Annotated in this window: 70 protein-coding genes, 2 tRNA genes, 2 pseudogenes and 1 riboswitch (1 of these 75 running past the window's edge); of the genes and pseudogenes, 69 read left to right on the forward strand and 5 right to left on the reverse strand. The window is 51.5% G+C overall.

All coding sequences use genetic code 11. From position 1 onward, the window contains the following. The 35 genes from ABVN36_RS22760 to ABVN36_RS22930 form a co-directional block, all read left to right on the forward strand. A partial coding sequence (locus tag ABVN36_RS22760) for a DnaB-like helicase C-terminal domain-containing protein (protein ID WP_393923704.1) occupies positions 1-306 on the forward strand: 306 nt, incomplete at its 5' end. After that, complete coding sequence (locus tag ABVN36_RS22765; protein WP_001036028.1) at positions 303-572, forward strand: hypothetical protein; 270 nt, start codon at positions 303-305, stop codon at positions 570-572. The genes ABVN36_RS22760 and ABVN36_RS22765, both read left to right, overlap by 4 nt. A gap of 71 nt (positions 573-643) precedes the next feature. After that, the gene (locus tag ABVN36_RS22770) at positions 644-925 is read left to right on the forward strand and encodes a DUF4752 family protein (RefSeq protein ID WP_058115773.1); all 282 of its coding nucleotides are present in this window, start codon (positions 644-646) and stop codon (positions 923-925) included. Between the two features lie 220 nt (positions 926-1145). Beyond that, the gene (locus ABVN36_RS22775) at positions 1146-1397 is read left to right on the forward strand and encodes a hypothetical protein (RefSeq protein ID WP_000344577.1); all 252 of its coding nucleotides are present in this window, start codon (positions 1146-1148) and stop codon (positions 1395-1397) included. Between the two features lie 2 nt (positions 1398-1399). Then, the gene (locus ABVN36_RS22780; RefSeq protein WP_024150883.1) at positions 1400-1696 is read left to right on the forward strand and encodes a hypothetical protein; all 297 of its coding nucleotides are present in this window, start codon (positions 1400-1402) and stop codon (positions 1694-1696) included. Continuing rightward, positions 1653-2099: a recombination protein NinB gene (locus ABVN36_RS22785; RefSeq protein ID WP_112324613.1), complete on the forward strand. Its 447-nt coding sequence runs from the start codon at positions 1653-1655 to the stop codon at positions 2097-2099. Before ABVN36_RS22780 ends, ABVN36_RS22785 begins: the two co-directional genes overlap by 44 nt. Next, the gene (gene ninD, locus ABVN36_RS22790; protein ID WP_024142973.1) at positions 2096-2269 is read left to right on the forward strand and encodes a protein NinD; all 174 of its coding nucleotides are present in this window, start codon (positions 2096-2098) and stop codon (positions 2267-2269) included. Before ABVN36_RS22785 ends, ninD begins: the two co-directional genes overlap by 4 nt. Next, positions 2236-2418 (forward strand): NinE family protein, encoded by a 183-nt coding sequence (locus ABVN36_RS22795; RefSeq protein WP_000113771.1) that lies wholly within the window; start codon positions 2236-2238, stop codon positions 2416-2418. The genes ninD and ABVN36_RS22795 overlap by 34 nt, the downstream gene beginning before the upstream one ends. After that, positions 2415-2585 (forward strand): protein NinF, encoded by a 171-nt coding sequence (locus ABVN36_RS22800; RefSeq protein ID WP_020898882.1) that lies wholly within the window; start codon positions 2415-2417, stop codon positions 2583-2585. The genes ABVN36_RS22795 and ABVN36_RS22800 overlap by 4 nt, the downstream gene beginning before the upstream one ends. Next, positions 2578-2814 (forward strand): hypothetical protein, encoded by a 237-nt coding sequence (locus ABVN36_RS22805; RefSeq protein WP_001749499.1) that lies wholly within the window; start codon positions 2578-2580, stop codon positions 2812-2814. The genes ABVN36_RS22800 and ABVN36_RS22805 overlap by 8 nt, the downstream gene beginning before the upstream one ends. A 438-nt stretch (positions 2815-3252) precedes the next feature. After that, entirely contained in the window at positions 3253-3435 is a 183-nt protein-coding gene (locus ABVN36_RS22810) for a hypothetical protein (protein ID WP_023138244.1), read from the forward strand. After that, positions 3432-4055, forward strand: a complete 624-nt coding sequence (locus ABVN36_RS22815; protein WP_001235461.1) for an antitermination protein — start codon at positions 3432-3434, stop codon at positions 4053-4055. The genes ABVN36_RS22810 and ABVN36_RS22815 overlap by 4 nt, the downstream gene beginning before the upstream one ends. 274 nt (positions 4056-4329) lie before the next feature. Then, positions 4330-4404 (forward strand) — tRNA-Asn (locus tag ABVN36_RS22820). A gap of 5 nt (positions 4405-4409) precedes the next feature. After that, positions 4410-4485, forward strand: a tRNA-Thr gene (locus tag ABVN36_RS22825). A gap of 244 nt (positions 4486-4729) precedes the next feature. Next, positions 4730-4933 (forward strand): phage holin family protein, encoded by a 204-nt coding sequence (locus ABVN36_RS22830; protein ID WP_000286100.1) that lies wholly within the window; start codon positions 4730-4732, stop codon positions 4931-4933. Then, positions 4911-5411 carry a lysozyme gene (locus ABVN36_RS22835; RefSeq protein ID WP_033903588.1) on the forward strand — a complete coding sequence of 167 codons (501 nt, stop codon included), beginning with the start codon at positions 4911-4913 and terminating at the stop codon, positions 5409-5411. Before ABVN36_RS22830 ends, ABVN36_RS22835 begins: the two co-directional genes overlap by 23 nt. 88 nt (positions 5412-5499) lie before the next feature. Further along, a complete protein-coding gene (locus ABVN36_RS22840) occupies positions 5500-5937 on the forward strand; it encodes a lysis protein (RefSeq protein ID WP_187791539.1) in 438 nt (145 codons plus the stop codon). Next, the gene (locus tag ABVN36_RS22845) at positions 5925-6077 is read left to right on the forward strand and encodes a hypothetical protein (protein ID WP_001543881.1); all 153 of its coding nucleotides are present in this window, start codon (positions 5925-5927) and stop codon (positions 6075-6077) included. Before ABVN36_RS22840 ends, ABVN36_RS22845 begins: the two co-directional genes overlap by 13 nt. Positions 6078-6276: 199 nt before the next feature. Then, a complete protein-coding gene (locus ABVN36_RS22850) occupies positions 6277-6762 on the forward strand; it encodes a GIY-YIG nuclease family protein (RefSeq protein ID WP_001058931.1) in 486 nt (161 codons plus the stop codon). Positions 6763-7107: 345 nt separating this feature from the next. After that, positions 7108-7539 carry a terminase small subunit gene (locus tag ABVN36_RS22855; RefSeq protein ID WP_000147264.1) on the forward strand — a complete coding sequence of 144 codons (432 nt, stop codon included), beginning with the start codon at positions 7108-7110 and terminating at the stop codon, positions 7537-7539. Next, a complete protein-coding gene (locus ABVN36_RS22860) occupies positions 7523-8842 on the forward strand; it encodes a PBSX family phage terminase large subunit (RefSeq protein ID WP_000445799.1) in 1320 nt (439 codons plus the stop codon). The genes ABVN36_RS22855 and ABVN36_RS22860 overlap by 17 nt, the downstream gene beginning before the upstream one ends. Before the next feature lie 132 nt (positions 8843-8974). Continuing rightward, the gene (locus ABVN36_RS22865; RefSeq protein WP_000130173.1) at positions 8975-10324 is read left to right on the forward strand and encodes an anti-CBASS protein Acb1 family protein; all 1350 of its coding nucleotides are present in this window, start codon (positions 8975-8977) and stop codon (positions 10322-10324) included. Continuing rightward, entirely contained in the window at positions 10284-11210 is a 927-nt protein-coding gene (locus tag ABVN36_RS22870; protein ID WP_000201916.1) for a phage minor head protein, read from the forward strand. The genes ABVN36_RS22865 and ABVN36_RS22870 overlap by 41 nt, the downstream gene beginning before the upstream one ends. A gap of 2 nt (positions 11211-11212) precedes the next feature. After that, positions 11213-12478 carry a hypothetical protein gene (locus ABVN36_RS22875; protein ID WP_001122569.1) on the forward strand — a complete coding sequence of 422 codons (1266 nt, stop codon included), beginning with the start codon at positions 11213-11215 and terminating at the stop codon, positions 12476-12478. A gap of 12 nt (positions 12479-12490) precedes the next feature. Next, positions 12491-12940, forward strand: coding sequence for a hypothetical protein (locus ABVN36_RS22880; protein WP_000092740.1), 450 nt, complete (start codon positions 12491-12493; stop codon positions 12938-12940). 17 nt (positions 12941-12957) lie between these two features. Then, positions 12958-14034: a major capsid protein gene (locus tag ABVN36_RS22885; protein ID WP_079917313.1), complete on the forward strand. Its 1077-nt coding sequence runs from the start codon at positions 12958-12960 to the stop codon at positions 14032-14034. A 9-nt stretch (positions 14035-14043) separates the two neighbouring features. Next, positions 14044-14223, forward strand: a complete 180-nt coding sequence (locus ABVN36_RS22890; RefSeq protein ID WP_001151798.1) for a hypothetical protein — start codon at positions 14044-14046, stop codon at positions 14221-14223. A 51-nt stretch (positions 14224-14274) separates the two neighbouring features. Further along, on the forward strand, positions 14275-14676 hold the full coding sequence (locus ABVN36_RS22895) for a hypothetical protein (RefSeq protein WP_000633372.1): 402 nt from the start codon (positions 14275-14277) through the stop codon (positions 14674-14676). After that, a complete protein-coding gene (locus ABVN36_RS22900) occupies positions 14676-14864 on the forward strand; it encodes a hypothetical protein (RefSeq protein ID WP_001174016.1) in 189 nt (62 codons plus the stop codon). Before ABVN36_RS22895 ends, ABVN36_RS22900 begins: the two co-directional genes overlap by 1 nt. Next, positions 14848-15210 (forward strand): hypothetical protein, encoded by a 363-nt coding sequence (locus ABVN36_RS22905; protein WP_000117091.1) that lies wholly within the window; start codon positions 14848-14850, stop codon positions 15208-15210. The genes ABVN36_RS22900 and ABVN36_RS22905 overlap by 17 nt, the downstream gene beginning before the upstream one ends. Positions 15211-15217: 7 nt before the next feature. Further along, positions 15218-15613: a hypothetical protein gene (locus ABVN36_RS22910; RefSeq protein ID WP_001144356.1), complete on the forward strand. Its 396-nt coding sequence runs from the start codon at positions 15218-15220 to the stop codon at positions 15611-15613. Further along, positions 15610-15996: a hypothetical protein gene (locus ABVN36_RS22915; protein WP_000198520.1), complete on the forward strand. Its 387-nt coding sequence runs from the start codon at positions 15610-15612 to the stop codon at positions 15994-15996. Before ABVN36_RS22910 ends, ABVN36_RS22915 begins: the two co-directional genes overlap by 4 nt. A gap of 15 nt (positions 15997-16011) precedes the next feature. Beyond that, a complete protein-coding gene (locus ABVN36_RS22920; RefSeq protein ID WP_079917314.1) occupies positions 16012-16557 on the forward strand; it encodes an HNH endonuclease signature motif containing protein in 546 nt (181 codons plus the stop codon). Between the two features lie 4 nt (positions 16558-16561). Continuing rightward, a complete protein-coding gene (locus ABVN36_RS22925) occupies positions 16562-17299 on the forward strand; it encodes a phage tail tube protein (RefSeq protein WP_079917315.1) in 738 nt (245 codons plus the stop codon). A gap of 41 nt (positions 17300-17340) precedes the next feature. After that, on the forward strand, positions 17341-17994 hold the full coding sequence (locus ABVN36_RS22930) for a DUF6246 family protein (protein WP_079917316.1): 654 nt from the start codon (positions 17341-17343) through the stop codon (positions 17992-17994). 207 nt (positions 17995-18201) lie between these two features. On the opposite strand, the gene ABVN36_RS22935 is transcribed toward ABVN36_RS22930, so the two are convergent. Next, the gene (locus ABVN36_RS22935) at positions 18202-18534 is read right to left on the reverse strand and encodes an Arc family DNA-binding protein (protein WP_079917317.1); all 333 of its coding nucleotides are present in this window, start codon (positions 18532-18534) and stop codon (positions 18202-18204) included. Positions 18535-18625: 91 nt separating this feature from the next. Between ABVN36_RS22935 and ABVN36_RS22940 the strand changes: the two genes are divergently transcribed. From ABVN36_RS22940 to ABVN36_RS23020, 17 genes are all read left to right on the forward strand, one after another. Beyond that, the gene (locus ABVN36_RS22940) at positions 18626-18802 is read left to right on the forward strand and encodes an Arc family DNA-binding protein (protein ID WP_079917318.1); all 177 of its coding nucleotides are present in this window, start codon (positions 18626-18628) and stop codon (positions 18800-18802) included. A 70-nt stretch (positions 18803-18872) separates the two neighbouring features. Continuing rightward, positions 18873-19457 (forward strand): Bro-N domain-containing protein, encoded by a 585-nt coding sequence (locus ABVN36_RS22945; protein ID WP_336422192.1) that lies wholly within the window; start codon positions 18873-18875, stop codon positions 19455-19457. Between the two features lie 65 nt (positions 19458-19522). Next, the gene (locus tag ABVN36_RS22950; protein WP_079917320.1) at positions 19523-20251 is read left to right on the forward strand and encodes a hypothetical protein; all 729 of its coding nucleotides are present in this window, start codon (positions 19523-19525) and stop codon (positions 20249-20251) included. 155 nt (positions 20252-20406) lie between these two features. After that, positions 20407-20781 carry a hypothetical protein gene (locus ABVN36_RS22955; protein ID WP_020838529.1) on the forward strand — a complete coding sequence of 125 codons (375 nt, stop codon included), beginning with the start codon at positions 20407-20409 and terminating at the stop codon, positions 20779-20781. After that, complete coding sequence (locus tag ABVN36_RS22960; protein WP_000247488.1) at positions 20774-21151, forward strand: hypothetical protein; 378 nt, start codon at positions 20774-20776, stop codon at positions 21149-21151. Before ABVN36_RS22955 ends, ABVN36_RS22960 begins: the two co-directional genes overlap by 8 nt. An 82-nt stretch (positions 21152-21233) precedes the next feature. Then, a complete protein-coding gene (locus ABVN36_RS22965; RefSeq protein ID WP_017384095.1) occupies positions 21234-21587 on the forward strand; it encodes a hypothetical protein in 354 nt (117 codons plus the stop codon). A gap of 101 nt (positions 21588-21688) precedes the next feature. Further along, positions 21689-22075: a hypothetical protein gene (locus ABVN36_RS22970; protein ID WP_016050276.1), complete on the forward strand. Its 387-nt coding sequence runs from the start codon at positions 21689-21691 to the stop codon at positions 22073-22075. A 39-nt stretch (positions 22076-22114) separates the two neighbouring features. Then, entirely contained in the window at positions 22115-24355 is a 2241-nt protein-coding gene (locus tag ABVN36_RS22975; protein WP_079917321.1) for a tape measure protein, read from the forward strand. A gap of 20 nt (positions 24356-24375) precedes the next feature. Beyond that, entirely contained in the window at positions 24376-24591 is a 216-nt protein-coding gene (locus ABVN36_RS22980) for a hypothetical protein (protein WP_000402155.1), read from the forward strand. Between the two features lie 55 nt (positions 24592-24646). Next, positions 24647-24994: a phage tail protein gene (locus ABVN36_RS22985; protein WP_063266539.1), complete on the forward strand. Its 348-nt coding sequence runs from the start codon at positions 24647-24649 to the stop codon at positions 24992-24994. Beyond that, positions 24991-25278 carry a hypothetical protein gene (locus tag ABVN36_RS22990; protein WP_063266540.1) on the forward strand — a complete coding sequence of 96 codons (288 nt, stop codon included), beginning with the start codon at positions 24991-24993 and terminating at the stop codon, positions 25276-25278. The genes ABVN36_RS22985 and ABVN36_RS22990 overlap by 4 nt, the downstream gene beginning before the upstream one ends. A gap of 42 nt (positions 25279-25320) precedes the next feature. Beyond that, a complete protein-coding gene (locus ABVN36_RS22995; RefSeq protein ID WP_063266541.1) occupies positions 25321-26025 on the forward strand; it encodes a phage minor tail protein L in 705 nt (234 codons plus the stop codon). Further along, positions 26025-26744: a C40 family peptidase gene (locus ABVN36_RS23000; protein WP_079917322.1), complete on the forward strand. Its 720-nt coding sequence runs from the start codon at positions 26025-26027 to the stop codon at positions 26742-26744. Before ABVN36_RS22995 ends, ABVN36_RS23000 begins: the two co-directional genes overlap by 1 nt. Then, a complete protein-coding gene (locus tag ABVN36_RS23005) occupies positions 26687-27214 on the forward strand; it encodes a tail assembly protein (protein ID WP_079917323.1) in 528 nt (175 codons plus the stop codon). The genes ABVN36_RS23000 and ABVN36_RS23005 overlap by 58 nt, the downstream gene beginning before the upstream one ends. 9 nt (positions 27215-27223) lie before the next feature. Further along, positions 27224-30394, forward strand: coding sequence for a host specificity protein J (locus tag ABVN36_RS23010; protein ID WP_079917324.1), 3171 nt, complete (start codon positions 27224-27226; stop codon positions 30392-30394). Positions 30395-30402: 8 nt separating this feature from the next. Continuing rightward, positions 30403-31362 carry a DUF6453 family protein gene (locus ABVN36_RS23015; protein WP_079917326.1) on the forward strand — a complete coding sequence of 320 codons (960 nt, stop codon included), beginning with the start codon at positions 30403-30405 and terminating at the stop codon, positions 31360-31362. A gap of 10 nt (positions 31363-31372) precedes the next feature. Beyond that, on the forward strand, positions 31373-32671 hold the full coding sequence (locus ABVN36_RS23020) for a phage tail protein (RefSeq protein ID WP_079917325.1): 1299 nt from the start codon (positions 31373-31375) through the stop codon (positions 32669-32671). 71 nt (positions 32672-32742) lie between these two features. On the opposite strand, the pseudogene ABVN36_RS23025 reads toward ABVN36_RS23020, so the two are convergent. Then, positions 32743-32826, reverse strand: a pseudogene (locus ABVN36_RS23025) (hypothetical protein); the annotation flags it as partial. Positions 32827-33226: 400 nt separating this feature from the next. Here ABVN36_RS23025 and hutI point away from each other — a divergent pair. From hutI to hutH, 5 genes are all read left to right on the forward strand, one after another. Further along, positions 33227-34450: an imidazolonepropionase gene (hutI, locus tag ABVN36_RS23030; RefSeq protein ID WP_023138896.1), complete on the forward strand. Its 1224-nt coding sequence runs from the start codon at positions 33227-33229 to the stop codon at positions 34448-34450. Next, a complete protein-coding gene (gene hutG / locus ABVN36_RS23035; protein WP_001616913.1) occupies positions 34447-35388 on the forward strand; it encodes a formimidoylglutamase in 942 nt (313 codons plus the stop codon). Before hutI ends, hutG begins: the two co-directional genes overlap by 4 nt. Positions 35389-35432: 44 nt before the next feature. Next, entirely contained in the window at positions 35433-36158 is a 726-nt protein-coding gene (locus tag ABVN36_RS23040; RefSeq protein WP_000287413.1) for a histidine utilization repressor, read from the forward strand. 196 nt (positions 36159-36354) lie between these two features. Then, a complete protein-coding gene (gene hutU, locus ABVN36_RS23045) occupies positions 36355-38040 on the forward strand; it encodes a urocanate hydratase (protein ID WP_001115209.1) in 1686 nt (561 codons plus the stop codon). A 1-nt stretch (position 38041) separates the two neighbouring features. Beyond that, positions 38042-39562: a histidine ammonia-lyase gene (gene hutH, locus ABVN36_RS23050; protein ID WP_001095227.1), complete on the forward strand. Its 1521-nt coding sequence runs from the start codon at positions 38042-38044 to the stop codon at positions 39560-39562. Positions 39563-39646: 84 nt separating this feature from the next. Here the strand turns inward: hutH and ABVN36_RS23055 are convergent, their stop codons facing one another. Both ABVN36_RS23055 and bioA read right to left on the reverse strand, forming a co-directional pair. Beyond that, entirely contained in the window at positions 39647-40123 is a 477-nt protein-coding gene (locus ABVN36_RS23055) for a kinase inhibitor (RefSeq protein ID WP_000767403.1), read from the reverse strand. 57 nt (positions 40124-40180) lie between these two features. Next, a complete protein-coding gene (gene bioA, locus ABVN36_RS23060) occupies positions 40181-41470 on the reverse strand; it encodes an adenosylmethionine--8-amino-7-oxononanoate transaminase (RefSeq protein ID WP_023138895.1) in 1290 nt (429 codons plus the stop codon). 86 nt (positions 41471-41556) lie between these two features. On the opposite strand from bioA, the gene bioB reads away from it, so the two are divergent. The 7 genes and pseudogenes from bioB to slrP all read left to right on the forward strand — a co-directional run bounded on the left by bioB (position 41557) and on the right by slrP (position 50600). Then, positions 41557-42597, forward strand: a complete 1041-nt coding sequence (bioB, locus tag ABVN36_RS23065; RefSeq protein ID WP_000090729.1) for a biotin synthase BioB — start codon at positions 41557-41559, stop codon at positions 42595-42597. Beyond that, a complete protein-coding gene (gene bioF, locus ABVN36_RS23070; RefSeq protein ID WP_023138894.1) occupies positions 42594-43751 on the forward strand; it encodes an 8-amino-7-oxononanoate synthase in 1158 nt (385 codons plus the stop codon). The genes bioB and bioF overlap by 4 nt, the downstream gene beginning before the upstream one ends. After that, positions 43735-44490 carry a malonyl-ACP O-methyltransferase BioC gene (bioC, locus tag ABVN36_RS23075; protein WP_000079911.1) on the forward strand — a complete coding sequence of 252 codons (756 nt, stop codon included), beginning with the start codon at positions 43735-43737 and terminating at the stop codon, positions 44488-44490. The genes bioF and bioC overlap by 17 nt, the downstream gene beginning before the upstream one ends. Continuing rightward, positions 44483-45169 (forward strand): dethiobiotin synthase, encoded by a 687-nt coding sequence (gene bioD / locus ABVN36_RS23080; protein WP_023138893.1) that lies wholly within the window; start codon positions 44483-44485, stop codon positions 45167-45169. Before bioC ends, bioD begins: the two co-directional genes overlap by 8 nt. Positions 45170-45819: 650 nt before the next feature. After that, positions 45820-47841: an excinuclease ABC subunit UvrB gene (uvrB, locus tag ABVN36_RS23085; protein WP_000042502.1), complete on the forward strand. Its 2022-nt coding sequence runs from the start codon at positions 45820-45822 to the stop codon at positions 47839-47841. A gap of 308 nt (positions 47842-48149) precedes the next feature. Then, positions 48150-48325, forward strand: a pseudogene (locus tag ABVN36_RS23090) (hypothetical protein). A 7-nt stretch (positions 48326-48332) separates the two neighbouring features. Continuing rightward, a complete protein-coding gene (gene slrP, locus ABVN36_RS23095) occupies positions 48333-50600 on the forward strand; it encodes an SPI-1 type III secretion system effector E3 ubiquitin transferase SlrP (RefSeq protein ID WP_023138892.1) in 2268 nt (755 codons plus the stop codon). A 91-nt stretch (positions 50601-50691) separates the two neighbouring features. Here slrP and yvcK read toward each other — a convergent pair whose 3' ends face one another. Then, complete coding sequence (gene yvcK, locus ABVN36_RS23100) at positions 50692-51600, reverse strand: uridine diphosphate-N-acetylglucosamine-binding protein YvcK (RefSeq protein WP_001246033.1); 909 nt, start codon at positions 51598-51600, stop codon at positions 50692-50694. A gap of 264 nt (positions 51601-51864) precedes the next feature. Then, a riboswitch (molybdenum cofactor riboswitch) is annotated at positions 51865-52009 on the forward strand. Here yvcK and moaA point away from each other — a divergent pair. The 5 genes from moaA to moaE all read left to right on the forward strand — a co-directional run. Then, entirely contained in the window at positions 51997-52986 is a 990-nt protein-coding gene (moaA, locus tag ABVN36_RS23105; protein ID WP_023138891.1) for a GTP 3',8-cyclase MoaA, read from the forward strand. (Overlaps the previous riboswitch by 13 nt.) A gap of 21 nt (positions 52987-53007) precedes the next feature. Then, positions 53008-53520, forward strand: a complete 513-nt coding sequence (gene moaB / locus ABVN36_RS23110) for a molybdenum cofactor biosynthesis protein B (protein WP_000084604.1) — start codon at positions 53008-53010, stop codon at positions 53518-53520. 2 nt (positions 53521-53522) lie between these two features. Next, entirely contained in the window at positions 53523-54008 is a 486-nt protein-coding gene (moaC, locus tag ABVN36_RS23115; protein WP_000080894.1) for a cyclic pyranopterin monophosphate synthase MoaC, read from the forward strand. Next, positions 54001-54246: a molybdopterin synthase sulfur carrier subunit gene (gene moaD / locus ABVN36_RS23120; RefSeq protein WP_000598599.1), complete on the forward strand. Its 246-nt coding sequence runs from the start codon at positions 54001-54003 to the stop codon at positions 54244-54246. Before moaC ends, moaD begins: the two co-directional genes overlap by 8 nt. 1 nt (position 54247) lies before the next feature. Then, positions 54248-54566: the 5' portion of a molybdopterin synthase catalytic subunit MoaE gene (gene moaE, locus ABVN36_RS23125; protein WP_001209384.1), read on the forward strand. It continues 134 nt past the right edge of the window; the window shows 319 of its 453 coding nt (coding positions 1-319); it begins with the start codon at positions 54248-54250; its stop codon lies off the right edge, out of view.

Consider the following 54566-nt stretch of genomic DNA (forward strand, 5'->3'; position numbering starts at 1 on the left):
GTTGAGAAGCGGCCAAACAAGCGCCCGACAAACGCAGATTTGCGTGATTCAGGAAGCATTGAACAGGATGCAGACTCAATCATCATGCTTTACCGTGAAGCGGTATACGACGAGAACAGTAGCGCCGCACCATTTGCTGAAATCATTGTGACGAAAAACCGTTTTGGCTCGCTTGGTACGGTTTACCAGCGGTTCTGCAACGGACACTTTGTTGCATGTGACCAGGATGAAGCCAGACAGATTTGCACAGCATCAAATGCACCTGCTGCGCGTGGCAGACGATATGCACAAGGGGCTGACGTATGAATAAAAAACAATTAGCCATTCTCGAAAAGGCATGGGATGCACAAATATCATGCGCTTTGAAAGAACAGGCACTACCAATAATCCAGACCAAATCGAAAATAGCCAGGCAGTTATGCGATGACGGATTCCTGAACGAAGTTGAGATTACGCACCAGATGGTAACGTTCAAAGGGTATGAGATAAATCATCATGGTATAGCGGCGTATTGCTCCCATCTTCCTGATGACGTTGACATTGATGAAATGGAAAGGGAGATGAAGCAATGACCATCTACATCACTGAGCTTGTAACAGGCCTGCTGGTAATCGCAGGCCTTTTTATTTGGGGGAGAGGGTAAATGAAGGATTTATTAGTAACGCTAAATGTCGGTTTAAGCCTTCTTGGTTACGCCTACATTATGTTCAAAACAGGCCAGTGGATTATTACAAATGCACTTAAGCAGTGGGATAAGCGTAGAAAAGTGTCAGCAAAGCAGAAGGCGGTTGATGCGCTATATGAAGCATACGAACTGGATAAGGTAAGCGAAGGAGATACTGTAAAAGTGGCGACAAAAGAAGGTCTGGTAATCATGATTTGCAGACATGAAAAGACTAATACCCAGCACACTGATGGAGAGTAGTGATGAGTACATTGGCTCAATTAATTAATGCCGACATTGAAGAGTCATTAGCACGGCATTATCGCTATTGGAAAGCTTCTAGACTTCCGATTAGAGAGCGATACAAGCGTAGGCCAAAACCAAAGAGCAGCCAGCGAGACAGGGTACTTAAGCGCCTAATGCAGATAAACATGTCGCAGTTTACTAATTTCACCTGGTTCAAGCGGTGATGGAGAGGAATATGGACGAATCAAGAAAACAGTTTTTGGAGTGGTTTGGTGAAGAGTTCGAGTCTATTAACAACAGCGAAGAACTTCACGTTCAGGCCATCAAGATGATTGCCTGGCAGTCATGGGTTAAGTCTCGCGCAGCTATCGAGATAAAACTCGATGACAAAGTGATGGCTGAGGATGATTTCGACAAAGGACACAACTGCGCAATCGACTATTGCGCTGATGCCATCCGCGCCGCCGGAATCAAAGTGAAGGAGTGAGTATGAGCAAAGTATCAAGAGGAATGAAAATATCGCTTATTTTCATCCTTAATCCGCATCGTATCTTTTTGGCTTCAGCAGTATGGCTGTCATATTTTGTTTATTGGTTAGCAGATAAATTGGATGATTTTGCGAGATGGCTTGAGAATTTTGCGAATGCGAGGTTTGAGTCATGGCCGCTTATCGGAGAGAGGATGTCTGACGAATTAAACCGGTATTACGCGGATAAGCGCAAGGAGAAGAGCAGGAGGGCAAGTGAAGCAATTATTCCTGCTTCGCAACGAAGCAATCAGAAATAACGCTATAGACGCCATTCTCTCACTACCCATCGACGACAAGTCCCCCCACGAAGTCCACGTTAAAGCACCCAAGCGAACCAAGGCACAGAACGACCGTATGTGGCCGATGCTTCAGGACGTCTCCCGTCAGGTGCTTTGGCATGGTCAACGACTGTCTCCGGAAGACTGGAAAGACATCTTCACCGCGCTGTGGCTCAAGACTAAAAAACTGGAGCAAAGAAGCGTGCCAGGTATTGATGGCGGTGTTGTTCTTCTTGGTGTACGTACCAGCAAGATGAGGAAGGCGAGCATGACAGAACTTATCGAAATCATGTTCTGGTTCGGATCAGAACGTAACGTGCGATGGAGTGATGATTCCCGGCGAGAGTATGAATGGTCACAACGAACAGGGAGAGTTGCATGAAACGATGTTACCGATGCGGAGAAAGCAAAGACGATTATCGATTCCGGCCAAATCAACCTTATTGGCACCAATGGTGTATCAGATGTGAGCGGTCGCCATTAGGTAATTTCCCGCTTCCAGAGACGAAGGAGGACGTATGGCACGACAGCGACGAAGTATCACCGACATAATCTGCGAAAACTGCAAATACCTTCCAACGAAACGCTCCAGAAATAAACGCAAGCCAATCCCAAAAGAATCTGACGTAAAAACCTTCAATTACACGGCTCACCTGTGGGATATCCGGTGGCTTAGAGAACGTGCGAGGAAAACAAGGTGATTGACCAAAATCGAAGTTACGAACAGGAAAGTATAGCGAGAGCCTTATGCGCAGGATGTAACAAGCAACTGGCACCTGATGAAATTTACGCCTGTGCAGAATGCGTCAACGAATGGCTGGTATATCGCGATCCACATTCAGATATGACAGGAGATAAGGATGGCTAACACAAATATGTATTCACCAAACGAGCAGGATTATATCCGCAGGGTTGCCGGAAAAGTCCCTGCTGACGTTATGGCATCCACCATAGGAAGAACCAGAAACAGCCTGGTTAACTGGGCTAATCGACATGGAATAAGCCTGAGAGTTCCTTACGGAATACTTAAAAAGCACTGGCCTGAATATGCTGAAAAAATGACAAAAGGTGGAAGAAATGGCGCTAAAGAGAGATAAGTTTGATGACGTTTTCTCCCAACTGGTTAGGGAGCGAACGGACTGGACATGCGATTACTGCGGACGATCATTCCATCACGAAAGACAAAAACTCCACTGCTCCCACTTCAAATCCCGACGGCACAAAGCCACCAGATACCATCCCTATAACGCCTTCGCCCACTGTATTGGCTGTCACCGAAAACTTGAAGAAGACCCATACGAATTCACCGCGCATGCGGAGATTGTCTATGGGGAGATGACAATAGAGCGTGTAGCGCGTCTGGCGTGCATTCCTGTGCGCTTAAAGCCTTGGCAGATGGATGAGCTATACCAGCACATGAAGAGCGAACTGAAGCGGTTACAGGAGCTAAGGGCGCAGGGTGTTACAGGGCGCATCGATTTCACATTGCCAGACTGGTATCAGGACGGAATTCAACTCCGCATGGGGGAATCTCAATGTGCAGCATAACCAGCATTAACCAGGCGAAACAGCAGCGTGAACGTGACGAAGCTGAATTGCGCAGCGTCAGAGAGATGACGGAGCAACACCAGAAGGCAATGAATTATCTGCATGATCGAGAGCGCGAACTGGTGAACCGGCTTGGATTGAACAAGCCGGCGGGAGGCGATGCTGCATGAGACTCGAAAGCGTAGCTAAATTTCATTCGCCAAAAAGCCCGATGATGAGTGACTCACCGCGGGCTACGGCTTCTGACTCTCTTTCCGGTACTGATGTGATGGCTGCTATGGGGATGGCGCAATCACAAGCCGGATTCGGAATGGCTGCATTCTGCGGTAAGCACGAACTCAGCCAGAACGACAAACAAAAGGCTATCAACTATCTGATGCAATTTGCACACAAGGTATCGGGGAAATACCGCGGTGTGGCAAAGCTTGAAGGAAATACTAAGGCAAAGGTACTGCAAGTGCTCGCAACATTCGCTTATGCGGATTATTGCCGTAGTGCCGCGACGCCGGGCGCAAGATGCAGAGATTGCCACGGTACAGGCCGTGCGGTTGATATAGCCAAAACGGAGCAGTGGGGGAGAGTTGTTGAGAAAGAGTGCGGAAGATGCAAAGGTGTCGGCTATTCAAGAATGCCAGCAAGCGCCGCATATCGCGCTGTAACGATGCTAATCCCAAACCTTACTCAACCCACCTGGTCACGCACTGTTAAGCCGCTGTATGACGCTCTGGTGGTGCAATGCCACAAAGAAGAGTCAATCGCAGACAATATTTTGAATGCGGTCACACGTTAGCGGCATGATTGCCACGAATGGCAACATCTTTACGGCATGATATTGACTTTTTGAATAAAGTTGGGTAAATTTGACCCAACGATGGGTTAATTCGCTCGTTGTGGTAGTGAGATAAAAAGAGGCGGCGCTTACTACTGATTCCGCCTAGTTGGTCACTTCGACGTATCGTCTGGAACTCCAACCATCGCAGGCTGAGAGGTCTGCAAAATGCAATCCCGAAACAGTTCGCAGGTAATAGTTAGAGCCTGCATAACGGTTTCGGGATTTTTTATTTGGGTCAGTCGTATAAAGGTCATTACGGAAGGCTGTTAACCTTCTTATCGTGGTTCGAGTCCACGCTGGCCCGCCAGACATGCTGGTTTAGCTCCAATGGTAGAGCAGTCGCCTTGTAAGCGAATGGGTAGCGGTTCAACTCCGTTAACCAGCACCATAACTGAGCCGTAGCCACTGGCTATCCTGAACTAATCAGTGATAGTTACGCTGCGGCCTTATACACATGACCTTCGTGAAAGCGGGTGGCAAGAGGCTGCGCTAACAACCTCCTGCCGTTTTGCCCGTGCATATCGGTCACGAACAAATCTGATTACTAAACACAGTAGCCTGGATTTGTTCTATCAGTAATCGACCTTATTCCTAATTAAATAGAGCAAATCCCCTCAATGAAGGGGTAGAGCATGTACCGTATGGACAAAATCAGAGAATGGTTCAGTTACAGCTTCGGAGGACTGACTGCGATGGGTGGCATTCTCTCCCTGAATGACTGGGCTGTAATCATTGGTATTCTTTGTACTGTCGGCACATTTGGCATCAACTGGTACTACAAACGCAAAGAGCGTGAGGACAGATTGAATGGCAATGTCACCGGCACTACGAAATAGCGTAATAGCGGCGATAAGTGGCGGGGCTATTGCTATAGCATCTGTTTTGATCACAGGTCCGAGTGGTAACGATGGTCTGGAAGGTGTCAGATACAAACCATATAAGGACGTAGTAGGTGTATTAACTGTGTGTTATGGCCACACTGGAAAAGACATTATACCCGGTAAAACGTATACCGAGGCAGAATGCAAAGACCTCCTGAATAAAGACCTCGCTACTGTCGCCAGACAAATTAACCCGTACATCAAAGTCGATATACCGGAAACAACGCGCGGCGCCCTTTACTCGTTCGTCTACAACGTGGGAGCTGGCAATTTCAGAACATCGACGCTTCTTCGCAAAATAAACCAGGGCGATATCAAAGGTGCATGTGATCAGCTACGTCGATGGACATACGCTGGCGGTAAGCAATGGAAAGGCCTGATGACTCGTCGTGAGATTGAGCGTGAAGTCTGTTTGTGGTGGGGGCAGCAATGAGCATGATTTGCTTTTTCATGGCAGCGTTGCTCGCATTCAATGGCAACGATGCGTGGCCGTGGTTTCTTGCCGTTGGGGTGTTGATGTCATGAGCCGGTTAACCGCAATCATCTGTGCTGTGGTTATTTGTCTGCTGGTTTCAATGGGGTGGGCTGTTAACCATTACCGTGATAACGCCATCTCCTACAAAGACCAGCGCGACAAAGCCACATCCACAATCGCTGATTTGCAGAAGCGCCAGCGTGACGTTGCAGAACTTGACGCCAGATACACAAAGGAGCTTGCTGATGCTAACGCGACTATCGAAAGTCTCCGTGCTGATGTTTCTGCTGGTCGTAAGCGCCTGCAAGTCGCCGCCACCTGTGCAAAGTCAACGACCGGAGCCGGCGGCATGGGCGATGGAGAAAGCCCAAGACTTACAGCAGATGCTGAACTCAATTATTACCGTCTCCGAAGTGGAATCGACAGGATAACCGCGCAGGTTAACTACCTGCAGGAATACATCAGGACGCAATGCCTTCGATGATAGCGATAATTTTACTCATCATCCTTCACATCTGGCTCTGTAGACAGGGTGGTGATCACTTCTGGAGTAAATCCAGATTAAACATCTCATTGCTGATGCTTGATATTGAGCATCTGGCGCGCGGTAAGGGGCTGCGTTGAGATAAGAGCCAGTCATCACAAACACCAGGATTTAGCCCCGCATTCGCGGGGCTTTTTATATCTGAATTTCACAGCGCATCTCACGCGCATATTAACGAGAGCCTTTCAGTAAGCGAGCCTGAGAAATGCCGTTATAGGTGGCGACCTCTCTCGGGCGGCTTTTCTGTGAGACAGGCTCACTTTCTAAAAGGTAAACGCTATGAATAACTTTGTTGAAATTACCTCAAGAATTGGTCGCATGTACCAAGATTTTCTTATAAGTGGAAAGGGGTCTGGCGACATCATAGAGGAAATTGACAAGCTAAGTGCAGAGCTGAGAAGGAATGGGTGTGTTAATTCTATCTTTTTTGAAACTTTGCTAAAGCAAGGCTTCATGTTTGACATGATTAATTACAACAAAGTCGCACCCAGTGCTTCGCAAAAATCATATGTGTACGTTCTGCATGCTGAAGATAGTGGGCTAACAAAAATAGGGTTTAGTCGCAGGGTTAATAAACGAATTTCAGAGATATCTCGCATGAGTGGTGGGAAGCTAAATCTAATTGCAAAGATTCCGGCCGATAGAGAGCTTGAAACCAAATTGCACCAAAAATATTACAACTATAGGTCGCACGGGGAGTGGTTTAGCCTCAATCGTTGTCATTTGAAAGAGCTAAAAGAAATGCCTGGTAACGAACTGAAATAATCCCCGGACTCACCAATTAACGGCAGTACCACGAAACAACCCAAGCCAGTAAGTGGGGAAATAACAGCGTTGTATCGTCGCAGTATCACCGCATTAACAATGACCGCAGCCCTTAATGGGAGCTCCTTCTGCGTGAGTGTGCAATGATAATCAATAACGATGCATACCGGGGTTTGCAGCTTTTACGATGGCTGGTCTATCCCTCATTGCTCGCCATCTCGATGCGGGGGTAGAAGAAATCGAGAGTGTTTTACAGTTCTTTCCACCACGAGGGCTCTATAAAGCAGAAGTTGTTTTATGTGCGCCTCCGGGTGATATACCAACTAAGTAGAGGAATATTCCAATATGACAGGTCTGACAATTAAGCAAGAAGCTTTCTGTCAGGCATACATCGAAACGGGTAATGCTTCTGAGGCTTATCGGACGGCGTATGCTGCTGACAAGATGAAGCCGGAGGCAGTACATGTTCAAGCATGTAAGTTGCAGGATAACCCTAAGATAGCCCTAAGGATAAAAGAATTGAGGGGCGAGATTAAGCAACGCCATAACGTCACCGTCGATTCTCTCCTCGCTGAACTGGAAGAGGCCAGACAAAAAGCCTTAAGCGCCGAGACGCCACAATCATCTGCAGCTGTAGCGGCGACAATGGGCAAGGCTAAGCTGGTCGGCCTTGATAAGCAGATTATCGATCACACCTCATCTGATGGAACTATGGCAACGAAGCCAACCACTATTCGCCTGGTAGGAGTTGACCCAGCAAATGGAAAGCCAAGTTGACCTCCAGATACCTGCCAAGTTAGTTCCTGTATTCGCGACAGAAGGAATCCGTTATCGTGGCGCTCACGGCGGACGTGGATCTGCTAAGACGCGTACTTTTGCACTAATGACTGCCGTCAAAGCGTACCAAGCGGCAGAAGCCAATATCAGTGGAGTTATCCTGTGCGCTCGAGAATACATGAACTCGCTGGAAGAATCCTCCATGGAGGAGGTAAAGCAGGCAATTCGCTCCGTGGCGTGGCTTGATGATTACTTCGACATTGGAGAGAAATACATCAGGACAAAGAATCGCAAGGTCAGCTATGTATTCTGCGGTCTTCGCCATAACCTAGACAGCATCAAATCAAAAGCGCGAATTCTTGTAGCCTGGGTTGACGAGGCCGAGTCCGTTTCTTCGACTGCGTGGAAAAAGCTTCGCCCGACCGTTCGTGAAGAAGGCTCAGAAATCTGGGTTACGTGGAACCCGGAGAAGGACGGCAGCGCCACCGACAAACTTTTCAGAAAGAATCCCCCAAAAAGCTCAATTATTGTCGAGATGAACTATGTCGACAATCCATGGTTCCCTGCTGTGCTTGAGGAAGAGCGACAGGAAGACTTGGCAAACCTTGATTACGCAGATTACGCGTGGATATGGGAGGGGGCTTACCTCGAAAACTCAGATAAGCAGGTGCTGGCTAACAAATACATCGTGCAGAGCTTCGAAGACAATCTATGGAGGAAATCAGAGCGCTTGCTGTTCGGTGCTGACTTCGGATTCGCGAAAGACCCCAGCACGCTTATTCGCATGTTCATTCTGGATAACAACCTCTACATCGAATACGAGGCCTACGGCAATGGCGTAGAGCTCGACGATATGTGGAAGTTTTATGCAGGCAAAACCGATGCCACGCCGAAACAGCTTGAGGACTGGGAGGTCACTGACGATGCGAAATTCCCCGGTATCCCTGAAGCGCGTAAATGGCCCATCAAAGCCGACAACTCTAGGCCAGAAACTATCAGCCATATCAAAGGGCAGGGATTCAATATCTCAGCTGCTCAGAAATGGCAGGGTAGCGTAGAGGACGGCATCACCTTCCTACGTGGATTTAAGAAGATCATCATCCATCCTCGCTGTAAAGAAACGGCGAAAGAGGCGCGGCTTTACTCGTACAAAACAGACCGTATCACTGGCGAAGTCTTGCCGATTATCGAGGATAAGAACAACCACTGCTGGGATGGAATCCGGTACGGTCTGGACGGGTATATCAAACGCAAACCTAAATCGATGGGGATGATGATTCCTAAGCGCCTTAGGGGGCAATAATCATGAAAAACAAATGCAAATGCCCTGGCTGCAAACGCAAAAGAAAAGGCTGGCCGGGTTATCAGCCATGCGCCACCAAATATCCTGCTGGGGGAATTGCTCCACCACCTAAACGACCATAACGGACAATCCATGACTGACAAATTAACACTAGCCGTCAATCACGCGCTGAATGACGTCAGGCTTGCTCGCGCCCGTATGGGGTTGATGGTGCCGACGATGGGGTTGGATAATAAGCGCCATTCCGCATGGTGCGAATACGGCTTCCCTGAGCTGGTCACCTACGAAAACCTCTACTCCCTGTACCGGCGCGGTGGTATTGCCCACGGTGCTGTAGAGAAGCTTGTTGGCAAGTGCTGGCAGACCAACCCGGAAATCATAGAGGGTGACGATGCCGACGATAGCGAAGACGAAACCTCCTGGGAGAAAAAGTCCAAACAGGTATTCACCAACCGATTATGGCGCTCATTCGCTGAGGCGGATCGCCGTCGTCTTGTCGGTCGATATGCCGGAATACTGCTGCATATCCGTGATGAAAAAGACTGGAATCTGCCTGCCACGAAAGGTCGTGGGCTACAGAAGGTTTCCGTGTCATGGGCTGGGTCGTTGAAGGTTGGAGAGTGGGACACTGGAATTAACTCTAAGACATACGGCCAGCCGAAGATGTGGAAGTACACCGAACGGTTGCCGAATGGTTCAAGCCGCCGTGTGGATATTCACCCTGACCGAGTATTCATCCTGGGGGATTACTCAGAAGATGCAATCGGATTCCTTGAACCAGCATATAACGCCTTTGTCAGTCTGGAGAAGGTGGAGGGTGGTTCAGGTGAGTCGTTCCTGAAGAATGCTGCACGCCAGCTTAATGTCAACTTCGAAAAGGAAATAGACTTCACAAATCTGGCGTCGCTGTATGGCGTGAGTATCGATGAACTACAGGATAAGTTTAACGAAGTTGCCGGGGAAATTAACCGTGGTAACGACGTGCTAATGACCACACAGGGGGCGACAGTTACACCCCTCGTTACATCAGTTGCGGACCCTACAGCAACATACAACGTGAACCTCCAGACAGCAGCCGCAGGGGTAGATATTCCTACGCGAATTCTGATTGGTAATCAGCAGGCAGAACGTTCAAGTACTGAAGACCAAAAATATTTCAACGCCCGATGTCAGTCTCGCCGCGTAGACCTGTCATTCGAAATAGAGGACTTCTGCGACAAGCTCATTGAGCTGAAGATTATCGATGCAGTGGCCAAGAAGGCAGTTATCTGGGATGACCTGAACGAACAGACCGGTACTGAAAAGCTCACCAACGCCAAGACTATGGGCGAGATTAACCAGACCATGCTGGGCAGCGGTGACAACCCGGCGTTTAGCCGTGAGGAGATTCGCACAGCTGCTGGCTATGACAATGATGACGAAGAGCCGTTAGGAGAAAAGGATGGCGACGAAGAGGACAAAGCCACCGATTCTGCCGCGTAACTATCAGGATCCGACAGGAGCCGATGCGCTGGAACGCCGGGCGATGAAAGACTTCTCCAGGCGGATGAATAAGATTGGCAAAGCGTACAAATCAGCACTCGATAAAATACCTTCCTCCATCGCAGTAAACGCCAGATACGAATACCAGCTAAACCCAACTCTGCTCTCCATCATCCTGAATGATGCCAGTTACCTGGTAGACCAGGTGCTGCTTGATGGTAACGAATACGACCTGTGGTTTTACGAGTACATCGCCCTGGCTGCTGAGAAAGGGACAGGGCAAGCCTTCTACAACCTCAGCCAGCAATCACCTGTGTATGCAGCGGGACGCGAGTCACTGGCGGCAATCCTCGCGAGTGACCCGTATCAGCAACGTATGGCGCTGGTACATGCGCGTGTGTTTGAGGAAATGAAGGGGCTGACTGCTGATGTTAAGCGCGACATGGCACGAGTACTGACTGATGGCGTGGGGCGAGGGCTTAATCCCAGTGACATTGCTCGTAACCTGACTGCACAGGCTGGCATAGAGAAGCGCCGGGCGAACAGGATAGCGCGCACTGAAGTGACTACCGCGCTGCGTCGAGCCAAGTGGGATGAAGACCAGGAGGCGAATGACCTCTTCGGCCTGAAAACGCTTCTGGTTCACATCTCGGCGCTGTCACCGACAACGCGACACACCCACGCCGTGCGCCATGCTCACCTCTACACAAATGAAGAGGTTCGTGAATGGTATGCAATGGATGCGAACAGTATCAACTGCAAATGCAGCCAACAGTCAGTTCTGGTTGACGGCGATGGAAGGCCTCAGTTCCCAGACGCCATTACCAAACTCAAACAGGAATATAAATCGATGCAGGCGCGTGGTTACGCCTGGGCGGAGAAATAACTATGCCTATTCAGGTAAACATCACCACGAAGGTGAACAGCCAGTCTATCAGGCGCGAAACATACAACGGGCGTGAGCACCTGGTGCTGCCGAGCTACACGCTGCCGGCGAACGTCGTAATGAATGGCGGGCTGTACACGCAAGAGCAAATCGACGCCCACTATAAAGGGCTGGAAGGCACCCTGGCACCGCTTGGGCATCCTCAGGTTAACGGTCAGTTTGTTTCTGCTTTCTCGCCTGAGGGGATTAACGCAGGCCATATCGGCGCGTGGAACCGCAACGTTAAGAAGTCCGGTAATCGCATCTACCTCGAAAAGTGGGTTGATGTGGCCCGCGCCAGCGAGTCTGAAGGTGGCAGGGAACTGCTTGAACGTGTCGCTGCCATTGAGCGCGGTGAAGACGTTCCGCCGATTCATACCAGTGTTGCCGCATTCCTCGACCAGCTTGAGCCCAACGATCAGCAGCGCGCCACAGGTGCTGAGTGGGTGGCAGATATCCACGGTATGGACCACGACGCGATCCTGCTGCACGAAGTTGGAGCCGCTACTCCGGAGCAGGGCGTTGGCCTGATGGTTAACGCTGATCTGGCGCAGCCGCTTAAGGCGAACTCAGGCGCGCTGGTGGGAGAATCCTACCGGGAGCGCGAGCAGCGCCTCGATCGCGCAGCCAAAGCGAAGTTTGCGGCGGGCGCGGATGAATATGCCTGGGTGGCTGATTTCACTGATTCTCAGGCGGTAATCGTCAGAAATGGCGGTACTGCTGAGGTATTTGGCTACAAGTCAGATGGCGGCGCAATCACCTTCGACGACACCGGAACGTCAGTCGCACGACAGGAATCATGGGTGGCTATCGTCGCCAACAAATTCAAATCTCTTTTCACACCGCAGGAGCAGCCTGCAACAAACCACAAAACGGAGGGCGACATGCCTTTAACCAAAGAAGAACTGGAACAACTCGGCAGCATGGTTAGCGAGGCCGTTGCCACCAATACCGAAAAAGCGATCAAGCCTCTCGCAGAAAAGGTAGATGCGTTGCAGGCCAACCAGCAGCAATTGGCTGAAACTCTGACTGCCAACTCCCGCGCAGAAGAGAAAGCCAAGCGTGAAGCGGTGGCGAAAGTTCACGGCGAGATCGTGGCTAACGCTCTTTCAGGCGAAGCACTGGATGCGATGTTTAAAACAATCGGTGAATCCGCGCCGCTGGGTACCAACTCTGCGCAACAGCAGAAAGAAACCGGTGCACCTGCCGCATCTGAATACTTCAAATAAGGAGCCTGGATAATGTCACGTTATCGTCGCGTTAATATCGACGGGAAATCGCTCTACAAGACCGAAACCCGTCTCACCGCCGCAGAACTACTGCCAGGCACCGCCGTCACTATTAACGGTGATGGTAAGTTCGCACAAGCCACTGCATTAACTGGCCGCATGTACATTATCGATTGTGCTTATCATCAGGGGCTTGGCATTCGTGATGCCGTTCCGGCTGGCGATTCTGCTGTTGGCAACTATGTCGAAGAAGGTCGTGAACTTGCGCTTCTGTGTGTACCTGGTGCGTACAAGAAGGACAGCCCGATTAAGCTTGGCGCGGCTGGTCAATTCACACTGGCAACTGGCGACACCGATTCAGTAATCGGCTACAGCCAGGACGAGTTCACCATCGCAGCCAGCACCACCGACTTCATTCGCGTTCGTATGCGCGTTGGCACTGCTGCCGCTGCAGGCGCGTAACAAAAGGATAAACATATATGTATTTCTCTAAAGAGACACTGGCGACTAACTCGCGCCTTGGTGGTCACTGGAATGAGCTTTGGGCAAACCGAAACATGTGGAACGCACAGCATGATGCTATGATTGCGGCAAATCGTTCTAATATGACTCCTGAATGGCTGGCGGTTAATGCTGTAGGCGGTTTTACGCGTGATTTCTGGGCCGAGATTGACCGTCAGGTGCTGCAACTGCGTGATCAGGAGGTTGGCATGGAAATCGTCAACGACCTGATTGGTGTGCAGACTGTTCTTTCTGTTGGCAAAACTGCAAAGCTCTACAACGTTATTGGTGATATCGCTGATGATGTGTCTGTGAGCATTGACGGTCAGGCTCCATTCTCATTTGACCATACCGAATATGCGAGTGATGGCAACCCGATTCCGGTATTCACCGCAGGTTACGGCGTGAACTGGCGTCATGCTGCTGGTCTTAACTCTGTAGGTATTGACCTTGTGCTGGATTCGCAGATGGCTAAAATGCGCAAGTTTAACCAGAAGCGCGTCAACTACTATCTGAACGGCGACCCGAATATTCAGGTGCAGTCCTACCCGGCACAGGGTATCAAAAATCACCGTAACACCAAGAAGATCAACCTGGGTTCTGGTTCGGGTGGCGCAAATATAGACCTGACCACTGCCGATATGACAGCACTGTTTTCTTTCTTCGGGAAAGGCGCATTTGGTACGCTGGCGCGCGCCAACAAAGTCGCTCAGTATGATGTGATGTGGGTGTCACCTGAAATCTGGGCTAACCTGGCTCAACCGTATGTAGTAAACGGCGTAGTTAGCGGCAACGTACTGAATGCTGTGCTGCCATTTGCGCCTGTTCGTGAAATTCGCCCGACCTTTGCGCTGAGTGGCAACGAGTTCATTGCCTATGTTCGCCGTCAGGACATCATTTCTCCGCTGGTTGGTATGGCTGTTGGCGTCGTGCCGCTGCCGCGTCCGTTACCTAACGTTAACTACAACTTCCAGATCATGTCTGCTGAAGGTTTGCAAATCACCGCAGACGACCAAGGCCTGTCCGGAGTTGTCTATGGCGCTAACCTTGTGTAAGGAAATGGTATGGCTAAATACGAAGTTGTACGACCATGGTTCGGCGTAAAGGTTGGCGATGTGGTGGATATAAAAGAACTGCATCCAGCCCTGAAGTCGAACGTTCGTCTGATGCGTGGAGAGGCGGGTAGTGACCTAACACCGGCAACTCCAGAAGCGAAATCAGGCCGACCCCGTAAAAACGAATAGCCGCGAAAGCGGTTTTTTTATGCCCTCTTCGGAGGGCTATAAGAGGCTCGCATGATTACCACAGAACAGGCCAAGGAATATCTGGAGTCAGTGGGTATCACGCTGCCAGATTTCATTCTGCAGGCTATCGTAGAGCAGGCTAACAGCATTCAGGAGTGCCTCGATGCACATTACCCGCCCGCAACGGCGCTGCTAATTCAGACCTATTTACTGGGTTTAATGGCGTTGGGGCAGGGTGATAGATACATCAGCTCTCAGACCGCGCCTAACGGCGCATCGCGTTCATTTCGGTATCAGTCTTTTGCTGACCGATGGAAGGGTTCCTTATCACTGTTGCGTGGCGCTGACAAATTCGGTTGTGCCAATGGCCTCATCCCCCCTGACCCAACAAATACCGCTTTCGCAGGTATCTGGATAGGCAAAGGCGGTTGCATGTGTAACGGGAGCCGCTGATGGCTTTAATATCGGTCAGGCAGAGACTTCCTGAGCCATTCGTAAAGGTATGGGTTATCACTGACAGCGGACGGCGGGTCACTGGCTACGTTAAAAGTAACGGTGAATGGTATTTGCTGTGCCGAAAGGTGGCAGCTGAGAACCCGGAGGTTATCCGGTGGGAGGATGATAGTGTCAGTCACGGCTAAGTGGTGTTATACCAACGTCGCCACTGTCTATCCTCGCGTCTATGACGACTGGAACAACACCTGGACAAACGGCATCCCATACCTGATTGACTGCACCTGGACGGCGAACAATGAAGTTGCTGTTGATGCCAGTGGTAAAGAGTTCACCACCAACCTGATTTTCTTCACTGAGCTGAAGCGTAATGGCGTCACCGCAAGCATGCCACAGCGAGACTGGTACATCGCCAGAGGTGACACCACGGCGCTATCAGATCCGCTTAAAGCCGGCGCGAACGTTATCAGGGCCGTAACCGACTGGGATATGTCATTTTTCGGCGAAGAGCCAGATTACAAAATAATGACGTGAGGTAATCATGCCCGTTAAAGGTATCAAGCGCGTCCAGATGAATACCCACCGGGTACTTAGTGACATAGCTGGCATACGCACGGAGAAGGTTCTCTATCTGGTGATGAATGCCGGCGCCAATCATGCCGCTGTAATTACCCCCGTTAAGTCGTCGACCCTCATAAATAGCCAGTACAAGAAGCTCGAACCAATACCGTCAGGAATGATTGGCAGAGTGGGTTATACGGCTAATTATGCAGCCGCGGTTAATGCTGCAAAGGGCAAGCTAAAAGGTAAGCCAAGGCCGGACGGCAGCGGGAATTACTGGGACCCTAACGGTGAGCCGGACTTTCTCCGTAAAGGCTTCGAGCGAGATGGGCTCAACGAGATTAAGGCCATCATCAGGCAAGGATACAAAGTATGACGCGTAGCGAGGTGTATGACGCGCTGAGAGTGTGGTTACAATCTCACGGGTTTGATGTCGGTTACCGCGTCCAGAAACGCTTCTGGAACGAGCTGGAAGGTACGGAAGGGGAAAGATACCTTGTTATCCAGCAAAACGGCGGTGGTAAGCCCGAGGAAGCCATAACGCGAGATTTTTTTCGCATCCTTGTTCTGTCAGGACAGAACGACAGTGATATTAACGAAGTTGAAGACCGCGCTGATGCAATCCGCCAGGCGATGATCGACGACTACCAGACTGAGTGCATCATCTCGATGCAGCCAATCGGCGGAATTACCGCCATCCAGACCGAAGAGGGTCGTTACCTCTTCGATATTTCCTTTCAAACCATCATTTCCCGATAATACGGAGATTAAGATATGCAGGATTTAACCTTTGCATACCTGCGTGAGGCTCTTTCCTATGACCCTAATTCTGGTTTATTTACCTGGAAAGTGAGGCCGAAAAGCCACTTCAGCAGTGTGAAGGCATGTAATCAGTCAAATTCTCACTTCGCCGGGAAAATTGCGGGGAGTAAGGACCCTAAGCATGGATACCTACGAATTAAGCTTTGTGGGAAAAATCATAAGGCACATCGGCTTGCATGGCTTTTTATGCATGGTTGCTGGCCTGAGGGTGAGATTGACCATGTTAACGGCATAAGAGATGACAACAGAATGGAAAACCTTCGCGATGTTTCCCACAAATTGAATATGCGGAATAGGGCCACCCCGGTAACGAATAGGCATGGGCTGCCTGGCGTCTCTTATAGAAACAGAAAGAAACCATGGTTTGCGCAGATTATGAATAACGATGGCAGAAACGAATATCTTGGTTCATTCAAAACTCCGGAAGAGGCTTCTTGCGCCTATCTCCTGAGGGCGAGAGAGCTTGGCTATCACGAACAACACGGTAATAGGAGTTAAAATTATGGCAGGATGTGAAGCGGGTGCTTTCACAGGGCGCGATGTCGTCGTTTACTACGCGATTGGCTGTCCAGAATCACAACCCGCCAACGGTGACTATAAGCGCCTTGGCATGATGCGCGGGAAAACTGTTTCCGCCGAATGGGATACTGCAGACGCTACGGCTGATATGAGCGCAGCGTATACGCAGGAAAATCTCGTAACCTATAAGAACATCTCGTTCTCTGGGGACGGTGTAACCCGCAAAGAAGATGTTTATGCGCAGAACGCGCTTAAACGCCACGTCTACAACCCACCCGCAGAGACCAGTAACCAGCCGTATGTCTGGCTGAAAATCATCTCTCCAAACGACATTACCGAAGGCCCGTTCATGGTTACTTCGTGGGAAGACGAAGCTCCTCATGATGACGTGGCCACATGGTCTATTGAGGCGTCAAGCGCCGGTCAGGTTGATGTACGTGATGTCGGCGCCGTAATTACTATCACTACGCAGCCGCAGAACCGCACGCTCACGGTGGGTGATGCACTAAACCTGTCTGTGGCAGCAAATGTCTCTGACAGTTCCACTCTGACCTATCAGTGGAAGAAGGACGGCACTGACATCACTGGCGCAACGAACGCTACCTACACCAAGGCCAGCGTCGTTACTGGTGATGCGGGGTCTTACTCCTGCCAGGTGACATCCTCAACCGCCGGCTCGGTTACATCTAACCCGGCGACGGTGACAGTGAACGAAGCCTAAACCCACGGGAGGCTTAGCCCTCCCTCTTATTGAGAGTTTCCATGAAAGCAATCACCGATATCGGCCAGGCTGTCATTCGCGCTGGCGGCAAAGAGATATTTCTCAATCCCTCATTTCTGGCTATGTCCCGAATCGGAACGCCTGAGCAAATCGTTGATGCTTTCGTGAAAGTTCATGCAGGCCATTACCCAAAGCACAGAATTGCGGACCCGCAGATACTCAAAGCGGCTAATGCACGCTGCTTTGCAGACATGGCAGAAGTTGCAGCTAAAGTGGTCAGGCATTGCTCTGAAGGCGACGTTGCTGAAATCATCGGCTCTTACTCAGTGACTACGGCGGGACGCCTCCTTTTTAAGCCTGGCTCGTTGCCTGTTGAAGACGTTATTCAGCTTGCGCGGCACCTGATTTTGCATGGCGTGATGGGGGATCAGCCGCCCGAGGAGTTTGAGAGCAAGAAGGGAGAGTACAGCGATAAATTCGATGTTCGGACATTCGTTTACACTGCGGTTGCTCACCTAGGTATGAGCGAGGCAGATGCCTGGAATATGACGATGACCAGCTTCCGGGCCGCCATGAATGCCAAGTTCCCGCAGAAGGAGAAAGGCAAGGTGCCAACCCAGGAGAAATACGATGAGGTTATGGACTGGGCGGAGCAGATGCTGGCAATGGATGCGCAGAGGCATGGGCCGCACTAGACCGCCAGGGTGGACTTATTATTTGTGAAGTGTGAACTCCATCACAATATGAGTTATTGGTTAAAAAAATAACTTTTAGCTGTATTTCATATCCATATCTATTCACTGCAATTCATATTCTGAAAAGATAACAGTTAACTGTTATATGCTGATTTGACAGGTATTTTTACTGGCGCTTTAATCACGCCAGTAGGTGCTCTTTAACAGTTAGGTTGGCTTTTTGTTTTCCGTAGCCTTTTCAATTTCTCTTTCTTGCTCTGAAAGGTTGCTTAATTTACTAATAGCCAGAGAGAAGGTTTGAGCAAGCTTACTAACCATCTCTTTCTGCCCATCGATGAGATCGTTTTGCATCTGTATTACACGTCTTAATTCTCTCGCATCCCCAGCAGGGAAGCCTGTTTTTTCGGCTGCAATAGAATCCTCAAGAATCTGCAATATCTCTGCGTTTAAAGAGCGTCCATTGCGTTTAGCTCTTTCAGCAAGTTCATCCTTCATGTCTGCAGGCATACGGAGGTTAAAGACTGGATCTGTTCTGGCCATTAAATTCACCTCTTGAAAAACAATATTGACATGGTATTACCGTGGGGCTAAATTATCAATGACCCCACGGTGGGGTCAAAAGGAGAGAGATATGCAAGAAGTTCTTTATACGGGTCGCAAAAACGAAGTATTCAATTTGAGATTGCCTGAGAGGATGAAGGAGGAGCTTAGGAAACTGGCGGAAATGGATGGTATTTCTATCAATTCTGCAATTGTGCAGCGTTTGGCTAAGAGCTTGAGAGAGGAACGCGCAAATGATCAGCAATAATAGCGAAGCCCGGAAGTGCGCTAACACAAACCGGGCCTCTATGTCAGTAACCGCTTGCAAGGAAACCAACATGAATATTGTAGCGAAATCAGAGTACAACTTCAAAGGCGTTCAGCTTTCTCCAGTCACTAATCTGGAAGGTGTCTGGTTTACTTCGGCAGACCTGGCAAAAGCCTTGGAATATTCAAACAGCCGAGCGGTTACCATGATTTACAACAAGTACGCCGACGAGTTTAGTTGTGGTATGTCTCAGGTACTCGATCTGAGTACCTCAGGAAATTACCGCAAAAAGGTGCGCGTTTTCTCGCTTCGTGGTGCTCACCTGATCGCTATGTTTGCTCGTACTGATGTAGCAAAAGAATTCCGCCGCTGGGTGCTGGATATTCTCGATCGCGAAGTCGCAGTGAACACGCCAGCATTAAACGAGCCATCTCTCCGCGAGCGTCATGCCTACAACGTTGATGCATTAGCTACTCACTATGCAGTTATGTATGAGACGTGGAGAAATCAGATTTACCCTGCATTGAAAGCTATCGAATCTCCATTAGCGGGACGTCTTTATGACCGATTTAAGGACGGCGCAATCTTCTTGGCACACGTAAAGAAAGGCGCGGAAAAACAACTTGAGGAAGGAGAGACAGCAAGGATTCGATAAAAGAAAAACCGCCAGTGGCGCTGGCGGTCTATGTCACAAACCCTAACTTACATAAGGAATGTCGAATGACTTCTAAGAATGTAGCAAACATCGGATCTGTTGTCACGGACAAAAACATTGATAGCCAGTCTCTGCTGGCGATGGTCAATGAAGCACGTAAACAGTGCGGTGAGCCAGAAGTTCGTAATAATAAATTCATTGAAAAAGTTGAAGATGAACTGGATGGCGAGCACTACACAAAAAGTGTAGTGCAAAAAGCGAATAAAACTTCGATGGTCATCATTGATATGTCCATCAAGCAAGCGCTCCGCGTGGCCGCCCGAGAATCAAAATCTGTCCGCCGCTCACTGGTAGACAAACTGGAGAGTATGCAGGAAGCGCACATTAAAAGAGGTAAGTCAGCGAGTGGCCTAGTTGAGTACCGTCAGGCCCGCACACTGAAAATGACGGTTGAAGCTGTTACCAACTTGTTCGACCTGATGCCTAACCTTGCACCTGAGGCAAAGCAGACGGCGGCCGCCAGTATCATCAATCCAATAGTAGGCTTCAATGCCATCCCGCTACCGGCTATTGAGGAGCATTACTACTCGGCAGGAGAGGTTGCAGAACAACTTGGTGTAACGGCGAATAAAATTGGTCGCATTGCCAACGCTAACAACCTCAAGACGGAGCGGTATGGCAAATTCTTCCTGGACAAGTCCGCTCACTCCAGTAAGCAGGTCGAAGCGTTCCGTTACAATTCAAACGGGATTGAAGCGCTGCGCCATCTGATCCACGGCGCTGATGTAGCTTAAGTTAACTATCACTGAAATCGTGATGGTCCAGATTTGGACCATCCTTGCCAACCCGCTTAACTGCTGGTTTTGTATTCTACATGGATAGATGATCAGTTTATGAAGTCGTGCCTCGCGTGATAAATTTACGGAAATACATTTCGTGGTGAATCAGCGTGGAAGATGAAAAACAGCGCCAAATACAACTTCAATTAACTCTTCAGCGGCGACTGGAGAAAGTCACACCTGAGCTATTCTCTGAATATCTTTTCGAACGCGGCGTCAAAACAGTCATATGTCCAATGTGTGGCAGTGAGGATATTGCTATTCCCAACGCCAGCACAATGACCGTTGGACCTGAAGGTAGCGAAAGCAGCACTTACGCCATCCCGGTCAAACTCGACACCGATGGGCCTCCATACTCATTGGTTAAATATGAGTATCGATTAATATGCAAAAACTGTGCGTTTTCTATGCATTTTGCAACATGGCCCGTGTTGAAGTGGGTAGAACAGAAGCTTTCTGATTCAGGGAAGGGAACCAATGGTTAATAAAAAAATAGATGATAATATTTATTTTGGAGACTTCCCTAAACATGGTGGCGGCGGAAGCGGAGGTGGTGAAATGCTCGAAGTACGAGTGGCTAAGCTTGAATCCAACGTTGAGGATATCAAAGCAAACCTGTCTGAGGCGCGGGTTGACATTCGAGACCTTCGTAACACGTCATCAGGCACAAGTAGAGATGTGGCGGTAATTCTTCAGAAACAGTTAGATATTGACGAAAAACTATCAAAAAAACCAAGTATCAGCGATATGGACAGAGCCATATCAACTGCCGCAAACAAGCAAATAATCTGGACGGTTTCTGTCATGGTAGGAATTGCGGGCCTGTCAATGGCTGTAGCTAAGCTCATTTTCTAACGCAGGATAAGCTCAGTTTTCTCATTGACCTCACTATTCATGATGTTAGGATGTTTCCGATTGCAATCAAAGGAAACATAAAATGAAGAAGGTAGTTGCTTTAGCTCTCGGGGCTTTAATGCTGTCTGGCTGTACTGTTCGCGTTGCTGATATGACCGTAGGTAGTACCAAAAACTACAACCTGAACGCAGCTAAGTTTGAAAAAGGGCAGCGCGTAACTGGTGAAGACAAAGCTCCGATTGTCATTTTCCCGCTGGGCATTCCTAGCGTTAAAACAGCAATGGATCGCGCTATCGAAAAAGATAAGTGCTCCGTAGGTTTGAGCGATGTTGTTATCTACCAGCTTAACCATGCGTTCCTGTTCGGCACGTATGGTTTCCGTGTTGAAGGTACTCAAATCATCGATAAATCTCAGCTTGGTTGCGAAAACCGCTAATCTGCTGGGTATACTGACAAGCCACCTCCGGGTGGATTTTCTTTTTCGAGCGCGAGATCCCTGCTAGGATTCCCTCATCTTTTACTAAAGGGGATAGGGATATGAAACGAGAAACAATTCTCTTGGCATCAATGCTGACGTTGACTGGGTGTTATGATACTCCGCCAACCAAGGACGAGGCTTTCCAGTTAGGGAAAAGGGAACTTTCAATGGCTTTATGCGGAGATAAATCAGCGTCATGCTTCATTGTCCAGGGGGGAAGCTCCAAGGTTTCAGAAAGGAAGAATGACAATACCTATGGAGCTTCGGCGACTTTCAGGAATATCGTTGGAAAAGAAAAACCATTGGATTATCAAGAAGGTATTGTTTTCTTTGATATTGATGCAAAAAATAAGGCCGTTTACGTAAAATCAATCGAGGCTTGGTCGACAGACGGAAGTAAGTCAATCAGGTTATGCGGCCATAATTACAAATTTTGTAAATCGTAACCCGCTCCGGCGGGTTTTTTATTGTCCGGAGAAAATGAAATGGCCGTGAACGTAGGTGATATTGAATATGTAATTAAGGCTGATACTGCTCAGCTGCTGCGCGCAGATAAGAAGGTTACATCTGTAACCAATAACATGGATACTGGGTTTAAGAAGGCTGATAATTCTGCGTCAAAGCTGTCTACGACAATAAGCAAGCTGTCTGCCGCCATTTCTGTTGCGTTAATTGTTGAGTGGGGGAAGAAGTTCCTTGAGCTTGCGGACAACATGACACAACTCCAGGCAAGGATAGCAAGGCTTTCAACGGATGCCTCCACAGCAAAAGAAACGTTTCAGTCGTTGACGCAAATATCGTCAAAAACAGGCGCCAGTCTGTCGGATACAACCAAACTGTGGGAAACATTGACATCGTCTCTTAAAGAAGCTGGCGCATCGAATGCTCAGGTATTAAATCTTACCGATACGCTGCAAAAAATTGGTCGCATAGGCGGAAACTCGACAGAAGAAATGTCGAATGCTCTTCGCCAGTTTGGGCAGTCAATTGCGTCAGGCACTGTCAGAGCAGAAGAATTTAACTCAATCCTCGAACAGATGCCTGAGTTAGCAAGACAGATTGCTGCTGGCATGGGTATTAGCATGGGTGAGTTGCGTCAGCGAATGCTCAATGGAAAGTTGACAGCGCAAGATGCTCTTAATGCTATACAGGACAGAACGACAGTTGTTAACGAGGAATTTAATAAGCTTCCACGTTCATTATCACAAGCTACCGGCTCTCTCGAAACATCATTTGCAAAACTTGTCTCCTCAATAAATGACGCAACTGGAGCATCAAGTGCAGCAGTTACTGTCATTGATGGATTGGCAAAATACATCGAGTTACTCGGAGACTCGTCAACATCAACTGCAGATAAACTATGGTCTCTCGCTGGTGCTATTTCAAAACTTAATCCTGGATATATTGGAAAACTTTTAGCTGACGGGCTTATAGGAGATGAAACTCCAAAACAAGTCGATGTATTAAGCGAGAAAATTGCCAATCTTACCGGGGATTTAAAAGGGCTTTATGGGCAGGCTGAAAAAACAGCGCATGTGGAGATACCTCAGACCGATAACAATAAGGGAGGAAAAGGAGGTGGTGGGAAGTCCACTAAGAAACAGGCTGATGAAGCAACAGAGTCTCTCGCCAGACAGCAAGCCGCACTCGATCGCCTGAACACTGGTTACGCCGATGGCTCTCTCGAATTAGCGAAATACGACGCTGTAGTTGCTCTTGGAAATAAAGCATCAGGAGAGCAGATTGCCAAAGCTGAACAGCAAGCGGAATCCATATGGAAAATACAGCAGGCAACCAAAGCGGCGGCAGAAGAGGAAAGGAAGCGCACACAGGCGGGTCAAAACTTTACCGGGCTACAGGGGCAGGTATCACCAGTTGCCGCAGTAGATAACACCTACGCACAGCAAATGGCGCAGCTTGACGAGTATGCGCAGCTTTACCCACAAAAAATTGCAGAAGCAGAAGCCGTCCGCGCAGGAATTGAAGATCAGTATCATCAGAAACGCATGGCCGCAATGTGGGAGGAATGGCAGCAGCAAAGCGAGATTAATAGCATGCTTGGCGCGGCTGTAGATTCGCTTCAGGGCGGGGCGACCAATGCCATAACCGGTCTTATTAACGGCACTCAAAGCCTGCAGGAGTCATTCGCAAATATTGGTTCGACAATACTCAACAGCGTTGTAAGCGCCATTGTGGATATGGGAGTTCAGTATGTTAAAAGCCTGATTATAGGTAAGGCCATGTCATCTGCTGCAACTGCCGCACAGATTGCTGAGGCTGGCGCTCTTGCAACAGCTTGGGCTCCTGCGGCTATGGCAGCATCTATTGCGACCCAGGGCAAAGCATCTGCTATCGGTTTGGCTGCCTATAGTTCTTCCATGGCGGCAGGGCAGGCGCTTTCTATTGCTGGCGCTCGCCGTTACGGCGGCACAGTATCAGCTGGCAACGCCTACCGCATCAACGAAGATGGACGCTCTGAAATCTTCCAGACAGCAGGTGGGCAGCAGGCATTCATCCCGAACCAGTCAGGGAAGATCATTCCTGCTGATAAGGCCGGAGGTGGCGGTGGGGTGGTGCAGCACATCACTTTCGAAATCAACACCACTGGCGGCATAGACGATGCGACAAAGGCATGGATTGTTAAATCGATGAAGCAGGTTGCTCTGTTTCAGATCAATGACCAAGCCAACCGCCCAAATGGTATGATACAACCGCGTAGGAAATAAAATAACCCTGGAGGCGTAACGTGGAGATTGAAGTAACGAATATCACGGCAGCAGACAACGAGGTAGCTACGGGAATTAACGCTACTGTTACCTTTATTGATTACGAGAATAATAGTGGTGAAATTGTTGTTTACGTAAAGCTGCCTTTAGAAAAGCAACTATCAATTTCTGATGTAGAGGAAAAGGCTCAGGAATTGGCGAAAAATAAATTGAAAGCGCTTGTGGCTGGCTTTTAAACAGTCGTCCAGCATCGTAAACCCGCTCCGGCGGGTTTTTTATTGGGAGTAATCCATGCCAGAAACATTCACATGGACACCGCAGCGAGCTTATCAGGTAGAACGTACCCCAAACGTAGCCGTTGTTAAGCTCGGTGATGGCTACGAGCAGCGACAGGTGAAGGGTATCAATCCGTTAATGGATAAATATTCGCTCACCTTTCGCGGAGTCAGCGGCGCTTGCCGCAGCAACCCGGCAAAGGATGCTGAGGAATTTCTCAAGGCTCGAATGGCGGTAGAGTCATTCTACTGGACTCCATCCGATACGGGAGTGCAGGCATTGTTTGTCTGCCGCTCCTGGAATATGACAAAAACCGGGCCGCTGTTTGAGCTGACGGCCACGTTTGAACAGGTGCCAAGATGATTAAATTGCTGCATGGAGCTGTGATTTGCAGGCCTTTCGCAAAGCAACCTGTGCTAGGTGAAAAAGAAAAGAAGCAACGTGAAATTGATGATGTTGAAATGTGTTGCCGATTCGAGGCGGAAGACTGGGATGCTCCAGACTTTAAAGCGGTTTCGGGGCCTCATAACTGGCGAAGTTACATTACGCCACAGCTCAAAGACGCATGGCCATCATTCACTGACTGGCAAAAGAAAGTGATAGCTCATGCGCTGGATGATGCTGCATCACACGAAGAATGGGATTAACGATAAGCCACCATTAGGTGGCTTTTTTTATGGGAGTTTGCCGTGCGCGACATACCAGCCAGTATGATTATTGATAGCGTCGATGCCGGAGTCGGCGCTTTCATCGACCTTTTCGAAGCAGACCTGCAGCCATATGGCGGGGATCTTATCCGCTTCCATTCCGGTACCAATGGTTATTACGGAAATGTGATCTGGAAGGGAAACCAGTATCAGGCTTACCCGATAGCTGTTGAAGGTTTCGAGTCAAAGAACGAAGGCACATATGCCCGCCCATCAATGGCGGTGGCGAACGTTACCGGCCTGCTGACCGGGATTAACCATGACTTTGACGACATGCTGGGCGTGGTTATTACCCGGCGTCAGGTTCCGGTGAAATATCTGGACGCAGTGAATTTTCCGAACGGCAATCCTGATGCAGATCCGACACAGGAAGCCGTATCTCGCTATGTTGTCGAGGAGATGACTGAAGAGACGTTCGAGCAGGTCACCTATACGCTGGCGACGCCAATTGACTGCGATAACGCCATTATTCCGGCTCGAACTATTCTCGCCGACGTGTGCCAGTGGCAGTATCGCGGCGTCGGGTGTGGGTATGACGGGCCGCCCGTTGCAGATGAGCGAGACAATCCAACCACTGACCCGGCGAAAGACAAGTGCTCTCACCGGCGGAGCGGCTGCCGCTTCCGTTATCCGCGACCGGAACCAATGCCAATCAGCAGCTTCCCCGGCTCTCAGAAGGTTTCCTGATGCAAGAATTACTCGATTATGCGGCATCGTCGCAGGATGAAGTGTGCGGCTTAATCCTTGATGGCGATCGGCTGTTCCGTTGTCGGAACGCGCACCCCGAACCGGGCAAGCATTTCCGCATCAGTGATGATGACTGGCTGGCAGCCGAGGAAGCAGGAGAGGTGACGGCGGTCTTTCACTCGCACCCGCAAAACGTACCGTTCCTGTCTGGCTCCGATCGCCAGATGCAAGAGGTTACAGGGCTTCCGTGGTGGCTGGCGTGCGCTGGAAGAATTATGAAATTCAGGCCCGTTCCATTCCTGCTGGGGCGCAGGTTCGAACATGGCGTCATGGACTGCTACACCCTTTTCAGGGACGCATACCACCTGTGCGGCATTGACCTGCCTGATTTTGAGCGCACTAACGGATGGTGGTTGCGCGGTGAAAACCTCTATCTGAGCAACATGCCGCTCAATGGATTCCGCCAGGTATCGCCGGGAGAGGCGCAACCAGGTGACGTCATTATCAGACAGCCATTCCCCGGCGCTGACCCTTGCCACGCAATGATTCTCCTCGAAGACAACATGGTACTTCATCACGACCACGCCGGACACCTGAGCCGGAGAGAACCAATGCGCCCGGCATACGTTAAGCAGATGCATTCAATCTGGAGACACGAACAGTGGTCATCTTTAAATTTGCAGGCAATTTACGCCGATTTTACCGCCAGATATCCCTGAATGTTGATACGCCAGCGCAGGGGTTGCGCCTTCTGCTGGCGCAGGATTTTGAATTCAAAAAAGCCTTTCTCAATACAAAGCTGCGGGTGCGGGTGGCGGGCGAGGATGTTGAGGAATCTGCGATGCAATGGCATCTGGACCGCCACCTTAAAGATGGCTCAGTGGTTCTGTTCGTGCCGGTAGTGGAGGGGGCAATTTCTGCTGCTGCGGCCGCATGGATTGCGGTGGCCGTCAGCGTGGCTTCGGTAGCTTACTCGGTCTACATGTCACGAAACATGAAAACCAAAACCTCTGCAGAAGCCGCAGAGACTAATACGCTCACAAACAACTCATTTACCAGTGCTGAGAACCGGGTGGGGCAGGGCCGGGCGGTACCAATCCTTCTCGGAGAAATGGCTGTTGGGAGTAACGTAATCAGTCTCGGGATCGACACTTCTAATAATTCCGACTGGACAGAATCAATAGGCTAAGGTGGCTATATGTCTTCAGGTGGTGGTAAAGCATCAACCCCAAAACTCCTCGACGATAACCTCAAATCAAAACAGTTTTACCGGGTTCTCGATCTGATATCGGAAGGTCCGATTGCAGGGCCTGTCGATCAGGAACACATGTCATCGTTTATGCTTAACAAGACACCAATCACGGATGCAAGCGGAAACGTTAATGTGAATGGAATTAGCGTAGCGTGGCGCCCCGGATCGGAAACTCAGCAGCCAATTAATGGCTTTTCTGCTATTGAAGCAACCACCATCGTAAACACAGATGTAACCCATGACACCCCTCTTGTTCGTACCATAACCGACCAGGACGTAACCCGGGTGCGGTTCAACGTAGGCGTTACCGGTCTGGTTGAGCAGGACACTAAAGGAAACCAGAACAACACTTCCGTCACCATGGTGCTTGAGAGTAGAACAGGTGCTTCAGGATGGGTCATTGAAAAGACAGTTACTATCACCGGTAAAATATCAGGCCAATATCTCGAGGCTCATCTGATCGACGCTCCAGATATTAAGCCGTTTGATATTCGTGTACGCCGCATTACGCCTGACAGCAGCAGCGATTTACTGTCCAACGGCACTATCTGGAATAGCTACAGTGAAATCACCGACGACAATCTGAGCTACCCATTTTCAGCCATCGCTGGCGCTGTTATCGACCGCGACCAGTACACTGACACTCCAAGCCGCACCTACCATCTTCGCGGACTGATTGTGGACGTTCCTGACAACTATGATCCGATTGCCAGAACTTACTCGGGGTTGTGGACTGGCGGATTCAAAAAAGCGTGGACTAACAACCCGGCGTGGCTGTTCCGTGAACTGGCCAAGAATACGCGTTTTGGCCTGGCGAAACGTGCCGGTTATATCGATGTAGATGACGGTGCGTTGTACGTCCTCTCACAATATTGCGATCAGCTTGTGAACGATGGCTATGGCGGGCAGGAACCAAGGATGACGCTGAATGCCTATATTACCGAGCAGGTGAGTGCGCGTGACATTCTCGACAAGATAGCGAGCATGTTTCGCGGTATAGCACTGTGGGACGGGATGCGACTGTCTGTCATGCTGGATGCGCCACAGGACCCGATTGCGACAATCACGAATGCTAACGTGGTTGATGGCGAGTTCAAGCGTAGCTCCGTGAAGCGTTCAGAGAAATACAATGCCGTTGTTGTGTCATGGACTGATCCGGATAACGGTTGGGAGCAGGTAAAAGAATACGTTTCCGACGATGAGATGATCGCTCGCGGAAACTACAACGAAACAACAATTGAAGCATTCGGTTGCACGTCTCGCGGTCAGGCATGGCGCGCTGGGAAATGGCTTCTTGAAACGGCGAAACGGGAAAGCAGCAGACTGTCTTTCCAGATGGCGCGCGATGCTATCCACTTTACGCCGGGTGATATCGTTGAAGTCATGGACAACAACTATGCTGGAGCGCGTCTTGGTGGGCGCATCATGTCGCACGCGGGCAATAAGATTACCGTTGATGCTGTTGATTCGTCTCTGATATCAGAAGGCGACACCATGTCGATCATGGGTAGTGACGGGAAATTCGTTAAGTACGTGATTGCCAGCATTGCCGACAACATCGTGACGCTGAAAACCACACCTGCATGGGTTCGTGACGGGACTGTATTCGCTATCTCTACCAGTAACGTTTCTACCAGACTATTCCGCATCCTTAGCATTGCAGAGACCGATAACAACTCGGTCTACAGCATCACTGCATCACAACATGACCCGAACAAACAGGCCATTGTTGATGAAGGTGCCGTGTTTGAAATTCCCAACGATACGTTGAACGGTTACCGAGTCCCGAATGTGGAGAACCTGCGCATCATCAACACCGACTCTGAGACTGTCCAGGTCACTGCTACATGGGAGACAGCAACTACCACTAAAAAACTGGTGTTTGAGTTATACGTATATACCGACGACGGCAAAGTGGTCGCTCAGTACGAAACAGATCAGTTCCGCTACGAGTTCTTTGGTCTGAACGCCGGTGGATACACGCTTGGCGTTCGCGGCCGCAATGAAAACGGAATGAAAGGCGCTGAGACGCAAATTAGCATGGTCATCGGTGCGCCACCTGCACCATCCAGTGTTATCTGGACGCCTGGCTTGTTCTCTGCTGACCTGGTCCCCGTCATGCCCATTACGGCAACGACAGACACATCGTTTGAGTTCTGGTACTCCGGGCAGAACCAGATTGTCAATCCTGACGATATTGAAGACCAGACTCAGTTCCTTGGGCGCTCTAACCAGTGGACGCTTCATGGTCTACAGGCTGATAAGACGTATTACGTTTATGTCCGCACCAAAAATGCTTTCGGGGTATCGGAGTTCGTTGAGGCATCAGGTCAGGCGTCATCAGACATTCCTGGAATGATAGAGCTCATTGATGAGCAGATCCGCGAATCAGATGCGTTTAAAAATGTTCAGCAGGGTGTCAACACCAATCTGGACGGTATCATGTCGAACGCGCTGGCGAACCACGGAACCGTTGAGCACCAGTATCAGCAATATGGGGAGGTTCGCGCCGACATCCTTGTTGTGAAAACAACAGTCGCTACTGCCGAGCAGGGGCTCGCCGATCTTTCCACTTACGTACAGGCACAAATAGGCCCTGAAGGAGAGTTAACCTCAGCCGTAAATCAGAAAATGACCGCTGAGGTCAACAGTGATGGCACAGCTAAAGCATCTTACACACTCAATATGGGGATTGTCAGGAACGGTGTGAAATACAATACCGGTTTCGGCATGTCCATTGAGCCTGACGGTAGCTCATACAAATCAACAGTGGTTTTTGCCGCAGATCAGTTCGGCATTTATTCCGGAAGTGATCCTGGAAACTATACCGCTGCGTTTTTCGTCTATAACGGACAGGTATTTATCCGAGATGCGTTAATTCAGGATGGCAGCATTAGCAATGCCAAAATTGGTAATTACATCCAGTCGAATAACTTCGTTGCGGGTTCAACTGGATGGCGCATTGATAAAAATGGAAATGCTGAATTGCATGGCAAATTTTACGCTGACAGTGGCCAGTTTGCCTTTAACGGTGAAAACAACACGGTTGTTATAAATGGCAATGGCGTCACGGTAAATCTACCGGGTGGCGGGCGCGTTGTCGTTGGGCGATGGTAGGACAAAATATGCCGGAAGGAATACTGATAGATTATAACGATGGCCGTCCTGCGATGGCGATTACAGCGGGGCTCCGTGCCCCGTCATTCTGCACAAGTTTTGCTGGTTACGGTACGGGGGCAAACCAGTTTCAGGTTAATACTCCATTAACGTCAGGCTCCACAGTTTTTGTTTTACCGACACGTCCGGTTGACGTTCAGGAGTTCGCAGACAATCAGACATGGATAGTTTTACCGATATATATGACATCCGTTACAAGAAACGGAGACAACGGTGTGACTGTTAACGGTACAAACAGGGGAAACTACCAGCGAATACCAAACTGGGCAGGAACTGTATTTGAAATTCTCCCTGCTGCTACTTACAACGAAGGACTTCTCGTTTCCAACTCTACTGATTTCACTGCAATTTCGAATCAGGAAAGATTAATGACATGTGCTTATGTTGGCACGGTGACAGTCAACGGCTCGATGGCGCTTCCCGTATCAGGAATACCATTCGGGAAGTGGGATAACAATAATGTGTCTGTAGGATTTGACGGAGCAAATATTATTGTAAGAGACATCAATTACTCAGGACGGGATGATGTTTCCGCATCTGTAACAATGGAACTGGTAATTTTCAATAATACCGCGCCTGTAGCCGGTGATGGCATTACCATGACTAATTCGGCTGGGCAGGTGACATTTTCAACAGTGAAGCGCCCATTTGTATATGACCAGCAGCTAACGGTAACAGACAATAATCAATACATAGGTGATAAATATTGCCAGATAGTATTTACAGGTGCGCAGTCAAGACGAGTGGATGGATATTTTAATATAAGGAAAAAGGGCGTGGTAATGTCAGGTGGAAGCATCCGGTCAGCGTATAATCAGGTTGTTGGTAATTACAATGACAACAGATTTGATATGACATTTAATCAAAATATCAATATGCCAATTCTTGTCCTTCCGGATATGTATTGAGGAAATATTCATGTCAGCAGGAACCTTAACTCTTACCAATAACACAGATGCTGTTACTGGCAGCGGCACAGCGTTTACAGCAGAACTTGCTGCTGGCGATTTTATTGTCGTAACTGTCGGCGGCATCCCTTATACACTTCCGGTTAAAGCAGTAAATAACAATACATCACTGACGCTGGTTAGTGTTTACACAGGCCCGACACAATCCGGCGCTGCGTGGTCTGCCGTGCCTCGTGTTGCTTTGAACATGGTCACGGCTGCTTTGGTGGCTCAAAGCGCTGAGGCATTGCGAGGACTGAATTACGATAAGCAGAACTGGCAAAGCATTTTTAGTGGAACCGGCAACATAACAGTCAAGTTACCTGATGGTTCTGCGTGGAACGGCCCTGCGTGGAATGGCATTACGACAGAACTAAATAAAAAGGCCAACGCCAGTGATCTCGGTTCTGCTGCTTCGAAAAACACTGGGTTAAATTCCGGTGACATAATGACGGTTGGGTCTTTTGGTATTGGTGCCAAAGATGGTGCCTATGCATTTGAAGTCAATGACTTTGGTGCAGTTCAGGTCGCAATGTCAGGTAGCGGACTCAGGACATATCGAAATAATGGTTTTCTTGGCGACGGTGATCAAAGTATTGCGCAATACAGCCCGACCATATGGGTTGGGACCGGGGATACCTGGGCATCATTATCGTTGCCGTATAGCCCTGTGGGGAAAATTGCGGTGGCATCAGGTACTGAGTCTGTGGGCCGTATGGTAGTGAGGTTGCTATGGGATAATAGCAACACTGTCGTTGATGGTAATGGATTTATTAAACAGGCATCGCCGGTTGTCAGAATTTTCTCTGATGGAGGTTATGAAACGAATGATGAATCAGAAGGTGTGGTCGTAACCAGGATACAGACTGGCGAGTACCTTATCGAGGGGTGCACTGGCCTTAATGCAGATGCAGCATGGGGAGGGATTGACGGTGGATTTGAGATCCCCGTAGACCGAAATAAACTTGCTCGCATCTGGATCGATTATGAGGTCAATGCTGACGGTTCGGTACTGGTCAGAACGTATCACCGGGTTCATCCCTCAGCACCTCCGTTTGCTCAGAACAGAATAGGTAATACTGATATTAGCGGCATGTTTACTGAAACTGTTGCTGATGGTGAACCAGTCGACATTCCTGCAGATTCTTTTGTGTCTGTACGTGTGGAAATGCCGGAAAACAGCATCTGGAATAAGAAACAAGAGGCTACTCGTATCGCTATGGAGGAAGCCAGGATGAAAGAATGGCGGACAGATGGTAATAATGTGTAGCGATTATTTATGATGTGGGGCTGTCGACGCTGTACAGAAAGTTCCCTGCTTCATAATTTGCTTTGGTGGTATTACGTCACCTTCTCATCAAGCCAGTCCGCCCAAAATTGCATCATTTCTCTGCGCTTATCTAGGTATTGAGCATGGTTGTAAATTCAGCTAACCCAATGCGTTGACAAAAAATTAGCGCAAGAAGACAAAAAATCACCTTGCGCTAATGCTCTGTTTCAGGTCACTAATGTAGTGTAAGTTATTGATTGTTAGTGACTGGAAACGCCATATTTTACTGTGTTTTGTTGCATATTAATCAACCAAAATTTATTGTATCTCATTGATTATATTAAATATTAAAGTCCTATATTCATCTTTTTTATACTAAGTTGAACGAAACGGGAAGGCGAAAAGGTAAAAAGTTCCTTTTCAGGCTGGAAACACCTGTAGCATCAGATAGTTTTATCACAATTAAGCAACAACTTTCGCGCTTTGAGTTGACAATCCGGAGCAGAAAGAAAATAAATGTCTATACAACTCATGACAGGCAAGAGAGCGACAGGAATGCGGCAACTTTTACCGGGCGATACTGTCTGGCGAAACATCAGGCTGGCGACAATGGACCCGCAGCGGCAAGCCCCGTACGGGCTGGTAGATAACCAGGCGCTGATTGTACGCGAAGGGCATATTTGCGATATCGTGCCAGAGACGCAGCTTCCTGTCAGTGGGGACAATATCCATGATATGCAGGGACGACTGGTAACCCCGGGACTTATCGATTGCCACACGCATCTGGTGTTTGCCGGTAACCGCGCCGCAGAGTGGGAGCAGCGGCTTAACGGCGCGTCATACCAGCATATTAGCGCTCAGGGCGGCGGCATTAACGCGACGGTATCAGCAACCCGCGCCTGTGCGGAGGAGACGCTCTACCTGCTGGCGCGCGAACGCATGATGCGCCTTGCCGGCGAAGGCGTTACGCTGCTGGAGATTAAATCCGGCTATGGTCTGGAGCTGGCGACAGAAGAAAAGCTGTTGCGCGTCGCTGCAAAACTTGCTGCCGAAAACGCTATCGATATTAGCCCCACGCTACTTGCCGCTCATGCTACGCCAGCGGAGTATCGTGACGACCCGGACGGCTACATCACTCTGGTCTGCGAGACGATGATTCCGCAGCTCTGGCAAAAAGGGTTATTTGATGCGGTAGACCTCTTTTGCGAGAGCGTCGGTTTTAATGTGGCGCAGAGTGAGCGTGTATTGCAGACGGCGAAGGCGTTAGGTATTCCCGTTAAAGGCCATGTTGAGCAGCTTTCGCTGTTGGGCGGCGCGCAGTTGGTGAGCCGTTATCAGGGCTTATCGGCGGATCATATCGAATATCTTGATGAAGCGGGCGTCGCGGCGATGCGTGACGGCGGTACTGTCGGCGTATTATTGCCCGGCGCGTTTTATTTTCTGCGCGAGACGCAGCGCCCGCCGGTGGAACTGCTGCGCCGCTATCAGGTGCCTGTCGCCGTCGCCAGCGATTTCAATCCCGGCACCAGCCCGTTTTGCAGTTTGCATCTGGCGATGAATATGGCCTGCGTACAGTTTGGTCTGACGCCGGAAGAGGCATGGGCGGGCGTTACGCGCCATGCCGCTCGCGCGCTGGGAAGACAGGCGACGCATGGGCAGCTCAGGGCCGGCTACCGGGCGGATTTTGTGGTGTGGGATGCTGAACAGCCGGTAGAGATTGTGTATGAGCCGGGGCGTAACCCTTTATATCAGCGGGTATACAGAGGACAAATCTCATGACGCAATGGTATCCGGCTTCTCCGGCGCTCTGGCAGGGGCGCGATGACAGTATAGAAGCGCCGGATGCGCGGCGTCTGTTTCAGACCGTCACGCGCAGCGAGACCTTTTCCCCCGAAAACTGGCAGCAAAAGATCGCGTTAATGGGATTTGCCTGCGACGAGGGGGTAAAACGCAATGCAGGGCGTCCCGGCGCGGCAGGCGGCCCGGACGCGTTGCGTAAAGCGCTGGCGAATATGGCTAGCCACCAGGGACATGAACGGCTGGTGGATTTAGGCAATTGGGTTGCGCCGACGCCCGATCTGGAAGGCGCGCAGCAGGCCTTGCGCGATGCGGTAAGCCGCTGCCTGCGGGCCGGGATGCGCACGCTGGTGCTGGGCGGCGGGCATGAAACCGCATTTGGACACGGCGCGGGGGTGCTGGACGCGTTTGCGCAGGAAAGCGTAGGGATCATTAATCTTGATGCGCATCTGGATCTCCGTCAGACCGACCGGGCAACATCCGGGACGCCGTTTCGTCAACTGGCGCAGCTATGCGACGCGCAGAGCCGCGCGTTTCATTATGCCTGTTTCGGCGTGAGCCGTGCGGCGAATACGCAGGCGTTGTGGCGGGAAGCGCAGTGGCGGAATGTTACCGTGGTGGAGGATCTGGACTGCCATGACGCGCTGGCGCAGATGACGCAGTTTATCGACAAGGTGGATAAAATTTATCTGACTATCGATCTCGACGTATTGCCTGTCTGGGAAATGCCGGCCGTCTCCGCTCCCGCAGCGCTGGGCGTGCCGCTGATACAGGTTCTGCGTTTAATTGAGCCGGTTTGCCGTAGCGGAAAATTACAGGCGGCGGATCTGGTTGAATTTAATCCACGCTTTGATGAAGATGGCGCAGCGGCGCGCGTGGCGGCGCGGCTTGGCTGGCAAATCGCGCACTGGTGGCGTTAATCTGTCATCCGGAAAACACTCTCCGCATAAGGAAGGCTTCACGCATGTATTCATCCCGCTCCCGTTCTGCGCCTGCGCCTTTTTACGAAACGGTGAAACAGGACATCTGTAAAAAAATAGCCGGCGGCGTCTGGCAGCCGCACGATCGCATTCCGTCGGAAGCTGAACTGGTCGCTCAGTATGGTTTTAGCCGAATGACCATCAACCGGGCGCTGCGTGAGTTGACGGATGAAGGGTGGCTGGTGCGTTTACAGGGTGTGGGGACGTTTGTTGCAGAACCAAAAGGCCAGTCCGCGCTGTTTGAAGTCCGCAGTATCGCCGAGGAGATTGCCGCCCGCCGTCATCAGCATCGTTGTGAGGTGCTCACGCTGGAGCGTGTGCGGGCAAACGCCATCCAGGCCAGCGCTCTCAACGTCAATGAGAGCGATGTCATTTTCCATTCCATCATGGTGCATTATGAAAACGATCTGCCGGTACAAATTGAAGATCGCTGCGTGAATGCGGATATTGCCGTGGATTACCTGACGCAGGATTACCGTCAGACCACGCCGCACGCTTATTTGTCGCGGATCGCGCCGCTAACGGAAGGGGAACATATTGTGGAGGCGGTGCGCGCCACGGCGCAAGAGTGCGCGTGGTTAACTATCAAAGAGCATGAGCCTTGTCTGCTCATTCGTCGTACAACCTGGTCCGCGTCGCGGATTGTTTCTCACGCCCGCTTACTTTTCCCCGGGTCGCGCTACCGGCTACAGGGACGATTTATCTCCTGAGCGGACTGCTGCCGGAAAACGTGATTGCTGACACAATATAACAAAATTGTATCATTTTTGTTAACTCTATTCTTGTGCTTACTTGTATAGACAAGTATATGTCTGATTCTTATCTGTGGGTCTGCGGCGGTGCCTGATAGTGGCGTTTTAGCGTTATTTGGCGATAGCAGACCGATAATAATGAGGAGTCATTGCTATGCCTGAAAGCAAGTATCGTCAGCAGACTATCCGCGCGCCCCGAGGCACGGTATTAACGGCGAAAAGCTGGCTGACAGAAGCCCCGCTGCGGATGTTAATGAATAATCTCGATCCTGACGTGGCGGAAAATCCGCATGAGCTGGTGGTCTACGGCGGGATTGGTCGCGCCGCGCGCAACTGGGAATGCTATGACGCTATTGTTGATGCGCTCACCCGGCTGGAGGCGGACGAAACGTTGCTTATTCAGTCTGGCAAACCGGTCGGCGTATTTAAAACGCACGACAACGCGCCGCGGGTATTAATCGCCAACTCCAACCTGGTTCCCCACTGGGCGACATGGGAACACTTTAACGAACTGGATGCGAAAGGGCTGGCGATGTACGGTCAAATGACGGCCGGAAGCTGGATCTATATCGGCAGCCAGGGAATCGTGCAGGGAACATACGAAACCTTTGTCGAGGCGGGGCGTCAGCACTATAACGGCACGCTGGCGGGACGCTGGGTGCTGACCGCCGGACTGGGCGGCATGGGCGGCGCGCAACCGCTAGCCGCGACGCTGGCCGGAGCGTGTTCGCTGACGATTGAATGCCAGCAAAGCCGTATCGATTTTCGTCTGCGTACTCGTTACGTGGATGAGCAGGCCGCCACGCTGGATGACGCGCTGGCCCGCATTACGCGCTACACCCGCGAGGGGAAAGCCGTGTCCGTCGCCCTGTGCGCGAACGCGGCGGATATCCTGCCGGAACTGGTTAATCGCGGCGTGCGCCCGGACCTGGTGACCGATCAGACCAGCGCCCACGATCCGCTACATGGCTATTTACCCTCCGGCTGGCGCTGGGAGGAGTATCAGAAAAACGCGCAATCCGATCCCCACGGGACGATGCAGGCAGCGAAACGTTCCATGGCGGCGCATGTTCGGGCGATGCTGGCGTTCAGTAAAATGGGCGTGCCGACCTTTGACTATGGCAACAATATTCGTCAGATGGCGAAAGAGATGGGGGTGGAAAACGCCTTTGATTTTCCGGGATTTGTGCCAGCCTATATTCGTCCGCTGTTCTGCCGTGGCATCGGGCCGTTTCGCTGGGTGGCGCTGTCCGGCGATCCGCAGGATATCTATAAAACCGATGCCAAAGTCAAAGAGATAGTGGCTGAGGATAAACATCTGCATCACTGGCTGGATATGGCGCGCGAGCGCATTCATTTTCAGGGGTTACCGGCGCGTATCTGCTGGGTAGGCCTGGAGTGGCGGCAAAAACTGGGGCTGGCGTTCAACGAAATGGTGCGTTGCGGCGAGGTATCCGCGCCCATTGTGATTGGCCGCGATCACCTGGATTCCGGCTCTGTCGCCAGCCCTAACCGTGAAACCGAAGCGATGCGCGACGGTTCCGACGCGGTTTCCGACTGGCCGCTGTTAAATGCGTTGCTGAATACCGCCAGCGGGGCGACATGGGTATCGCTCCATCATGGCGGCGGGGTGGGAATGGGGTTTTCGCAACACGCCGGTATGGTGATTGTCTGTGATGGCACTGACGAGGCCGCCGCGCGTATTCGCCGCGTGTTACACAACGATCCGGCGACGGGCGTCATGCGCCATGCCGATGCCGGATATGATCTCGCGGTGGAATGCGCTGTTGAGCAAGGTCTGAATTTACCGATGGTTGCGGCGACGCAGGGGAAAGGCTGATATGAACACCATGACACTCACTCCGGGGCAGTTAAGTCTCTCTCAACTGTACGATATCTGGCGTCATCCGGTACAGCTTCGGCTGGACGCCAGCGCCATTGACGGTATTAACGCCAGTGTCGCGTGCGTCAATGATATCGTTGCCGAAGGGCGTACCGCCTACGGCATCAACACCGGTTTCGGCCTGCTGGCGCAGACGCGCATCGCTGATGAAGACTTGCAAAATCTACAGCGATCGTTGGTGCTGTCTCACGCCGCGGGCGTAGGCGACCCACTGGATGACGCGATGGTGCGTCTGATCATGGTATTGAAAATCAATAGCCTGGCGCGCGGGTTTTCCGGGATTCGGTTGAGCGTGATAGAGGCGCTCATCGCTCTGGTGAATGCCGGCGTGTATCCGCTGATTCCGGCAAAAGGCTCGGTTGGCGCGTCGGGCGACTTAGCGCCGCTGGCGCATCTGTCGCTGACGCTGCTTGGCGAAGGAAAAGCGCGCTGGCAGGGCGAATGGCTTCCGGCGCAGACGGCGCTAAAAAAGGCCGGACTGGAGCCTGTCGCGCTGGCGGCCAAAGAGGGGCTGGCGCTGCTTAACGGCACCCAGGCGTCAACGGCCTTCGCGCTGCGCGGTTTGTTTGAGGCACAGGAGTTATTTGCCTCCGCCGTCGTCTGCGGCGCGCTGACCACCGAAGCCGTACTGGGATCGCGCCGTCCTTTTGATGCGCGCATTCATGCCGCGCGCGGACAACAGGGGCAAATTGACGTCGCGCGGTTGTTCCGGCATCTGCTGACCGATACCAGCGCCATTGCTGAATCACATCACCACTGTCATAAAGTTCAGGACCCGTATTCCCTTCGCTGCCAGCCACAGGTAATGGGCGCTTGTCTGACCCAGTTACGTCAGACGAAAGAGGTACTGCTGGCTGAGGCCAACGCGGTATCCGATAATCCGCTGGTCTTTGCCGATGCGGGGGAGGTGATCTCCGGCGGTAACTTCCATGCTGAACCGGTTGCCATGGCGGCGGATAATCTGGCGCTGGCGATAGCGGAAATCGGCGCGCTATCGGAGCGGCGCATCGCGCTGATGATGGATAAACATATGTCGCAGTTACCGCCGTTCCTGGTAAAAAATGGCGGCGTTAATTCCGGTTTTATGATTGCCCAGGTCACCGCCGCGGCGCTCGCCAGCGAGAATAAAGCGCTGGCGCACCCGCACAGCGTGGATAGCCTGCCGACCTCGGCGAATCAGGAAGATCATGTCTCAATGGCCCCGGCGGCAGGACGGCGACTCTGGGAAATGGCGGCGAATACCCGCGGCATCATTGCCGTGGAGTGGCTGGCTGCCTGTCAGGGGATAGATTTACGGGAAGGGTTAACCTCCAGCCCGTTACTGGAACAGGCGCGGCAGACACTGCGCGAGCAGGTGGCGCACTATACGCAGGATCGTTTTTTCGCGCCCGATATTGAGTGTGCGACGGCGCTGCTGGCGCAAGGCGCGTTACAGCGTCTGGTGCCGGACTTTATGTGAATGCTGCCGGATGGCGTGGCGTTTATTCGGCTTACCCAACCCGTTGGCAGGGTAAGACGTTTACGCCGCCATCCGGCACAGCGTTTAACTGAACATCGCCGTGATCGAGGCGCTGGCGAGCGAATGGAAATGCACGTTAAAGCCGACCATCGCGCCGCTGGCGTCTTCATCAACATCAAGACGCTCGACGTCCAGCGCGTGAACCGTAAAGATATAGCGGTGCGTTTCCCCTTTAGGCGGCGCCGCGCCGCCGTAGCCCGCTTTACCGAAATCGGTACGCGTCTGAATGACGCCGTCTGGTACGGCCACCAGGCCTGAGCCGAACCCCTGGGTCAGTACGCGCGTATCCGCCGGGAGGTTCACCACCACCCAGTGCCACCAGCCGGAGCCGGTCGGCGCGTCGGGATCGTAACAGGTCACGACAAAACTTTTGGTGCCCATCGGCACGTCGTCCCAGGCCAGATGCGGCGAAATATTATCGCCATCATAGCCCATACCGTTAAAAACGTGGCGATGAGGAAGTTTATCTCCATCGCGCAAATCGTTGCTGATAAGTTTCATGCGCTCTCCTTTTGACTCACCAGAAGTGTAGCCAGAAGCAGCATCGCTTACCGCTGATTAATGGCTAAAAAATGTTTCATTGTGTACCGCGTCATTGACCGCCTGGGTCAAACGGCGCAGTTGATCCGGACGAATAATGTAGGGCGGCATCAGGTAGATTAGCTTGCCGAACGGCCTGATCCAGACGCCTTGCCCGACGAAGAAGCGTTGAAGCGCCGCCATATTGACCGGATGCGTGGTTTCAACCACCCCAATCGCGCCCAACACCCGCACATCCGCCACCCAGGGCGAACTTTGCGCGGGGGCTAACTCAGCGCGTAACTGAGACTCGATAGACGCCACCTGCTGACGCCATTCGCCGCTTTCCAGCAGCGTCAGGCTGGCGCAAGCGACGGCGCAGGCCAGCGGATTCCCCATAAACGTCGGGCCATGCATAAAACACCCCGCCTCGCCGTTGCTAATAGTCTCTGCAACCTGGCGTGTCGTGAGCGTTGCCGAGAGGGTCATGGTGCCGCCGGTTAAGGCTTTGCCGAGACACAGAATATCCGGCGCGATCCCGGCGTGCTCGCAGGCGAACAGTTTGCCGGTACGGCCAAACCCGGTGGCTATTTCATCGGCAATCAGCAGAATGCCTTCGCGATCGCACATGTTACGAATACGCCTGAGCCATTGTGGATGATATATGCGCATCCCGCCCGCGCCCTGAACGATAGGTTCCAGAATCACGGCGGCTATTTCATGGCGATGCGCGGCCATCAGGCGAGCAAATGGCGCGATGTCGCTTTCATCCCATTCGCCATCCATCCGGCTTTGCGGCGCCGGCGCGAACAGATTCTCCGGCAGATAGCCTTTCCACAGGCTGTGCATGGAGTTATCCGGATCGCACACCGACATCGCGCCGAACGTGTCGCCATGATAAGCGTGGCGAAACGTCAGAAAACGCTGACGCGATTCGCCCCGCGCCTGCCAGTATTGCAGCGCCATCTTCATGGCCACTTCCACCGACACCGAACCGGAGTCGGCCAGAAAGACACACTCCAGCGGTTCAGGCGTTATCGCGACCAGCTTACGGCACAGATTCACCGCAGGTTGATGGGTTATGCCGCCGAACATGACATGCGACATGGCGTCAATTTGCGCTTTCATCGCCGCGTTCAATTGCGGGTGGTTATAACCATGAATGGCCGCCCACCAGGAGGACATCCCCTCAATCAGGCGTTCGCCCGAGGCGAGAACCAGCTCGCAGCCTTCGGCCCGCTCAACGGGATATACCGGCAGCGGCGAGGTCATGGAAGTGTAAGGATGCCAAATATGGCGTTTATCGAAGGCCAGATCGTCCGTTGTCATAATCGACTTGTAAACCAAATTAAAAAGATTTAGGTTTACGAGTCTACACCATATCAAAAACAAACAACATATTTTGGAGAAGCCCGATGGCTCGCCACCCACGCTGGACACTGTCGCAAGTAACCGAATTATTTGAAAAACCACTGCTGGAATTGCTGTTTGAAGCGCAGCAAATTCATCGCCAGCATTTCGATCCGCAGCAGGTACAGGTTAGTACGCTGCTGTCGATCAAAACCGGCGCCTGCCCGGAGGATTGTAAATACTGCCCGCAGAGCTCGCGCTATAAAACCGGGCTGGAAGCCGAGCGTTTAATGGAAGTAGAGCAGGTACTGGACTCCGCCCGTAAAGCGAAAAACGCTGGTTCGACCCGCTTCTGTATGGGGGCGGCCTGGAGGAATCCGCATGAACGCGATATGCCTTATCTGGAGAAGATTGTACAGGGCGTCAAAGCGATGGGGCTGGAAACCTGTATGACGCTCGGCATGTTGAACGAAAGCCAGGCGCAGCGTCTGGCTAACGCCGGGCTGGATTACTACAACCACAACCTCGATACCTCGCCGGAGTTTTACGGCAATATCATCACTACCCGTACCTATCAGGAGCGCCTCGACACGCTGGAAAAAGTCCGTGAAGCAGGGATTAAAGTGTGCTCCGGCGGCATTGTGGGTCTGGGCGAAACGGTTACCGATCGCGCCGGACTGTTGTTGCAGTTGGCGAACCTGCCGACACCGCCGGAAAGCGTGCCAATCAACATGCTGGTGAAGGTAAAAGGCACGCCGCTTGCGGATAACGATGACGTGGATGCGTTTGATTTTATTCGTACTATCGCCGTGGCGCGCATCATGATGCCGACCTCATACGTGCGTCTTTCCGCAGGGCGTGAACAGATGAACGAGCAGACCCAGGCGATGTGCTTTATGGCCGGGGCGAACTCGATTTTCTATGGCTGCAAATTGTTAACTACGCCAAATCCGGCAGAGGACAAGGATCTGCAGTTATTCCGTAAGCTGGGGCTGAATCCGCAGCAGACCAGGGTGCTGGCGGGCGATAACGAGCAGCAGCAACGTCTGGAGCAGACGCTGATGACGCCTGACACCGATGATTATTACAACGCGGCAGCCTTATGAGTTGGCAACAACGCGTCGACGATGCGCTGACGGCGCGTCGGGCGACGGATACGTTGCGCCGCCGCTATGTGGTATCGCAGGGTGCCGGACGCTGGCTGGTAGCGAACGGGCGACAGTATCTTAACTTCTCCAGCAATGATTACCTCGGCTTAAGTCAACACCCGCAGATTATTCGCGCCTGGCAACAGGCAGCGATGCGTTTTGGCGTCGGCAGCGGCGGGTCGGGTCATATCAGCGGTTATTCCGTGGCGCACCAGGCGTTAGAGGAGGAACTGGCGCAATGGTTAGGATATCCACGCGCGCTGCTGTTTATCTCTGGCTTTGCGGCGAATCAGGCGGTCATTACCGCCTTAATGAAAAAAAATGACCGGATTGTGGCCGACAGGTTGAGTCATGCTTCCCTGCTGGAGGCCGCCAATCTGAGTCCGGCGCAGCTTCGCCGCTTTATCCATAACGATACGCAGCATCTGTCGCGTTTACTGCAATCGCCCTGCGTGGGTCAGCAACTGGTGGTGACAGAAGGTGTATACAGCATGGACGGCGACAGCGCGCCGCTGGCGGAAATCCAGCACATTGCCCGCAGGCATCATGCCTGGCTGTTGGTTGATGATGCGCACGGCATCGGCGTGACTGGCGATGAGGGGCGGGGCACCTGCTGGCAACGGGGGGTGAAGCCTGAGTTGCTGGTGGTGACTTTCGGTAAGGGGTTTGGCGTCAGCGGCGCAGCGGTGCTCTGCTCGGAAAGCGTCGCGGATTATCTGCTGCAATTTGCCCGTCATCTGGTTTACAGCACCAGTATGCCGCCCGCCCAGGCGCAGGCGTTAAGCGCCTCGCTGGCGGTGATCCGTAGCGATGAAGGTCGTGAACGGCGCGAAAAACTCGCCGCTCTGGTTCAGCGCTTTCGGGCCGGCGTTAACGCGTCCCGATTTACGCTACTGAATGCCCATAGCGCCATCCAGCCGTTAATCGTGGGCGATAACAGCCGTGCATTGGGCCTGGCGGAGGCGCTGCGTCAACAAGGATGCTGGGCGACGGCGATTCGTCCGCCGACGGTGCCTGTCGGTACGGCGCGCCTGCGCTTAACGTTAACGCAGGCGCATGAAGCGTGTGATATCGACCGTCTGCTGGAGGTGCTGCATGGCGCAGGTGAATAAGCAGGCTATTGCGGCGGCGTTTGGCCGGGCCGCATCGCAATATGAACAGCATGCCTCTTTGCAGCAACACAGCGCGGATGCGCTGCTGACGCTGTTGACAGGCCGCCAGTTTGCCAGTGTGTTGGACGCAGGCTGCGGCCCCGGACGTATGAGTCGTTACTGGCGAGAGCGGGGGAGCGAAGTAACCGCCCTGGATCTTTCTCTGCCGATGCTGCAACAGGCGCGCGATCGTCAGGCGGCGCATCACTATTTGCTGGCGGATATCGAAGCGATTCCCCATGACGCCGAAGTTTTTGACCTGGCCTGGAGCAACCTGGCGGTCCAGTGGTGTGGCGATTTACGTGATGCGTTGAGCGAGTTGTATCGGGTTGTACGGCCCGGCGGCGTGGTGGCGTTTACCACCTTGTGCCAGGGGTCGTTGCCGGAGCTGCGTCAGGCATGGCAGGCCGTCGATAATCGCGCTCACGCGAATAGCTTTTTGCCGGAAGAGGCCATTGACCACGCGCTGCGCGGCTGGCGGGCGTCTCGTCATACTCAGGCGATGACATTGTGGTTTGAGGATGCCCTGAGCGCGATGCGCTCGCTTAAAGGCATTGGCGCCACCCATCTTCATGAAGGGCGGGAGTCGGATGTATTAACCCGCGCCCGGCTTAGACAGATTCAGTTGGCATGGCCGCAGCGGCAGGGGAAATATCCGCTGACGTACCATCTTTTTATGGGAGTGATTGAACGTGACTAAACGCTATTTTGTGACCGGTACTGATACTGAAGTCGGTAAAACGGTCGCCAGTTGCGCCTTATTGCAGGCCGCAACGCAGTTAGGTTATCAAACCGTAGGCTATAAGCCCGTCGCTTCCGGCAGCGAAATGACAACCGACGGGCTACGCAATAGCGATGCCCTGGCCTTGCAGCGTAACAGCAGCCTGCCGCAACCTTATTCCGCTATCAATCCTTATACTTTTGCCGAGCCTACCTCTCCCCACATCGTTAGCGCCGACGAAGGCCGGGCGATAGACGCGGCGGTATTATCACGCGGATTGCGAACGCTGGAGTCGCAGGCAGACTGGGTGTTGACCGAAGGGGCGGGCGGCTGGTTTACACCGCTCTCTGCCACGCTGACGTTTGCCGACTGGGTACAGACGGAACAGCTGCCGGTGATTCTGGTTGTTGGCGTCAAGCTGGGCTGTATTAATCACGCCATGCTGACGGCGCTGGCGGTAGAACAGGCCGGATTACCACTTGTCGGATGGATAGCCAACGACATACAGCCGCCAGGCGCGCGTCATGGTGAATATCTCGCGACGCTTCGCCGCGTCATACCGGCCCCGCTGTTAGGGGAAATCCCGTGGCTGGACGTTTCTCCATCGCAGGCGGCGACAGGACAGTATCTGGACCTTAGCCCCCTGGAACGCGCCTGACCGCGCTTAAAAACCGCCTTCTTGCAGGATCAGACGATCCTGCTGCTCTTTCGCCAGACCCTCCTGACGTCGCCATGCTAAAAATGTGCAAAATGTGAGCGTCTACGCCTCAATTTTTCCCTTCTCGTTAGCCAATAATCTGCCAAAAATAGCGATAATTTTTTTTTATCGCCCGGCGAAAACGTCAAGGGCTGATTTTGCCAGGCGGCAGGGGATACGGGCTGGAAGCAGTTATCCACTATTCCTGTGGATAACCTTGTGTATTAGAGTTAGAAAACACAACGTAAGCGAGAGGCGACGCGGCCTGCGACTAAATTGGCGCGAAAGACGGCTTGAGAAAATATCCCTTTTCAGACAGCAAGTTATATAAAATCAATGGTTGTAAAGGAAGGGGGATACGTTGACATAAAACTTTCATCATCCGACTTGACAAATGTTAAAAAAGACTCTGGTCTGGGGATAACCAGCACACTGCTGGAATTTTACCCCGCGACTGTCTATGTTTTACCTCTAAATAGCGTGGGGTATCTGCCGATAGCCATTATACACTGGAGTGTTACTGTTTTTTCATCCAGTGTTTTTTATTGGCAATATTCACCGTCGAGAGTAAAATTACATCCCTGCCCGCTCACTCCTTCAGGTAGCCGCTCATGAGTAAACCGTTCAAACTGAATTCCGCTTTTAAACCTTCTGGCGATCAGCCGGACGCTATACGTCGTCTGGAAGAGGGGCTGGAGGACGGGCTGGCGCATCAGACGTTATTGGGCGTGACCGGCTCCGGGAAGACATTCACCATTGCCAACGTCATTGCGGACTTGCAGCGGCCAACGATGGTGCTTGCGCCCAATAAAACCCTGGCGGCGCAGCTCTACGGCGAAATGAAAGAGTTTTTCCCGGAAAACGCGGTCGAGTATTTCGTCTCCTACTATGACTACTATCAGCCGGAAGCGTATGTGCCAAGTTCGGATACGTTTATCGAAAAAGACGCTTCGGTAAACGAACATATTGAGCAAATGCGGTTGTCGGCAACGAAAGCGTTGCTTGAGCGACGCGATGTCGTGGTGGTGGCTTCCGTGTCCGCGATTTACGGTCTGGGCGATCCGGATCTCTACCTGAAAATGATGCTGCATCTGACGGTGGGAATGCTGATTGACCAGCGCGCGATTTTGCGTCGGCTGGCGGAATTGCAATACACCCGTAACGATCAAGCTTTTCAGCGTGGTACCTTTCGCGTGCGCGGCGAAGTGATCGACATCTTCCCGGCTGAATCTGACGACATCGCGCTACGCGTTGAGCTGTTTGATGAAGAAGTGGAACGCCTGTCGCTGTTCGACCCGTTAACCGGGCAGGTAGAGTCAACGGTGCCACGTTATACTATCTATCCCAAAACGCACTACGTGACGCCGCGCGAGCGTATTCTGCAGGCGATGGAAGAGATAAAAGATGAGCTGGCGGACAGGCGTAAGGTCTTGCTGGCAAATAATAAGCTGCTTGAAGAGCAGCGATTAAGCCAGCGCACGCAGTTCGATTTAGAGATGATGAACGAGCTGGGCTACTGCTCAGGCATTGAAAACTATTCCCGCTTTCTGTCGGGCCGCGGGCCGGGCGAACCGCCGCCAACCTTGTTCGATTATCTGCCCGCCGACGGACTGCTGGTGGTGGATGAGTCTCATGTCACCATCCCGCAGATAGGCGGCATGTACCGCGGCGACCGGGCGCGCAAAGAGACGCTGGTCGAGTATGGCTTCCGTCTGCCTTCGGCGCTGGATAACCGCCCGCTGAAGTTTGAGGAGTTTGAAGCCTTAGCGCCGCAAACTATCTATGTTTCCGCCACGCCCGGCAACTATGAGCTGGAAAAATCTGGTGATGAGGTGGTGGATCAGGTCGTGCGACCGACCGGGCTGCTGGACCCGATTATTGAAGTGCGTCCGGTGGCGACCCAGGTGGACGATCTGCTGTCCGAAATTCGTCAGCGTGCGGCCATTAATGAGCGTGTCCTTGTCACTACGCTTACCAAACGGATGGCGGAAGATTTGACCGAATATCTGGAAGAGCACGGCGAGCGCGTGCGTTACCTGCACTCAGATATTGATACCGTGGAGCGCATGGAAATCATCCGCGATTTGCGTCTGGGCGAGTTTGACGTTCTGGTGGGGATTAACCTGCTGCGCGAAGGGCTGGATATGCCGGAAGTCTCGCTGGTGGCGATTCTGGACGCCGATAAAGAGGGCTTCCTGCGCTCCGAGCGCTCCCTGATTCAGACCATAGGGCGCGCGGCGCGTAACGTTAACGGTAAAGCGATTCTGTATGGCGATAAAATCACGCCGTCAATGGCAAAGGCGATTGGCGAAACCGAGCGACGTCGCGAGAAGCAGCAGAAGTACAACGAAGAGCACGGTATCACTCCGCAGGGGCTGAACAAAAAAGTGGTCGACATCCTGGCGCTGGGGCAGAACATTGCGAAAACCAAAGCGAAGGGGAAAGGCAAGGGCCGTTCTACGGCAAAAGCCGGAATTGTCGAACTGGATATGACGCCGAAAGCGTTGCAGCAGAAAATTCATGAACTGGAAGGGCAAATGATGCAGCACGCGCAAAATCTGGAGTTTGAAGAAGCCGCGCAAATTCGCGACCAGTTGCACCAGTTACGCGAGTTGTTTATCGCGGCGTCCTGACAATGTGTCGATCGCCAGCGAGTCATCGTTACCATGGCTCGCTTTTGAGAATTTCAGTGCAATAGTCAGGGCTAAGTCAGTCAGGAATGAAAAACAGTGACAGGCTTTGACTAACGAGATTGTCGAAAAAGTCAAAACATCAATGGGGTAGCTAGTTTAATCACAACTGAAGAAAATTAGCGTTGAGGCTGAACCCAACGCTAATTTTCCCTCTCTCCTCGGCTATGAAAAAAAACGCCCCGTATTATCGGTATAGCTATCCTCATGATCGTCATTTTAATCTTATGTGAGTTCGTTGAAATCGTGTCATGGCAAGAGATAACATCATCCTACGTAAAAAAAAGAGGTGATAGAAGCGTGAGCATTTATAAGTCAAGCGCTGCAAATACTGAATGATTTGTCCGAAATAATGACGACTGTGACCTCTTATTTAAAGTTGAGAATATCCTTATCTGTTACTTTAGGTTACGTTCAGATCAGGTAGGGAAAATATGTTTAATATTACTAATATACAATCTACGGCAAGGCATCAAAGTATTAGCAATGAGGCCTCAACAGAGGTGCCTTTAAAAGAAGAGATATGGAATAAAATAAGTGCCTTTTTCTCTTCAGAACATCAGGTTGAAGCACAAAACTGCATCGCTTATCTTTGTCATCCACCTGAAACCGCCTCACCAGAAGAGATCAAAAGTAAGTTTGAATGTTTAAGGATGTTAGCTTTCCCGGCGTATGCGGATAATATTCAGTATAGTAGAGGAGGGGCAGACCAATACTGTATTTTGAGTGAAAATAGTCAGGAAATTCTGTCTATAGTTTTTAATACAGAGGGCTATACCGTTGAGGGAGGGGGAAAGTCAGTCACCTATACCCGTGTGACAGAAAGTGAGCAGGCGAGTAGCGCTTCCGGCTCCAAAGATACTGTGAATTATGAGTTAATCTGGTCTGAGTGGGTAAAAGCGGCGCCAGCGGAAGAGGCAGCAAATCGTGAAGAAGCCGTACAACGGATGCGTGACTGCCTGAAAAATAATAAGACGGAACTCCGTCTGAAAATATTAGGACTTACCACTATACCCGCCTGTATTCCTGAGCAGATAACTACTCTGATACTCGATAACAATGAACTGAAAAGTTTGCCGGAAAATTTACAGGGAAATATAAAGACCCTGTATGCCAGCTGTAATCAGCTAACCAGTATCCCTGCCTCGTTACCGGATACCATACAGGAAATGGAGCTGAGCATTAACCGTATTACTGAATTGCCGGAACGTTTGCCTTCAGCGCTTCAATCGCTGGATCTTTTCCATAATAAAATTAGTTTTTTACCTGAAAATCTACCTGAGGAACTTCGGTACCTGAGCGTTTATGATAACCGCATAAGGACATTGCCAGAACATCTTCCGTCAGGGATTATCCGTTTGAATGTGCAGAGTAATTCGTTAACCGCTCTGCCTGAAACATTGCCGCCGGGCCTGAAGAATCTGGAGGCCGGCGAAAATGCCTTAACCAGTCTGCCCGCATCGTTACCACCAGAATTACAGTTCCTGGATGTAAGTAAAAATCAGATTACTGTTCTGCCTGAAACACTACCTCCCACGATAACAACGCTGGACGTTTCCCGTAACGCATTGAGTAATCTTCCGGAAAACCTCCCGGCAGCATTACAAATAATGCAGGCCTCTCGCAATCGCCTGGTCCGTCTCCCGGAGTCGTTACCCCATTTTCGTGGTGAAGGACCTCGACCTACAAGAATAATCGTAGAACATAATCCTTTTTCAGAACGAACAATACAGAATATGCAGCGGCTAATGTCCTCTGCGGGTTATCAGGGACCCGAGGTATTTTTCGCCATGGGCGACTTTTCAACTGTTCGGGTAACTCGACCACTGCATCAAGCTGTCCGGTGGTGGCTAACCAATCTCGAGGAGGAAGACGTCAACCAATGGCGGGCGTTTGAGACGGAAGTAAACGCGGCAGCCTTCAGCATGTTTCTGGATCGTCTTAGCGATACGCAGAACACCCGACACCCGGATTTTAAGGAACAAGTCTCCGCCTGGCTAATGCGCCTGGCTGATGATAGCGCACTAAGAGAAACCGCATTTTTTATAGCGATGGATGCAACGATAAGCTGTGAAGATCGGGTCACACTGGCATACCACCAAATGCAGGAAGCGACGTTGGTTCATGATGCTGAAAGAGGCGCCTTTGATAGCCACTTAGCGGAACTGATTATGGCGGGGCGTGAAATTTTTCGGCTGGAGCAAATAGAATCGCTCGCCAGAGAAAAGGTAAAACGGCTGTTTTTTATTGACGAAGTCGAAGTATACCTGGGTTTTCAGAATCAGTTACGAGAGTCGCTGTCGCTGACAACAATGACCCAGGATATGCGGTTCTATAACGTTTCGGGTATTACTGAGTCTGACCTGGACGATGCGGAAATAAGGATAAAAATTGCTGAAAATAGGGATTTTCACAAATGGTTTGCGCTGTGGGGGCCGTGGCATAAAGTGCTGGAGCGTATAGCGCCAGAAGAGTGGCGTGAAATGATGGACAAAAGGGCTGAGTGTATTGAAACGGATGAGTATCAGAGCCGGGTCAATGCTGAACTGGAAGCGTTAAGAATAGCAGACGACTCTGACGCAGAGCGTGCTATTGGGAAAAAAATAATGGAAGAAATTAATCAGTCACTCTGTACTGAGCTCATGGAGAATATATTGCTGAAAAAAGAGGTGAGCTCGCTCATGAGCGCCTACTGGCGGTAGCTGAACGCAGTTTATCAGAAGGGGGAGAGAGCCTGTTTACCCTTCGGTGTAAACAGGCTTCTGATAAGCGCAGCGTCGTCGGTAAACGGGCTTAACCCAACGCCTGTAGCGCTTTTTCCAGCGCATTATGTAATAACTGACGATCGTGGCGATAGGGGATATCGCTGGCCTCCAGCACTTCCTGAATCACCAGCCGATCGTTCACCGCACTGACGTCAACTCGCGGCCCAACCACTACTGCGTCAATGACTTTTTTGCCAATATATTGCTCCATCATCGCCAGCTTATCGACCAGCGTTAAACTGGCGGCGGGCAGACTCAGTTCGCGACCCAGATTGCCGATATACACCATTGGCGCTGGGGTGCGCCGCAGCGCCTGCGCCAGTTCATCCAGCAGCAGGCAAGGCATCAGGCTGGTATAAAAACTGCCAGGGCCAATCAGAATCAGATCCGCGTCATTAATGGCCTGTACCGCTTCCCGCGTCGCCGGAACGTTTGGCGTTAACATGATCTCCTGCGGCGGCGTCGCTAACTGATCGATATTCACCTCGCCATAAATCTCATGCCCCTGATCGTCAATCGCCATCAGATCTACCGGTAGCTCCGACATCGGGATCAGCTGCGCGTCCACTTTAAGCAGATTACGAATTAAATTAATCGCTTCCAGAGGCCGCACGCTCAGGTGATCTAACGCCTTTAACATCAAATTTCCGAGGTTATGACCAGAAAGTTCGCCATTACCGCCAAAACGGTACTCAAACATAGCGGATGCGACGCTGGGTTCGGTAATTAACTGATTCAGACAGTTGCGCATATCGCCCCAGGCGATCCCGCCTTCCGAGCGGCGAATACGGCCAGTTGACCCCCCGTTATCTGTGGTAGTCACAATGCCGGTCAGGCGCGAACCTAATGAAGAAAGCGAGGAGAGGACGCGTCCTAATCCATGCCCTCCGCCGAGGGCAACGACACGATCAAGGTCAGCCAGCGTACGATTGCGCATAAAAATTCCTGAAGTCAAATAAGCAGCGCTACAGTAGCGCAAGTCGCGGGTTTTCAGCAATTAGCCGACCGGCTAAAAGACAATTAATTATTCCCGACTACCCCTTTATAGCGAGGGCGTTACCACGGCTAAATGATATATATCAATGTAAAAGTGTGATTTTCACGTATTCTATCGCTAAATAGCACGATCATATCGCTATGTATATGTTTATATAGCGAAAGCGTGATGGCGAAATTGTCATTTACACGCTAGTATCGGCGTAACCACAGTAAACACTCTAGCCTCTGCACCTGGGTCATTTTTGATATGGTGCTTTGGCCGTGACAACGTTTAACGTTTGCCACCAGGGCGCAGGAAGAAATGACTCCGCCTCCCGTATTTGGAAAGGTGTACATGGCTTCACAACTTACCGATGCTTTCGCGCGTAAGTTTTACTACTTGCGTTTGTCGATTACCGATGTGTGTAACTTTCGTTGCACCTACTGCCTGCCGGATGGCTACAAACCTGGCGGCGTCACTAACAACGGTTTCCTTACCGTCGATGAAATTCGTCGCGTTACGCGCGCTTTTGCCAGTCTTGGCACGGAAAAGGTGCGTCTTACCGGCGGCGAGCCTTCATTACGCCGCGATTTTACCGACATCATTGCCGCCGTGGGTGAAAATGATGCTATTCGCCAGATCGCAGTGACCACTAACGGTTATCGACTGGCGCGCGATGCCGTGAACTGGCGCGAAGCGGGGCTGACGGGCGTCAATGTTAGCGTGGATAGTCTGGATGCGCGTCAGTTCCATGCGATTACCGGTCAGGACAAATTCCGCCAAGTGATGGCGGGCATCGATGCCGCCTTTGACGCCGGTTTCGAAAAGGTGAAAGTCAACACCGTGCTGATGCGCGACGTGAATCACCATCAGTTGGATACCTTCCTTGCCTGGATTCAGCCTCGCCCCATTCAGCTACGCTTCATTGAACTTATGGAGACGGGCGAGGGGAGCGATCTCTTCCGCAAACATCATATTTCGGGTCAGGTATTACGCGACGAGCTGATTAAGCGCGGTTGGATCCACCAGCTCCGCCAGCGCAGCGATGGCCCGGCGCAGGTTTTTTGTCATCCCGATTACGCCGGTGAGATCGGTCTCATTATGCCGTATGAAAAAGATTTCTGCGCCACCTGTAACCGCCTGCGTGTTTCGTCCGTCGGTAAGCTGCATTTATGTCTGTTTGGCGACGGCGGCGTGAGTTTACGCGACCTGTTACAGGATGACGCGCAGCAATACGCGCTTGAGAAACGTATTTCCGACGCGTTGCGGGAGAAAAAGCAGACCCATTTCCTTCACCAGAGCAATACTGGTATTACGCAAAATTTATCTTACATTGGCGGTTAATCCTTAATAAGGAGATTTCAGATGAGTCAGGTCAGCGCTGAATTTATCCCGACCCGCATCGCTATTCTTACTGTTTCCAGCCGACGCGGCGAAGAAGACGACACCTCCGGTCATTATCTGCGTGATTCGGCGCAGGAGGCCGGGCATGAAGTGGTGGCGAAAGCCATCGTTAAAGAGAACCGTTACGCGATTCGCGCCCAGGTTTCCGCCTGGATCGCCAGTGATGAGGTGCAGGTCGTATTGATAACTGGTGGGACCGGTTTGACCGAAGGCGATCAGGCGCCGGAAGCGCTGTTGCCGCTGTTCGATCGTGAAGTGGAAGGATTTGGCGAAGTGTTTCGCATGCTCTCGTTTGAAGAGATCGGTACCGCAACTCTGCAGTCGCGCGCGGTAGCTGGCGTGGCGAATAATACCTTGATTTTCGCCATGCCGGGCTCCACAAAAGCGTGCAGAACCGCATGGGAGAATATCATTGCGCCGCAGCTGGATGCCCGTACACGCCCATGTAATTTTCACCCTCATTTAAAGAAATAACGATGTCGCAATTAACCCATATAAACGCCGCAGGCGAAGCGCACATGGTGGACGTTTCCGCGAAAGCGGAAACCGTTCGTGAAGCGCGTGCGGAAGCATTCGTTACCATGCGTAGTGAAACGCTGGCGATGATTGTTGATGGCAAACACCACAAGGGCGATGTTTTCGCGACTGCCCGTATTGCCGGTATTCAGGCCGCCAAACGCACCTGGGAGCTGATCCCGCTGTGCCACCCGCTACTGCTAAGTAAAGTGGAGATTCAGCTGCAGGCCGAGCCGGAGCATAACCGCGTGCGTATTGAGTCTCTGTGCCGTCTGACCGGTAAAACCGGCGTCGAAATGGAAGCGTTAACCGCGGCGTCCGTCGCGGCGTTAACCATCTACGACATGTGTAAAGCGGTACAAAAAGATATGGTAATTGGTCCGGTGCGCCTGCTGGCGAAAAGCGGCGGCAAATCGGGGGATTTTAAGGTGGATGCGCATGATTAAGGTGCTTTTCTTCGCCCAGGTTCGCGAGCTTACAGGAACTGACGCGCTGGAGCTTCCAGCAGATTTTTCCACCGTTGAGTCGCTGCGACAGCATCTGGCGACAAAGAGCGATCGTTGGGCACTGGCGCTGGAAGACGGCAAGCTGTTGGCGGCGGTCAACCAGACGCTGGTAAGTTTTGACCATCCGCTGACGGCGGGCGATGAAGTGGCGTTTTTCCCGCCAGTCACGGGGGGCTAACATGCGTGAAACGCGAATTGTAGTCGGCCCTGCGCCGTTTAGCGTCGGGGAGGAATATTCCTGGCTGGCGGCGCGCGACGAAGACGGCGCAGTCGTCACCTTTACCGGAAAAGTGCGCAATCATAACTTGGGCGATAGCGTTAAGGCGCTGACGCTGGAGCATTATCCCGGCATGACTGAGAAAGCTCTGGCGGAGATCGTCGCGAAGGCGCGTTCCCGCTGGCCGCTGGGGCGGGTCACGGTGATTCATCGCGTTGGCGAATTATGGCCGGGCGATGAGATTGTGTTTGTCGGCGTCACCAGCGCGCACCGCAGTAGCG

The sequence above is a fragment of the Salmonella sp. SJTUF15581 genome, assembly GCF_043356775.1.
Classification (GTDB): Bacteria; Pseudomonadota; Gammaproteobacteria; order Enterobacterales; family Enterobacteriaceae; genus Salmonella; species Salmonella enterica.

Excerpts from the sequence above, each read along its gene's own strand:
- bioA (WP_023138895.1), bottom strand. The coding sequence starts at position 41,470 with ATGACAACGGACGATCTGGCCTTCGATAAACGCCATATTTGGCATCCT.
- ABVN36_RS22780 (WP_024150883.1), top strand. The coding sequence starts at position 1,400 with ATGAGCAAAGTATCAAGAGGAATGAAAATATCGCTTATTTTCATCCTT.
- ABVN36_RS22850 (WP_001058931.1), top strand. The coding sequence starts at position 6,277 with ATGAATAACTTTGTTGAAATTACCTCAAGAATTGGTCGCATGTACCAA.
- ABVN36_RS22940 (WP_079917318.1), top strand. The coding sequence starts at position 18,626 with ATGCAAGAAGTTCTTTATACGGGTCGCAAAAACGAAGTATTCAATTTG.
- ABVN36_RS22970 (WP_016050276.1), top strand. The coding sequence starts at position 21,689 with ATGAAACGAGAAACAATTCTCTTGGCATCAATGCTGACGTTGACTGGG.
- ABVN36_RS22915 (WP_000198520.1), top strand. The coding sequence starts at position 15,610 with ATGACGCGTAGCGAGGTGTATGACGCGCTGAGAGTGTGGTTACAATCT.
- ABVN36_RS22985 (WP_063266539.1), top strand. The coding sequence starts at position 24,647 with ATGCCAGAAACATTCACATGGACACCGCAGCGAGCTTATCAGGTAGAA.
- ABVN36_RS22845 (WP_001543881.1), top strand. The coding sequence starts at position 5,925 with ATGCCTTCGATGATAGCGATAATTTTACTCATCATCCTTCACATCTGG.
- ABVN36_RS22875 (WP_001122569.1), top strand. The coding sequence starts at position 11,213 with ATGCCTATTCAGGTAAACATCACCACGAAGGTGAACAGCCAGTCTATC.
- ABVN36_RS22855 (WP_000147264.1), top strand. The coding sequence starts at position 7,108 with ATGACAGGTCTGACAATTAAGCAAGAAGCTTTCTGTCAGGCATACATC.
- ABVN36_RS22965 (WP_017384095.1), top strand. The coding sequence starts at position 21,234 with ATGAAGAAGGTAGTTGCTTTAGCTCTCGGGGCTTTAATGCTGTCTGGC.
- ABVN36_RS22795 (WP_000113771.1), top strand. The coding sequence starts at position 2,236 with ATGGCACGACAGCGACGAAGTATCACCGACATAATCTGCGAAAACTGC.
- ABVN36_RS22990 (WP_063266540.1), top strand. The coding sequence starts at position 24,991 with ATGATTAAATTGCTGCATGGAGCTGTGATTTGCAGGCCTTTCGCAAAG.
- hutU (WP_001115209.1), top strand. The coding sequence starts at position 36,355 with ATGCCTGAAAGCAAGTATCGTCAGCAGACTATCCGCGCGCCCCGAGGC.
- uvrB (WP_000042502.1), top strand. The coding sequence starts at position 45,820 with ATGAGTAAACCGTTCAAACTGAATTCCGCTTTTAAACCTTCTGGCGAT.
- bioB (WP_000090729.1), top strand. The coding sequence starts at position 41,557 with ATGGCTCGCCACCCACGCTGGACACTGTCGCAAGTAACCGAATTATTT.
- ABVN36_RS22860 (WP_000445799.1), top strand. The coding sequence starts at position 7,523 with ATGGAAAGCCAAGTTGACCTCCAGATACCTGCCAAGTTAGTTCCTGTA.
- ABVN36_RS23000 (WP_079917322.1), top strand. The coding sequence starts at position 26,025 with ATGCAAGAATTACTCGATTATGCGGCATCGTCGCAGGATGAAGTGTGC.
- hutI (WP_023138896.1), top strand. The coding sequence starts at position 33,227 with ATGCGGCAACTTTTACCGGGCGATACTGTCTGGCGAAACATCAGGCTG.
- ABVN36_RS22945 (WP_336422192.1), top strand. The coding sequence starts at position 18,873 with ATGAATATTGTAGCGAAATCAGAGTACAACTTCAAAGGCGTTCAGCTT.
- ABVN36_RS22895 (WP_000633372.1), top strand. The coding sequence starts at position 14,275 with ATGATTACCACAGAACAGGCCAAGGAATATCTGGAGTCAGTGGGTATC.
- ABVN36_RS22765 (WP_001036028.1), top strand. The coding sequence starts at position 303 with ATGAATAAAAAACAATTAGCCATTCTCGAAAAGGCATGGGATGCACAA.
- bioF (WP_023138894.1), top strand. The coding sequence starts at position 42,594 with ATGAGTTGGCAACAACGCGTCGACGATGCGCTGACGGCGCGTCGGGCG.
- ABVN36_RS22880 (WP_000092740.1), top strand. The coding sequence starts at position 12,491 with ATGTCACGTTATCGTCGCGTTAATATCGACGGGAAATCGCTCTACAAG.
- ABVN36_RS22830 (WP_000286100.1), top strand. The coding sequence starts at position 4,730 with ATGTACCGTATGGACAAAATCAGAGAATGGTTCAGTTACAGCTTCGGA.
- ABVN36_RS22950 (WP_079917320.1), top strand. The coding sequence starts at position 19,523 with ATGACTTCTAAGAATGTAGCAAACATCGGATCTGTTGTCACGGACAAA.
- ABVN36_RS22975 (WP_079917321.1), top strand. The coding sequence starts at position 22,115 with ATGGCCGTGAACGTAGGTGATATTGAATATGTAATTAAGGCTGATACT.
- ABVN36_RS22890 (WP_001151798.1), top strand. The coding sequence starts at position 14,044 with ATGGCTAAATACGAAGTTGTACGACCATGGTTCGGCGTAAAGGTTGGC.
- hutG (WP_001616913.1), top strand. The coding sequence starts at position 34,447 with ATGACGCAATGGTATCCGGCTTCTCCGGCGCTCTGGCAGGGGCGCGAT.
- hutH (WP_001095227.1), top strand. The coding sequence starts at position 38,042 with ATGAACACCATGACACTCACTCCGGGGCAGTTAAGTCTCTCTCAACTG.
- ABVN36_RS22775 (WP_000344577.1), top strand. The coding sequence starts at position 1,146 with ATGGACGAATCAAGAAAACAGTTTTTGGAGTGGTTTGGTGAAGAGTTC.
- moaA (WP_023138891.1), top strand. The coding sequence starts at position 51,997 with ATGGCTTCACAACTTACCGATGCTTTCGCGCGTAAGTTTTACTACTTG.
- ABVN36_RS22900 (WP_001174016.1), top strand. The coding sequence starts at position 14,676 with ATGGCTTTAATATCGGTCAGGCAGAGACTTCCTGAGCCATTCGTAAAG.
- ABVN36_RS23010 (WP_079917324.1), top strand. The coding sequence starts at position 27,224 with ATGTCTTCAGGTGGTGGTAAAGCATCAACCCCAAAACTCCTCGACGAT.
- ABVN36_RS23020 (WP_079917325.1), top strand. The coding sequence starts at position 31,373 with ATGTCAGCAGGAACCTTAACTCTTACCAATAACACAGATGCTGTTACT.
- ABVN36_RS22930 (WP_079917316.1), top strand. The coding sequence starts at position 17,341 with ATGAAAGCAATCACCGATATCGGCCAGGCTGTCATTCGCGCTGGCGGC.
- ABVN36_RS22865 (WP_000130173.1), top strand. The coding sequence starts at position 8,975 with ATGACTGACAAATTAACACTAGCCGTCAATCACGCGCTGAATGACGTC.
- ABVN36_RS22815 (WP_001235461.1), top strand. The coding sequence starts at position 3,432 with ATGAGACTCGAAAGCGTAGCTAAATTTCATTCGCCAAAAAGCCCGATG.
- ABVN36_RS23015 (WP_079917326.1), top strand. The coding sequence starts at position 30,403 with ATGCCGGAAGGAATACTGATAGATTATAACGATGGCCGTCCTGCGATG.
- ABVN36_RS22805 (WP_001749499.1), top strand. The coding sequence starts at position 2,578 with ATGGCTAACACAAATATGTATTCACCAAACGAGCAGGATTATATCCGC.
- ABVN36_RS22840 (WP_187791539.1), top strand. The coding sequence starts at position 5,500 with ATGAGCCGGTTAACCGCAATCATCTGTGCTGTGGTTATTTGTCTGCTG.
- ABVN36_RS22960 (WP_000247488.1), top strand. The coding sequence starts at position 20,774 with ATGGTTAATAAAAAAATAGATGATAATATTTATTTTGGAGACTTCCCT.
- ninD (WP_024142973.1), top strand. The coding sequence starts at position 2,096 with ATGAAACGATGTTACCGATGCGGAGAAAGCAAAGACGATTATCGATTC.
- ABVN36_RS22770 (WP_058115773.1), top strand. The coding sequence starts at position 644 with ATGAAGGATTTATTAGTAACGCTAAATGTCGGTTTAAGCCTTCTTGGT.
- ABVN36_RS22870 (WP_000201916.1), top strand. The coding sequence starts at position 10,284 with ATGGCGACGAAGAGGACAAAGCCACCGATTCTGCCGCGTAACTATCAG.
- moaD (WP_000598599.1), top strand. The coding sequence starts at position 54,001 with ATGATTAAGGTGCTTTTCTTCGCCCAGGTTCGCGAGCTTACAGGAACT.
- yvcK (WP_001246033.1), bottom strand. The coding sequence starts at position 51,600 with ATGCGCAATCGTACGCTGGCTGACCTTGATCGTGTCGTTGCCCTCGGC.
- ABVN36_RS22910 (WP_001144356.1), top strand. The coding sequence starts at position 15,218 with ATGCCCGTTAAAGGTATCAAGCGCGTCCAGATGAATACCCACCGGGTA.
- bioC (WP_000079911.1), top strand. The coding sequence starts at position 43,735 with ATGGCGCAGGTGAATAAGCAGGCTATTGCGGCGGCGTTTGGCCGGGCC.
- ABVN36_RS22835 (WP_033903588.1), top strand. The coding sequence starts at position 4,911 with ATGTCACCGGCACTACGAAATAGCGTAATAGCGGCGATAAGTGGCGGG.
- slrP (WP_023138892.1), top strand. The coding sequence starts at position 48,333 with ATGTTTAATATTACTAATATACAATCTACGGCAAGGCATCAAAGTATT.
- ABVN36_RS22810 (WP_023138244.1), top strand. The coding sequence starts at position 3,253 with ATGTGCAGCATAACCAGCATTAACCAGGCGAAACAGCAGCGTGAACGT.
- ABVN36_RS22885 (WP_079917313.1), top strand. The coding sequence starts at position 12,958 with ATGTATTTCTCTAAAGAGACACTGGCGACTAACTCGCGCCTTGGTGGT.
- ABVN36_RS23040 (WP_000287413.1), top strand. The coding sequence starts at position 35,433 with ATGTATTCATCCCGCTCCCGTTCTGCGCCTGCGCCTTTTTACGAAACG.
- moaC (WP_000080894.1), top strand. The coding sequence starts at position 53,523 with ATGTCGCAATTAACCCATATAAACGCCGCAGGCGAAGCGCACATGGTG.
- ABVN36_RS23055 (WP_000767403.1), bottom strand. The coding sequence starts at position 40,123 with ATGAAACTTATCAGCAACGATTTGCGCGATGGAGATAAACTTCCTCAT.
- ABVN36_RS22935 (WP_079917317.1), bottom strand. The coding sequence starts at position 18,534 with ATGGCCAGAACAGATCCAGTCTTTAACCTCCGTATGCCTGCAGACATG.
- moaB (WP_000084604.1), top strand. The coding sequence starts at position 53,008 with ATGAGTCAGGTCAGCGCTGAATTTATCCCGACCCGCATCGCTATTCTT.
- ABVN36_RS22925 (WP_079917315.1), top strand. The coding sequence starts at position 16,562 with ATGGCAGGATGTGAAGCGGGTGCTTTCACAGGGCGCGATGTCGTCGTT.
- ABVN36_RS22920 (WP_079917314.1), top strand. The coding sequence starts at position 16,012 with ATGCAGGATTTAACCTTTGCATACCTGCGTGAGGCTCTTTCCTATGAC.